Raw genomic sequence first — 57,671 nt, forward strand, 5'->3', positions numbered from 1 at the left:
ATAAACAAAACCAATCTAAATGTGCTTAATTTATTGTCCAGTTTTTTGTTGCAAATCCAATGGTAGGCCTGGGTATTTCTTTCTTGCCTGAAGGAATGTCAGCAAAGTATTCCTCTATCCACTTCTTGGTTTGTTCAATATCTAAATCACCAGCAACAGAAAGGGTGGCATTTTCCGGCACATAAAAAGTTTTATAAAAATCCCTAAACTCGTCAATAGTAGCAGCATTTAAATGGTCTAATGAGCCAATGGTAGTCCAACGATAAGGATGAACCTTATAAGCTCTTTTGCTTATTTCTGCCAAAATAGATCCGTAAGGCTGATTATCAATACGTTGCCTTTTTTCTTCTTTTACGACTTCTCTTTGCGTTTCTACTCCTACTTCATCAATCTTGGAATGCATTAAACGCTCAGACTCCAGCCACAAGCCTAACTTCAACTCATTAGAAGGAAGCACTTCATAGTAAAAAGTTCTATCATTAGAGGTGTTCGCGTTATTGTTTCCACCAGCATTAGTGATGTACTTATCAAACTCTCCTCGAGCTACATTCTCTGATCCTTCAAACAGAAGGTGTTCAAAAAAATGAGCAAATCCTGTTCTTGTAGAATCTTCGTTTTTAGAGCCTACATGATACATTATAGTTACTGCCACAATGGGCGTGCTATGATCTTGGTGTAATATTACATGCAACCCGTTATCCAAATCATATTCAGTAAATTCAATTTTGTTTTCTTGTGCATTTGCTCCTAAGCTAAGGAACAGACCTACAAGAAAAATCATAATCCTTTTTCTCATACTGTTTAGGTGGTTAGATTGGTCGTTGCTTTAATTTTCAAAAAGATGAGAAAGTATTTCTTTAGCCTCATGCAATTCCAACCTTGGACCAAAGCGTGAAACAATTTTTGAAGAAGCCAAACTAGCTATCTTTCCCGCCTCGGCATAGCTGTGCCCATTAGTAATGCCATAAAGAAATGCTCCTGCAAACATATCTCCTGCTCCGTTGGTGTCTACAGCTTTCACCTCATACGGTTCTATATCAATAAAGGTGTCACCATCAAAAATGGTAGCTCCATTCTCCCCCATGGTGATAGCAAATCTTTTAGCAACTTTCTTGAGCTCCTCTCTTGCTTCATTTAAAGTACTTTCACCTGTGAAAAGCATGGCTTCTTCTTCATTACAGAAAAGAAGATCTACACTAGCTCCTACTACTTGCTGCATTGGTTCTTTGAAATACTTAACCATACTAGGGTCAGAGAAAGTCAGAGCTACTTTTGTTCCTGAATCTTCAGCTATCTTTTTAGCATACTTCATGGCTTCCTGACCATTCTCTGAAGTGATCAGATATCCTTCAATATACAAGTAAGAAGAATCCTTAATTTTGCTTGCATCAACCTGTTCTTTAGAAAAAGTAGTTGAAATACCCAGGAAAGTATTCATAGTTCGGTTAGCATCAGGCGTGGTCATAACCAGACATTTTCCTGTAATTCCTTCCTCTCGGCTACCTTCCTGCAGGTTAGTATCTACACCGTTTTCCTTAAGGTCTTTCAAATAGAAATCTCCCATTTCATCATTAGATACCTTACAGTTATAAAAGCAATTACCTCCAAACTGACTAGCTGCAATGATAGTATTGGCGGCAGAACCTCCACATTTCTTATCAGCATTAGGCAAATTAATGGCATTCATTAATTCAAACTGACGTTCCTCTTCCACGAGGGTCATTAGTCCTTTTTCCACATTATACTTTTCCAGAAATTGGTCATTTACTTCAGTAACAATATCTACTAAAGCATTTCCCATTCCGTAAACGTCATATTTCTTTTTCATAAATTCTTATTTAATAAAACCTTATTAATTTAATCTTTTATAATATTATTCAAAATTCACTAGAATAGCCTCTCGATTATTGCTGGATTTACAGAACCATGATACTTCAATACAATTCTTTTGAAGATTACTATACCGGCGGTTCCTAAAAGTGCGAAATAAGCTATTACTATTTAGTTTGTTTTTACCGTTTATAAAATCGGGCAATCGCCGCTGGATAAATAGAGAAAATATGAAACAAAGCAGTAATAACATGTTAATGATAACTGGTAGAAGCCTCACTTTCAATAAACATCCATAATTGCTACTTTCTTGGTGCTTTTAGTGGGAGCATGCCCAATATGCGGAGTATCCAAACTCCAGGAATACTTCTTTAGGAAAACCACATTTCAGTGCTTATCTGGCATCTTTATATCCACATTAAGGCCCATTGCTTTAGTCTTGTTTGGATAATCAGTAATAATGCCATCCACACGCCACTTAAGCATTTTTTTCAAATCAGCCTCCTCATTTACCGTCCAAGGGATCACTTGAATGCCCATTTTGTGAAGCTCTCGTACTCTCCCTTCCGTCAATAAGTTAAAATCAGGACTATAAATATGTGGTTTAAAGCCCAGATTGGCCAGATTAGTAGTAATAGAACGGTCATTTTCCACCAAAGCGGCCAATTTCACATCGGGGTAATGTTCATGCCAGTATTGCAGAACTCTAAAATCAAATGACTGGATAATAATACGTTCCCATGGCAAATATTGGTCTATCAGATCGTACACTAACTTAGAAAACTCCGCCGGTGCCGGGTGCAATTCATTATCTCCCTGAGCATCACTTTTTATCTCAATATTATAGTTGACTTCATATTGAGTGTAACTCTTAATATGCTTTTCAGCCTCCTTGATCACATCACTCAACAGAGGTTTATTAATGGCAATTTTTTGCTGCTCTGGAAATCTGGTACTATTAAGACTGCCGCAGTCAAACTGCTTTACCTCATCATAATTCATTTTATAAATAATGAACTGATGCTCATCCTTGATCTTGCTATTATCCACATTCACACAGATGCCGGGAGAAATCCATGGATCATGAGAGACAACCACTTTTTTATCTTTGGTAATCACCACATCCATCTCAAGCGTGGTAACTCCCTGGTCTAAGGCGTAAATAAAAGCAGGGATGGTATTTTCTGGCATCATGCCCCTTGCTCCGCGATGACCTTGAATATCTGTTTTTTGTGCATTCATTGAATATGATATCAACAAAAAGAAAACCGCAATTATGTGTTTCATTCTAGTAAGATTTCAAATAATATAGTCGCCATAAATGTACAACTAAACCAACTTTATTCTAAAATACTGACTTTAAAAGGTGATCTTCATTACAAACAACCTATATTCAAACTTTATTATTTAAATATCATTTTTTCATTCTAATATTTTTTAAGCGCTTTATCCATTCTAAAAATGAAGATATATGCCATTAGTGGTTTAGGAGCTGACGAGCGGGCCTTTTATAAGCTTCAACTTCAATACCCAATAGTACACTTGCCATGGAAAACACCCCTACTTGGTGACTCCTTACGCACTTATGCTCAACGCTTTGTTAATGACATAGATGATTCTAAGCCCTTTGCCCTATTAGGTTTATCATTTGGAGGAATGGTTGTAGTAGAAATAGGCAAAATATTGAAACCTGAAAAGACCATTATTATTTCCTCTGCACCTACTAAAAATGAACTACCTAATAGCTTGAGAATAATAGGTAGATTAGGATTAACCAAATTAATGCAATTGGCTTAAACCTCCTAATATGATAGCTCATTGGCTATTTGGCGTCACAAACAAAGAGGACAAGCTTCTTCTCAATGAAATCATCCGTGACACCGACCGTCAATTTCTCAAATGGGCACTACAAGAAATTATGCAATGGAATAATAGTGAACTTATACCTTTGTTAGCATTGCATGGTACTAAAGATCGACTAATACCTTGCTATAAAGAAGCCAGCAAGATAAAAAATGGGGGCACCTGATGGTAATTTCTCACTCAAAATCAATTTCGTCTATCATTAACCACTACCTTTCATAATCGAAAAAAGCCTTGGGCAACCACCCCCAAGGCTCATCAAACCCGAAACTAAAGATCCTGACATACTGATCTAACCATCATATTCTACCTTCTAACAAAGGTATGTCAGCTAGCTTCTTAAAAAAACCAATATACTTATATCATATACGAAGACTGCTGATAATCTGGATCTTACAACATGAGATTTCCTTGATCTCAACCTAGCAATAAATGTTTACTTAAATTAATCTACAGATTAAATACCCTTAACATTAATTAATTGTTAAGCTTAGTAAGAAAGTGTAATAAAACGCCCATTTTCTTGTTAATTAGCTTCGAATTTAAACAACTGCGAGAGCGTGGAACAAGTCTATCTAATCCTAATCATTTTACTTTTTGCCTTGGCCATCACTGACCTCATAGTAGGAGTAAGTAACGATGCTGTTAATTTCCTTAACTCGGCCATCGGGTCAAAAGTAGCGACTCGACATGTCATTTTAATAATAGCCAGTATAGGTATTATTTTAGGAGCTACATTTTCATCTGGCATAATGGAAGTAGCTAGAAAAGGAATTTTTTTTCCTGACCACTTTTACTTTGCAGATGTAATGGTAATATTTCTGGCAGTAATGCTTACAGATATTATTCTGCTAGACCTTTTCAACACCTTTGCGATGCCCACCTCTACCACAGTTTCTATTGTGTTTGAGTTGTTGGGAGCATCTTTCGCAGTGGCATTAATGAAAACCTTGCAAGATGACTCCGGCCTCAGCATTATGCACCAGTACATTAATTTTCATAATGCGCTTACCATAGTTTCAAGCATATTCATATCGGTGGTGGTTTCCTTCACTGTAGGTATGATAGTACAGTATTTTAGTCGTGTACTTTTTACCTTCGAATATGAAAAAAGAATGAAAAATATTGGGGTAATATGGGCAGGTATTGCCCTTACTGCCATTAGTTATTTTTTAATAATAAAAGGTGTAAAAGGAAGCTCATTTATATCTGACGAAAAAATAGAATGGTTTGAACGTAACAGCCTTACAATAAGCATGTTCTCTTTTTTAGCATGGTCTGTCATCTTTTATATATTAAGAGAAGTATTCAAAACCAATATTCTGAAAATAGTAGTACTATTTGGTACGTTTGCTTTAGCCATGGCGTTTGCAGGAAACGACCTGGTCAATTTTATAGGAGTACCCATTGCAGGTTTAGAGTCATTTAAAGAGTGGAGTTCATCAGGTATAGATCCTCATGAACTATTTATGACTTCCCTGAGTAAACCTGTAAAAACGAATACCTATCTACTTCTGGCGGCAGGTATAATTATGGTACTTACCTTGTGGTTTTCCAAAAAGGCGAAATCAGTAACCGAAACTGAAGTAAACCTAGGAAGACAGGACTCTGGCAGCGAACGCTTCAAGGCTAATGCTGTCTCCCGAGGAATAGTACAGGGAGCCAGAGGAATAGGCAAGGGGCTTACTGCTGTAATTCCTAAAAAAATACTTTCACAGCTGGAAGAAAATTTTGACAACGAAGTAACACTAAATACAGATGATGCTCCAGCTTTTGACTTGGTACGTGCATCAGTAAACCTTACTGTAGCAAGTATATTAATAGCATTTGCTACTTCTCTGAAGTTGCCTTTATCCACCACCTATGTTTCTTTTATGGTAGCCATGGGCTCTTCACTTTCTGATCGTGCTTGGGGCAGAGATAGTGCCGTTTACAGGGTGTCTGGGGTTCTCAATGTGATTTTGGGCTGGCTAGGCACAGCTGTAATCGCCTTTATAATATCCAGCTTTTTTGCCTTTTTGATTTTTCAAGTGGGCTTATCTATGGTAGCGGTAATATTAGTAGTGGCCGTGATCACTATCTATCGCAGCTTCACCTATCACAAAGAAGCCGAAAGGAAAAAAACATTGGCAGAAAAGCTGCTCGCACAAACCTCACTTATACCTGTAAATAAGGCATTAATAGAAGCAAATAAGAGAACAAGAGAAAACTTGAGCTTAGTTAACGAACTATACAAAGAATCTATTGGAGGCCTATTAATAGAAAAGAAAAAGCCACTAAAAAAATCGCGCAAAACACTGAATGATCTAATAGACAAAAATGAAAAATTCAAGGCCAATTTAATTAAATTCATTAATCGCATGGATGAAAACGAAGGTAATACCAGTAAAATCTATTTGTCCATTTATGATCTTGAGCAGGACTTCACACATTCCATTAAATTTATAATAGATGAAAGTTTGAATCATGTGAAAAATATGCACTCTTCTCTCGCCGAAAAACAAGTGGAAGGCCTCAATAAGCTTACCGAAAACTTCACTCTCTTTATTACTCAGGCAGTAGATGTACTGGAAGAAAATAACAATAAGAAAATGAATTCTCTTATTACTCAAAAAAGGATAGTCTTAGATCAAATTTTATCTTTAATGGAATTTCAGATTAAAGAGGTAAGAAAAAAAGGTCAGAGTAAAAGAACTTCTACCCTATTTTTTAATATTCTTCTAGAAACTAAAGAGATGGTAAATACTACAAGCCGATTTATAAAAGTATTTAAAAAGGCAGGTTTCAACGGACACACTAAAACTCTAGAATTATAGAAAATAAGTATTAATTGTAATATATAAGAAAGCTGCTCAGCAATGGGCAGCTTTTTAACTTTATACAGCCCCCATTAACTGCATAGTTTCTAAAGTAGGACTTACACTTCCGCCTTTAGGCTCTACCGTGACAGCAAAAGCTGACGCTCCTTTTATGCTTTTCATTTTCAAAAGATGCTTTACCCCACTATTAAACACACCAGCATCTACCGGTTTCCCATCTACTATGGCCCAAAGCTGATATTGTTTTTGCTTACTCAGCATGTCTAAAGAATTAATACTTAAATAAACATCTTCGGTAATTTCATTCCAGTAAACCAATGCTTGGGATTTTGGAGCATTATCGGTCCCATTCATGGATACACGCCTAAAGCGTGCATCTCGTAATATATCAAAATCGCTTTCAACTTGATCTATCTTTTTATTGACCTGATTATAGTCTTGCGCTAACCGTTCATTTTGAGCAATAAGGCTACTGAGTTCATGCTCGGTATGTTTCCATTTATTATAGTAACTATAAGCCAGTACTAGGCTTACTGCCGCAATAGTTACTGATGCTGCTACGGCTAACCTCCATACTCCTAAATTTCTACCATGTACTTCATGCTCGCCATCGTCTATTGCAGCCAAAACAGAGGCCTTCACTTGAGGACTTGGGGAAACCGCTGTTTCCAAAGCCAGATTTTCTAAAGAGAGTTCTACTTTATGGAGTTCCTCTTTAATTTCAGGGTATTTTTTTAAATTTTCGACCACCTCTAGCTCTTCCGAAGAACTCAATTCTCCGAGTGCATAGGCCTCTAATATACCCGATGATATGTATTCTTGAATATTCACCTTACTCCTAACGCTTTTCTAAGGTTTATTAAAGCCATACGAAGACGAGTCTTAACCGTACCCAAAGGAATATTCTTTTCCTCAGAAACTTCAGATTGTGTATAGCCCTTAAAATAAATGAGATCAATAACCAGCCTTTCCTCTTCTCTCAGCTTGTCTAAAAACTTCTCAACGCCTATCGTATCAATATTTTGATGAACCAGATTATTTCGTTCGATATTATATACGTTATTGTTCAGCTCATCAGTTTTCTGAACACGCTTGATCTCTTTAGATCTAAGCTTATCAATCGCCAGGTTTCTGGTAAGATTAAGCATCCAGGTAAATAAGCGTCCTTTTTGGGCATCATAGTTCGCTATCTTTTCCCAAATCTTCAAAAAGGCATCTTGTAATACCTCTTCAGCTACTTTTTCATCTACTACAATTCTTACTACAACACCATACAGGCTTGCGGAATAATTTTCATACAAGTACTTCATGGCTATCTTGTTCCTATCCTTTAATAGAACAGCCAGCTCACTCTGATCCATATGGCCCTGCAGTGTTGTAGACATTAGATTCTACAGCAAATAAGTCAATAAAAACAAAAGCACCAATTCACACTGGTGCTTTTGTTTAATTTTTTAATGAAATAACTAAAATATTAGATATGTATCACTTCATCATATGCTGCTGCAGCAGCTTCCATTACAGCCTCAGACATAGTAGGGTGAGGGTGAACGGCCTTTATAATTTCATGACCAGTAGTTTCCAGTTTTCTAGCTGTTACTATTTCAGCTATCATTTCTGTAACATTGTTACCAATCATGTGAGCTCCTAATAACTCGCCATATTTAGCATCAAAGATAAGCTTCACAAAACCGTCTTTTGCTCCGGCAGCACTAGCCTTGCCAGAAGCTGAGAATGGGAATTTACCCACTTTAATATCATATCCAGCTTCTTTTGCTTTAGCTTCAGTAAATCCTACTGATGCTACTTCAGGAGAACAATACGTACAGCCAGGTATGTTAGTGTAATCCAAAGGCTGAGGAGTTTCTCCTGCTATTTTCTCAACACAGATGATACCTTCTGCAGAAGCTACGTGAGCCAACGCCGGGCCATGAACTATATCTCCGATAGCATAAATACCAGGGATGTTAGTTTTATAATAATCATCAACTAAAACTTTTCCTTTATCAGTAGCTACGCCCACATCTTCAAGGCCAATACCTTCCAAATTAGTAGATATACCTACTGCAGAAAGTACTACATCGCATTCTATTACTTCCTCACCTTTTTGAGTTTTAACACTTGCTTTGCAGCCTTTGCCTTTAGTATCTACATTAGTAACTTCCGCGTTTGTTAAAATATTGATACCTGCTTTTTTGAAGTTTCTTTCTAGTGCTTTAGAGACTTCTTCATCTTCCACAGGAACAATTCTTGGCAAGTACTCAACTATGGTAACTTCCACACCAATAGCATTATAGAAGTAAGCAAACTCAACACCTATAGCTCCAGAGCCTACTACTACCATTTTCTTAGGCAGTTTATCTAATACCATTGCTTGTCGGTATCCTATGATTTTCTCATTATCGATAGGAAGGTTAGGTAGCTCACGAGATCTACCTCCTGTAGCTATTATAATATGGTCAGCACTGTATGTTTCTACCGTTCCGTCTTCAGCAGTAACTTCAATTTTTTTACCTGGAGCAAGTTTACCAAATCCCATAATGGCATCGATCTTATTTTTCTTAAATAAGAACTGGATACCTTTACTCATTCCTTCTGCTACACCACGGCTTCTTTTAACCATAGCACCAAGATCTGCCTTAGCGTCTTTTATGGTAATTCCATAATCTTCAGAATGAGATATATATTCAAAAACATTAGCACTTTTTAATAGAGCTTTTGTAGGAATACATCCCCAGTTGAGACAAATGCCTCCTAGAGATTCCTTTTCTATTACACCTACTTTTAGGCCTAATTGAGAAGCTCTAATAGCCGCTACGTAACCACCAGGGCCACTACCTAAAACCAAAAGATCATATTTTTTTGACATAAGCTGTATATTTTATCTTGTATTTATAGTCCGTTTGTGGGATTGCAAATTTAATCGAAAAGCCTTTAGAAAAAAATTACCTATGCCTGTGTGATAAGGATCATAAAAAAAAGGTGTGGAAATATAGGTTTCACCCAGCACTTTGTAGAATAATCCAACAATCAATTGATTTTAAACAGCATTCAGATAATCATAAACAATTGATTATAAGCAACTTAAAATAAATATATGATTTTTGGCATAATTCTGATATATAACATAAGCATAAGAGATTATTACACCCTTAAACACGAACAACCATGAAATTCAATAAAATAATAGTAGGAGCCTTAGCCATTGTATTTTCCGCAACAATGAGTACCAACGCCACAACCATACAAACCAACAAAGATGCCGTAGTAGTAAAAATTGATCCGAAAAAAACAGAGATCAGTGCTACTGAACTTCCTATCGGAGTAAAACAAGCGATTGTAAATGGTGAATTCTCTAGCTGGAGCATTGCCAGAGCCTATAAAATAACTTATGATGAATCTTCTTCAACCACTGAGGGAGAGGTTGAGTATGAGGTTCATTTTGAAAATAAAGAAAATAAAAAAGAAATAGAAGTTTATAATAATGACGGAGACGTGATAGAAGAATAGACTTCCGAACTACACAAACTACACACTTGTAACATTAGCACTTTTACAAAAAGCAGGTAATTCTTGTAAATTACCTGCTTTTGTTTTTTCTAATCACAGAGAGCAACCGACTCACTAAACGAACAGCCCTTATCTGATTTAATGACTTCATTCACCTGTCTGAAAGCTTCACCCAGTACGTCATTTTGAATAAAATCTAGAATGAGATGATTATATTGCTTCATAGGTATACTATTCCAATCATGATTTCCATTACAGCTAGTAACCAGATAATAAGGTTCTTCTAATAGCTTTAATTTTTCGGCTATACTTTTCCCTCCAAAAAGGGTTAGGTACCCTGGCTCACTCGCTTTACAATAATGGTGTGATGCCGTTGCATAAGGCACAAGATTATCACAGGTGCCATGAAATATTTGAGTAGGAACTGCAGTATCTGTGGTTATATCATTAAGCTGATACAAAGCACCAGCCATGCTTATCACACCTGCATAATGAAAGTTCTCAGGTAATGGTGAATAATTATCATTGATATAAGCCGCATGTAAAACTGCTTCGGCCCCTGCACTGCTACCTGCCAATATTATTTTATCAGAAGCTATTCGGAACTGATTCTTATTTTTAACTAAATATGCAGCTGCCATAGCTACTTCCTTTCCCGACTGATTAAATACTGCAATCTTCTCGCTAGCTGAAATATCACAGCCAAAACCCTTGCCCTTCATTGACAGTGTGTATGACATACTCACCACTACCAATCCGTGTTGAGTCATTGTTTCGGCATATTCCTTTATCCATTCCTCATCTCTTGCACCTCCCGAAAAGCCTCCTCCATGCACGTAAATCAACACAGGTCTATCTTGTCTTTTATCTCCTACTGGCTCATACACATCCATTTTAAGAGACCTGCCTTCCCCTTCATATGCATATGTCACAGTGGTGACAGCATTTCGGTTAAAATTAACTTGCTCGTAGTTCAAAGTTTGAGCCTTTGCACCTGTAACCAGTATAGATGCAAAGGCCAAAATCAATAGTCTTCTCATATAAGATTGACAATTATGTCTAATTCTCTTACTTAATATTATTGTAGTGTAAATTCAGCCTCTTTAACTTCCCGAGAACTGGTTCCTACAAAAACTTTAAAAGCTCCGGGTTCTGCCGCAAATTTTAGATCCTGATTATAAAAAGCAAGATCCTGCTCGTTTATGGTAAAGGTTACCGTCTCTGATTTCCCAGGCTCAAGACTGATTTTCTTAAAGCCTTTTAGCTCTTTCACTGGCCTGGTTATACTTCCCACCATGTCTCTAATATAAAGCTGAGCCACTTCTGCCCCCTTGTATTTTCCTGTATTAGTAATTTTTACAGATACTGTCAGTTCATCATCCATACCTATAGTTTCGCTGCTTAGCTGGATATCACCATACTCAAAAGTGGTATAGCTTAAACCATACCCAAATGGATATAAAGGATCATTTGAAACGTCTAAATAGTTAGATCTGAATTTCTGGAACCATGCTCCTTCTGCCAGTGGTCTACCTGTGTTTTTATGGTTATAATACAATGGCACCTGACCCACATTTTGAGGGAAGGTGGCCGTAAGCTTTCCTGAAGGATTTACATCACCAAATAAAACATCGGCAATAGCATTACCTGCCTCAGTTCCCGCAAACCAAACATTTAGAATAGAAGGAACATTTTCCTGCTCCCATTTCATAGCCAAAGGTCTTCCTGTAAACAACACCATTACTACCGGCTTACCGGTTTTTAATAAGGCCTTCATTAAATCTCTCTGACTTTGAGGTATTTCTATATTAGATCTGCTTGCGCTTTCACCACTCATCTCCGCAGATTCTCCCATAGCAGCTACAATCACATCAGCATTTTTTGCGGCATTTACCGCCTCCCTTATCATTACATCTGCAGAACGATTATCTCTATATGTAGGCTTTCCAAACACACTTACTCTGCTTTCTAATAAAGAATCAGCAGTGATGTTTGCTCCTCTGGCATATACTACATTTTGTTTTCCTACAGCCGCTTCTAAGCCATCTCTTAGAGATACTGACTTTTCAAAATCGCCAGCCACACTCCAAGTACCAGCCATATTTTCCCTATTATCTGCCATTGGGCCTACTAGGGCTATCTTAGCATTCTTTTTTAAAGGCAGAATATCTCCTTCATTTTTAAGCAACACAAAAGTTTCAGCAGCTAATTCTCTGGCTTTTTTTCTATGATCAGCGGTGAAGATCTCTGTCTTCGCTCTCTCTTCATTACAATATTTATAAGGATCATCAAAAAGGCCTAATTTATATTTTGCCTCCAATATTCTTCTACAAGCTTCATCAATCATAGCTTGGGTGATCTTGTCTTCTTCTAAAGAAGCTTTTAAGGTAGTAAGGAATCCTTCGCCTACCATATCCATGTCTACGCCAGCTTCTAAGGATTTTGCTGAAACATGTTTAAGGTCTCCAAAACCATGATCTATCATTTCATTAATAGCAGTGTAATCAGTTACTACAAAGCCATCAAACCCCCACTGTTCACGCAAAAGATCATTCATTAACCATTTATTAGCACTAGCTGGCACTCCTTCTACTTCATTAAAAGAAGTCATAACACTACCAACTCCAGCTTCTACAGCCGCCTTGTAAGGCTCAAAATATTCATTGAACATTCTTATGCGACTCATATCTACCGTATTATAATCTCTACCAGCCTCTATTGCTCCGTATAAAGCGAAGTGCTTTACACATGCCATAATAGTTTTAGGGTCTGTTAGATCTTCTCCCTGATACCCTTGCACCATGGCCTTAGCTATTTGAGCTCCAAGATAAGGGTCTTCTCCATTACCTTCAGATACTCTACCCCACCTAGGGTCTCTAGCCACGTCAACCATAGGAGAGAAAGTCCAGCAGATACCATCAGCACTAGCCTCTATAGCTGCTACATGTGCAGACTCTTTAATAAGATCCATATCCCAGCTACATGACAGGCCAAGTGGAATAGGAAATAATGTTTTATAACCGTGAATTACATCCATGCCAAAAATCAATGGTATTTTTAAACGGCTTTCTTCTACGGCAATACGCTGCACCTCCTTAATTTTTTCGGCAGTTTTTATATTAAAAAGGCCTCCGACTTTACCTTCTTTGATTTTAGATGCTATATCAGAACTATTAGCCAAACCGGTAGTAATATCTCCCGATGATGGCAAGTTAAGTTGACCTAATTTTTCTTCTAAAGTCATCTCATTCATTAAAGAATCGATAAAGTCGCTACCATCATTGGCGCTACTTTTGGCATTTTTTTGCTTGACCTCGCAAGACATCACTGCCATCGAAATGAATAAGATGAGAAACAATCGATTTATCATAATTTATATTATTTGCGTTTTGAAAATAACCAAGGTAAAAGTTTGGGTTCAGCAAAAGCGCTGTCCCAGCTATTGTGGTTGGCCTCCGGATATAGGGTGAGCTTCACATCTCCCCCCTGCTTGCTAATCGCTTTAGCCATCCTTTTTGAATTCTTGCAAGGCACCACATCATCTTTCTCTCCATGAAAAATCCAGAAAGGAACTTTTCCTGCATAGTTTTTAGCACTTGCAGGATTATCTCCGCCACATATAGCCACTGCTGCAGCGAAAGTGTCTGGCTTTCGGCTCACAATTTCAAAAGTGCCCATGCCACCCATTGATAAGCCTGCAGCATATATTCGGCTATTATCTACATAGCTCAGGTCACTGATGGAGTCTACCAGATGCATTACCATTTTTAGAGACTTGTTGGCTGGTTGATCACCTTTGTCGTCAAAATGGAAAGTTCTTTTCCCCTTCTTAGTTTTTATGGTCACGTTAGACCAATAATCACTTTTAGGGCACTGCGGGAATATGACTATGGCCGGAAAATCATTTTTATGCTCTAAAAATAACTTACTTCCATGCGTAAGCTGTCTCTTATTATCACTACCTCTTTCTCCTGCGCCATGTAAAAAAAGTACCAGGGGATACTCTTCATTTTCATCAAAGTCTTCAGGCCACAAAATTCGATAGAGTAACGTATCAGAATCAGTATGAAATACCTTTGGTTGAAAGGCCGCTATCGGGTCTTGAGCTTTACTCTCCGTAAAAATGAAGAGACAAAAACATAAGAACATTTTAGAAAAGGAATTATTCATATTTATTCACCCTCCACTGTAAACCCAAGCTTGTTTAGTCCTGCTTTTACTTCAGGAGCCTCCATAAACAACTTCCATAGTAAGCCACTACGGTAGTTCTCTATCATCACCGGAATAGGCCCTTGATCTATAGCCAAATATCTTGGTGTGTACCAGTTATCTTCTACACTAAAAGCATCATAGGGTCCATACTCACCTACCAGACTATCAGCATCATTGTATAAATATTTTAAAAAGGCCATACTTTCATCTGGCGTATATGGGAAAGATGATAATGCTGCAGTTGGCGAAATAACACCTAAATCCTGTTCTCCTGGATGATGCCCTGCATATCCATTTATCGAGTAGCTTGAGGTTAAGCCCCAGCAATTTTCTCCATAGCCTTTAAATCCATGAGGGTTTTCTACACAATATTTATAATCGATCAAAGCATGATTTTTATTTAGATCCCAGTAATCTCCATATTGATCTTTAAGGCCATGAGGGTTAAGACCCAAATAAGAATAATGAGCCCAGAATAATGGGCCAACCGGGTCATCGCTTCCTTCATAATGATCTAAAATAGTAGGGAGTCCCATATAAGTAGTGCCATTAGCAATAGCACCTCCTCTAGCCCACCCTTCTTCATATACCTCTTTGCTAATACCGTGAGTAGGTGATGCTGCTCCCAAAATGTACATAATTAGAGCCTCATTATACCCCCCCACAGGAAAATTCATCTCCCACTCATATTCAGGAGACCAGTGCCAGTAAAGCACATTTTCGCCTTTTGTATACCAGTCCCACTCTACGCCTTTCCAAAGGGTGTCTATTTTTGAAGCCAAAGCTTTCTCTCTGTCACTTCCCGCTTTAAAATACTCTCTTACAGCCAGCATTCCTTGAACAAGAAAAGCAGTTTCTACCAAATCTCCTCCATTATCCTTTTGGCTAAAGGGTTTCATTTTGCCAGTAGAACCTTCAAGCCAATGCGGCCATACACCGTGATACCTGTCAGCCTTCTCAAGATAATTGATCATTTTCTCATATCTCGCAAGTGCTTGATCACGGGTAATGAACCCTCTCTCTACTCCTACAAGAATAGCCATTAGACCAAAACCAGATCCTCCAATGGTAACTACATCCTTATCATTTTGTGGATACACATCATCCATATGTGTACGCTCACGGGCTAAGCCGGAATTGGGCTCTGCATTGTCCCAGAAATATTGGAAAGTTTGATATTGCACCAGGTTGAGTAAAGAGTCTTCTGAAATCTCAGCAGAGGCAGTACTGTCCTGATTATCCGCAGACTGATCTGCTGACTCTTTCTTATCTGTACAAGCCCATAGCCCTATAATTGCCAAAGAGCTAGTAAGTATTATGTTTCTTAATTTCATATTTTTTGTTTTAGCTGGTATACATTCAGGCTAATATCAAAAGCAATATGCCTTTTAAGTAAATGGACTTCGATAACCTACCGAAGCCCATCTGATTATAAACTTAAACTGATTCTTAATTGCTTTATATCTCGCTATATTAATTACTCAACTGAGGCAACTGATCTACTTGAGCTGTAGGATAGGGCACAAAACGATCATTAGAGGGATCATAGATTTTACCTCCCTCGTTTAGCTCACTGGTAAAACCATGTCTTACGACATCTGCAAATCTAATACCCCACTCAGTAGCAAACTCAGCATATTTTTCATCCAGCACATCGTCCAACGTTACTGCAGCTAAAGGATCTAGACCTGCTCTTGCTCTTACCATATTCACTGCCTCTTCAGCAGAGATAGAAGTTGAAGCTGCCCCACTCACAATGGCCTCTGCATGCATCAATAATATTTCTGAATAGCGAATGACAATGAAATTCTTTCCTGAATTATAACGATTAACATTACTACTAATCTCTATTGAAGGCAAATAGAATTTACCACTTTGGAACAAAGCTCTAGCATGGTTTCCTATACCGTCCCCGTCTCTCGTATAGATAAATCCATCTTCTGCAGCGTTAGTAAAGTCTGGAAGATCGTTATACCCATCATTTTCAAGTTGCTTAACACCATTAGGTGTAAATAAAACCGAAGTTTCAAGCCTGCTATAGTCTTTTCTATCCAGCATAAACTCAATATATTTCAATGTTGGTTCGTAAAAACCCCAACCACCAGAGACTCCCGGAATAAGTGGCTTCCACCCATCTGACAAAGGACCATAAAAATCATACTGATGATTATACTCATTAGTGGCAGTACTGCTACTTCCAAAGTCCGAATATTGAAGTTCCAATAAACTTTCATCACTTAATTCACCTGCCTTTTTAAATAGATAATAGAAATCATTATATAAAGAGAACCCTCCATTTTGAATAATTTCGGAGGTGGCTTCCTCCACAGCCTGGTAATTTTCAAGATCAAGATTTGCCATTGCCTTTATAGCTAAGGCCGTATATCTCGTCACACCTCCCTGAATATCAGATCTTTGGTTAGGCCTCGTATCCGGCAAATCAGGAAGTGCCTTATCCATCAACTCCGAAATATATTTTAATGCGTCTTCTCTACGAGTTAAAGGAAGAGCCTTAAATTCATCCGAATTAGATGAAGTAGGAACTAGTATATCTCCCCACATGCGGGTAAGCTGTAGCAATTCAAATCCTATTAGCACTTGGATTTCTGCCACATATTGATTTCCTCCAGACTTATCATCTAGCACTTCATTTATCTCCCTGATTTTTTCAATTTCCAAAGAGAAGCCCGCCACTATATCATTGTAAAAACCATTCCATGTGGTATTTAAAAACCAAGCATTAGGATCATACTTATAATTATCAAGTGTTTCCATTATAGCTTGGTCGGTACCTCCGGCCTTATTAACGTCGTCACCTCTAAGGCCAATAGTGGGATGTACTTCCCATCCCAAATCGTAGAATTTCTGATATGCTCCTAACAGTATATTTCTTTGCCCTTCTACCGTTTTAGTAATACCTAACGGCTCATTTTCTAAAGGCTCATTCAATTTGTCGTCACAAGCAATTGATAGAGAAAATATCAATGCTATCAACAATATATTTTTCAAATACTTCATAATTGTAATGTTTCTGGATTAAAGTTGAACATTCAGCCCTACTGTGTAAACTGCCGGTATAGGATAGGTTTGATTGTCCACTCCATTGGTTACCTCTGGGTTAAATCCATTGTAATTAAATGCCGTTAACGGACGATCGGCAGTAAATGAAATGGTAGTTTTAGGCATCTTCACTCCAAATAACTCCTTATTTACAAACTGATAGGCTAAGCGTACATTTTGTATCCTAAAATAATCTCCATCTTCAAGCCAAAATTCATTCATCAAATTATTATTGTACTCTTTTCTGTAGCCTGCCGCTGAAGGATATGAATTGGTTGAACCTTCTCCATTCCAAAAATGAGATGCTAAATCGGCATCAATATTAACATCTTGATTAACCCTAACAGTACTTCTTTTCTGATTTACAATTTTATTTCCTCCTTGCCCCTGGAAACTAGCGGTTAATGATAAATTCTTATAATTAACGCCCAAGCTAAAGCCATAATTGTAAGTCGGGATGAATGACCCTAATAATACTCTATCGTCAGCATCTATGACACCATCTCCATTCTGATCTTTAAAAAAGAAGTCACCTGGTTGTAAGGCATTATCACTAATAAAGCTATCATTATATCCTGATTGAGCTATCTGAGAATTATTTTGGAAAACTCCGTTTATTTCATATCCATAAAATTCATTTAGAGAAGATCCTGGGATTGATATTTGTCTCAACTCCGCAATGTTAGCACCACCATATAGGAACTCCTGATCACCGACACTTAATACTTCATTTTTCAGTGTTGATAAATTTGCTGATATATTATATGAAAAATCATCACTTATATTATCAGCCCAGCCTATAGCCACTTCAATACCTTCATTCCTAATTTCACCAGCGTTTCTCCTTGGATTTCTGCCAGTACCTTGCAACAACACATTCAATACAGCATCTTTTGTATCTCTTCTGTAAACATCTGCGTCCAAAGTAAGTCTGCTATCTAAAAATTCTGCTGATATACCAATATTGGTCTCTTCTGTAGTTTCCCAAGAAGTAATTAAATCAAAAATGTTATCCGGTTGCACTCCTATCACTAGTTGATTGCCAAGCGCTAAACTTACTTGCTTATAAGTTAAACTGCCAATAGCTGGTTCTATACCATCATTACCCATCTGTCCCCAGCCTCCTCTAACTTTCAAAAAATCAATTCCTTCTACATCAAAGAAATTCTCTCTAGAGATAATCCATCCTCCACTCAAAGTAAAGAAGTTACCCCATTTTTCAGAGAATTTGTTACTCCCATCTCTACGGAAAGATGTAGATAACAAATATTTATTTTGATATCCGTACTGAATTCTTCCGAAATAACTAACTCCATAAAAGTTATCTCCATCAGTGTAAGTTTCTGAAGGATTCAGGTTGGATCCTTTAGGAATATACCAAGTGTCGTCTTTATTAGGGTCTAAGCTCAAAATATTACTAGCTGCAGATTGTGTAAAATCCATTTGTTCACTTCTGAAAGAATAACCTGCCGTAACATTTACACTATGATCTCCAAATAAGTTATCATAAGTCAACACATTATCCCAAATAGTATTAAAATTACTTGTTGAGCTTTTTATAATACCATTTGGATAAATAGTTTGTCCATCAGAATAGTTTTTATCAACCTGTCTATGATTCTCATCTGCATAGAAATAATTCAATGAAGTTTTAAAAGACAATTTATCGGGTATCAACTGAAGATCAGCATAGAAGTTTCCTAAAATTTTAGCCCTTTTCTTCCTATTATTATTGTTATCTAGAACAAACAATGGATTCTGAGGATCTCTAAAATTTAAATTTTGCGCGTTCGCATATCTGATTGGCTTAGCCAGAGTGTTTCCTTGATCGTACACTGGCAAAACAGGCACAGCATAATAGGATTGCGACCATACCGCTTCGTCAGCTTCAAACTGAGTTGCATTACTAATGTTCACATTACCACCTACTGTTAGCCAATCTGTTGCTTTTGCGTCTATTTTGGTTCTTAAATTAGTTCTTTCGTAGTCATTTCTAGCATATTTTAACAAACCATCCTGCTTAAAGAAGCTACCCCCTACAGAATATTTGACTTTACTAGATCCTCCACTAATAGTAAGGGAGTGATTTTGAATAGGAGCGGTCTTCTCTAGCACCTGATCATACCAGTCTGTATCTGTTCCTGGTAAATTAGGATTATTAGGGTTAGCACCAAATCGATCAATTGAATTTTGAATTAAGGCTTGCTGATCAGCGTTACCGGCCTGATTGATATAATTAACATATTGTTGCGTATTGGCCATTTCGAGCAAATTTTGTGGTCTTTGCACACCATAGTAACCGTCATATTCGATTTTTACAGGTTGCTCGTAATCTCCAGAGTTAGTTTCTATGATAATAACACCATTCGCTGCACGCACACCATAGATAGCTGCAGCTGAAGCATCTTTCAAAATGTTCATACTAGCGATATCTGACGGGTTAAGGAAGTCTATATTATCCACAAACATTCCATCAACTACATATAATGGCTGAGCTTTATCATCTCCTGCAAAAGAGCTAAGTCCTCTTACTCGCACATTAGGGCTTGCCCCAGGAGCTCCACTACTTGTAATTTGTACACCAGCCACTTTACCTTGCAGTGACTGCATCGGGTTACTATTAGGTGTTTTAGTTATATCCTCACTATTGATAGTAGATATAGCTGTGGTTATCTCGTCTTCGTTAGAAGTACCATAACCAATCACCACCACTTCCTGAAGTTCACTAATGTCACTACTCAAAGCAACATTAACTACAGAACGTCCATTCACTTGTTCTTTAACCGTGGTAAATCCTACAAAAGAATATACCAACGTAGCATCATCACCTACTACTACTGAGTAGTTTCCTTCAATATCAGTAACTGTTCCTTGTGAAGTTCCATCTACTAATATATTCACCCCTGGCAGAGGCTCACCATCATCAGCAGAAGTCACTTTACCTTCAACAGTATTCTGGGCCTGCACATTTCCGGCTGTAATAGCAAAAAACATCAGACACGTGAGTCGTAAAAGTTTAATCATTGGGTTTAAAAATTAAATTAAATCTAGCAAACGATTGCAATCATGGTGTAATGGTATTATTATTAAATATCTTACCCAAAAAGCAGCAAACAATTTCGAGGAAAATAGAAGAAAAGAAGAGAATATTTTTAACTCAATATTGCGCTTTAAAAACAATGATTAAAGGCATTCATAGGCTATTTTAGATATTAACCAACAAGTCATCCCGTTTAAGACTCAGAAAACATTTTCTTAACTAAAAATGGTAAAAAAGCACATCACCCTGCAGTACTCCCCTTCTTTTTTTAAGCATAAAAAAATCCCGAACCAATAGGGCCCGGGATTATATACAATTCACTTCTTTTTTATGATAATACGAAACATCGCTGAAGCACATGTTCATACTTGCGATTAAACTTGGAATAACACCAGTTCCTCAATTCGTAGACCTCTTCATCTATCAAAGATCCGATGGCCTTTTTTAACTCCTTTTCAAAAAGTCTGGAATCAAAACTCACTTTTGTGAGTATGGTTTTTACGTATTCTAACATAAGAGTTTTGAATTTAAAAAGTTAATTTCCTCCCTTCGCAACTTATCTCCACCTTTAATATACAAAATCGTTACAGTTTCTTAAAGTATTACTATAAATTTGTATACGGTGTACGTACAACAAAGTTTGTAAATTTATGGGATGGATCTATCGTAGACTTAACGCATTATTCTTCTTAATTAGTATTTTCTGTATGGCTGTAACCTCTCAGGCTCAGGATGTCAAAATAGAGCTTGGCCCTGATGAAATTGGAGAAAATCAGACATGGACAATTACTATTACAGCTGCTAATGAGAGGCTATCTAATTATGGGGATTTTCCCGATATAACGGGCTTCCAAAAGAGAGGTACTTCCTCCTCTTCTTCTACTCAAATTATTAATGGACAAATTTCAAGCTCCCAGAGCGTAACCATGTCTTACGTGCCTACCAGCCAAGGCACTTTCACCTTAAAGCCTTTTACTATAAATGTTAATGGCAAGCCCATTTCATCTCAAGGTAAAACGATTAAAGTAGGAGGAGCAGTGGCAAGGCAACAAAGAAATGATCCATTCAGAAGCTTTTTTGACCATGACCCGATGGATAACTTCTTTAATAATGATCGTAAAACTGAGTTTCTAGATGTTAAGGAAGACGCCTTTTTGGCATTAACCACTGACAAAAGAGAAGTATATGTAGGAGAAGGTTTCACTGCTAGTTTATCATTTTATGTAGCGGAAGATAATCGTGCTCCTTTGCAATTTCACGATCTAGGTAAGCAACTTGGAGAAATTCTTAAAAAGCTGAAACCAGAAAACTGCTGGGAAGAAAATTTTAATATTGAAAACATTAATGGTGAACCTGTAAGCTTAGGCGGAAAAAAATATACCCAGTATAAAATATATCAGGCGGAACTATACCCTCTGAATGCAGAACCCATCACTTTCCCCTCTGTAGGCTTAGAAATGATTAAATATAAGGTGGCCAAAAACCCTTCTTTTTTTGGCAGAAATCGTCAAGAAGACTTCAAAACATTTTATAGTAAGCCTAAAAGCATAAAGGTGAGAAAACTACCTCCTCACCCACTTAAAGATCAAGTGGCTGTAGGGGACTACAAGCTCAATGAAAAGCTAAGCACTCCAAACTTAGAAACAGGCCAAAGCTTTAGCTATGAATTCAATATTTATGGAGAGGGTAATATATCTGCTATCAATAAACCATTAGTAGAAGGTGGAGAAAACTTTGATTTTTATGACCCTAACGTCACTCAAAATATAAATAGAAGAAATAACACCGTAACCGGTGGTAAATCTTTCAAATACTTCGGAATACCTAAAGAGCCTGGAGATTATAATATGAAAGATTATTTTAAATGGATATACTTCAACCCTAAAACGGAGAGTTACGACACGCTTACTTCAGCCAAAGTGGTGCACGTAACAGGAGAAAGTAAAAAGAACGAACATATACAAGCTAATGATATGGGATCTTTTTACGATCGCATCAACACAGAGAGCAACAACTTAAAAAGCACAGCCAGCTTTGAATGGAGCAAAATCTTTGTCAACATCTTTATTTTGGCTATGTTAGTGATTTCAGCAATAATTATTTTTAAAAAATAACCTTCCAACCATAATATTTTGGGAAATTCTTTTGGCACTTTATTCAAAATAACCACCTTCGGCGAGTCACATGGCAAGGCTTTAGGTGTGATCATAGATGGCTGCCCAGCAGGCCTGGACATAGATGAAACTTTCATTCAAAATGAGTTGATCAGGCGCAAGCCCGGGCAATCAAAAATCACTACCCAGAGAAAGGAAAATGATGAATTTGAAATTCTTTCTGGTGTATTCGAAGGAAAATCTACAGGCACCCCTATTAGTCTTTTAATTCATAATACGGATGCAAAAAGTAAAGACTACTCACACATAGCCGAGAAATATCGCCCTTCTCATGCAGATTATACTTATGACACTAAATATGGCATAAGAGATTACAGAGGAGGTGGCAGAAGCAGTGCCAGAGAAACTGCTGCCCGAGTTGCAGCTGGCGCCGTGGCGAAACTATTTCTTAAAAAGATAGGTGTTGACGTAACGGCCTACGTATCACAAGTAGGCACCATTCAAGCTCCTGAATATCATGAGATGGACCTTTCTAAAACCGAAGATAACATTGTAAGATGTCCTGACCCTAAAGTGGCCGAAGAAATGATTGCTCTTATTGATCAGACCCGTAAAAACCAAGACACGATAGGCGGTGTAGTAACAGGGGTTATCAAGAACACCCCAGCAGGACTTGGTGAGCCTGTCTTCGATAAATTACATGCTGAATTAGGCAAAGCGATGCTGAGCATAAATGCTGTGAAAGGGTTTGAATATGGCAGCGGCTTCAAAGGAGTAGAAATGTACGGATCAGAACATAATGACCTCTTTTATAATGATGAAGGCAAAGTAAAAACCAAAACCAATCACTCAGGAGGCATTCAAGGAGGAATATCTAATGGTGAAGATATATATTTTAACGTAGCCTTTAAGCCGGTAGCTACTATTATGAAAGATCAGCCCTCTATAGATAAAACTGGAGATGACGCAACCGTTAGTGGAAAAGGGAGACATGACCCTTGTGTAGTACCCAGAGCTGTTCCCATTGTCGAAGCTATGGCTGCTTTAGTTATAGCTGACTTTTTTCTAATTAATAAAACGAGTAAATTATCTGATTAAATTTTTCATCCTCTTTATGAAAAACCTCCCTTTACACATTAAAATTATTATTGGTCTTTTAGCCGGAATCATATACGCATTTATTTCAAGTGCACTTGGCTGGAATAATTTTACCATTAACTGGATCAACCCATTCGGTACTATTTTCATTCGATTATTGAAATTTATTGCCGTGCCATTGGTACTCTTCTCTATCATAGGGGGCGTATCCAGCTTAAACGACATTTCGAAGCTGGGACGACTTGGCGCTAAAACACTTGGCTTATACTTATTAACTACTATTATCGCTGTAGGAGTAGGTCTATTATTAGTTAACCTCGTAAAACCTGGCAAATTTATAGATGAACAGCAACAGCTAAAAAATCGTATAGAATACGAAAAATGGGTTCAGGCTACTGATGGAGTAGAAGGAGTGAAAGATGACAAAAATGTATTGACAGACCCTGAATACAGAGACCAAGTAGAAGAAATTGCTAGTGACGAAACACTCGCCAAAGCTGAGAGACATGCCGAATCTGCTGTTGTTAAAGAAAAAATGGCAAGCGCGGAAAAAGCAAAAGACACCCCTCCATTACAATTTCTGGTTGACATGGTTCCTGAAAATATCATGCTTTCTCTATCTGATAATGGATTAATGCTTCAAGTTATATTCTTTGCTATTTTCTTTGGGCTATCTCTAGCCATCATACCTAAAGAAACAGCTAAACCAGTTGTTGATTTTATTAACGGTGTGAATGAAGTATTTCTAAAGATGGTAGATATAGTAATGAAAGCTGCACCTTTCTTTGTCTTCGCTTTACTAGCTGGCGTTATTGCTAAAATGGCCGATACTCCTGCCGAGGTATTCGAAATATTTAAAGGTTTATGGACGTACTCTGTAACGCTGGTTATTGGGCTAGCCTTTATGGCATTTGTTTTCTATCCTCTGCTTATCACTCTCTTTGTTAAAAAACTTAGTTATAAAGAATTTTTCAAAAATATAAGTCCAGCTCAGTTCCTTGCCTTTTCTACCAGCTCTAGCGCTGCAACCCTACCCGTAACTATGGAGTGTGTTGAAGAAAATATGGGTGTATCTAAAAACATTAGTAGTTTTGTACTACCCATTGGAGCTACAGTAAATATGGACGGCACCAGCCTATACCAAGCTGTAGCAGTAGTATTTCTAGCCCAAATGCACATGGTAGACCTGACCTTCGGGCAGCAAATTACAATAGTATTTACCGCCACGCTTGCCTCTATAGGATCGGCAGCCGTGCCTAGTGCAGGTTTAGTAATGATGATCATAGTATTACAGTCAGTAGGCCTTAATCCGGCATGGATCGCAATTATTTTCCCGGTAGATCGTATCCTAGACATGTGCAGAACCGTAGTAAATGTAACAGGTGATGTTAGTGTATCTACACTGATCGCCAAATCAGAAGGTGAACTTCCTAAATACTCATAAGGGAACCTTTATAAATAAACATTGTTTGCCCAATAAAGCATAGATAAGATGGAGACAAAAGTTAATAATGACAATCAGAAAGTAGTTAACCTATACCTAGAGGCTAATCCTAATCCGAACTCTATGAAGTTCGTGGCCAACTATATGCTGGTGCCTGAAGGTACAAGTTATGACTTCCCTGATGTAGAGAGTACAGAAAACGCCCCTTTGGCGAAAGAGCTTTTTGGGTTTGAGTATGTTGACAGGGTTTTTTATATGTCCAACTTCATTACCATTACCAAAAAGGAACAGTATGAATGGATTGAAATAAAAGATGCCTTAAAGCAGCATATTAAAGATTACATCGAATCTGGCAAAGAAGTAATTACTAAGCTGATGCCTGAAGAGCAATACGATGAAAGTGACTCTGAAACCGTAAAGAAAATAAAAGGTATTTTAGATGAATATATAAAGCCAGCTGTAGAACAAGATGGTGGGGCTATTTCTTTCCATGCTTATGAGGATGGCATTGTAAAAGTACTTCTTCAAGGTTCATGCAGTGGTTGCCCTTCGTCTACTGTGACACTGAAAGCTGGAATTGAAAACCTCTTAAAAAGAATGCTACCTGAAATAAAAGGAGTGGAAGCTGAAGGCATCTAATAAAAAATGATCGACATATCACCTATAAATACAAAGGCCGCTTCAATAAATTGAAGCGGCCTTTTTTGTTTCACCTCGCACTATCCTACTTCACAACAAATTTTCTAGTAAGCGTTTTATCCGAGTTAATTAAAAGGCTGTAAATCCCCGGTTTCAACTGTTTGTTGAATTGAATAGACCATTCGTCTTGTGGTAGGACATTACTCTCTTTATATACAGTTCTTCCCTGTACATCTATTATTTGCACATCTACAAGACCTAAACTTTCATCACCCTGTAACGCAAGTTTAAGTAGTTTACCATCACTAGGTACAGGAAATAAGGTTAAGTCTACATGATGTTCTGAATTAGAAATATTATTTATTCTTACCGGCCTGGAATAAGTAACCGAACCATCGTAATCAGTTTGCTTCAGCCTGTAGTAAGAAACACCAGCATAAGGATCTGTGTCAATAATACTATATTCAGATGGACTTGATTGAGTACCCTTACCTGCTACAGTAGCCACTTGCTCATAATTTTCAAAATCCAAAGTCTTTTCTACTGAAAAATAGTCATTATTAAGTTCAGACGCCGTCTGCCAAGTAAGCAGAACATATTCATTTTGTATACCTCCTTTAAAATATGTTAATTCTACAGGTAGCGGGCCTCCACTAGCCACTCCAAAAGGAGAAAAAGAGGCTACATTGGATACTGATGCGTAATAGGGTCCAGAGCCTGAAGCACTAACATGGTTAAGCTGCTCCCAATTAGTACCATTATAATGTACTATACTGATGTTACTTCTGTCAAACCCATCAAGCTCCTCAGAGCCGCCCCACTGAAACAGTAAATTAGCATCAGAACCACCTAGCACATCTTCATCTATAAACCAAGTTAGGTTAATAGCACTTTCTGACAGCATATCATCATAGCAATTTCCATTTAAGCTAATTCCATTACACATTCTCAAGGTGTAATTATCTGCCGTACCTGAAGTATTATTAATGGTAAGAGGTGTATAACTGGTTAAACCAATAGGGAAAAGTACATCTCCCACTCTACCTCCTTTTCCAATATTATTCTGCTTAAGTCCCCCATCAGAAGTAACTCGAATATATCTATCTTGATCGGCTCCGCTAATAAATCCTGATGCCCCAATTGTTAAATAATTATCCCTAGTATTTAACTTGCCTTTTATCAGCATCAATGAATGGTTAACCAAGTTATCATCTGATAGATATACATCTCCCGCAGACTTATTAATTTGAAGATCATAAAATGTCTCTTGAGCCATGATATATTGATCCCTATTTCCATTAAGACTGACCTGTCTTGAACCTTCCTCAAAAGAATTAGAGTTGCGACTATTGTTAATCCAGTTACCCGCCAAACTAATGTTGTTGTTAGCATTTGCTACATTCAAACGAGCACTACCAGTAATAGTCAGGTCTTGATTTACTCTTAGGTTATTTTGTGTATATTTAACATTATTACCAGCCAATATTAGGTTGCTATAATCAACAGGAATTATATCCTGAGTGCCTGTAGCATTGTATATAAATGTATTGGTTCCATCGGAGCAATCCATGACTCTTCGCATATCATCATCGTAAGTATTTCCTGAGTAACTCCACCTCCAAACAGAGCCATCATAATTATGAAATGCACTACTGTTAGTTATTGAGTAAAAATAACCAGATTGATCTATTGTTGAATAATTATTGATGGTTAGCTTGCCGTCTGACAGATTAATATTCCTAAATAATAAATCACCATAATTATTAATTTCGTTGTCATTATTCCATCGGGATGATGACTGAATGTCTCCTCCAACATCCATATCACCATTATTGGAAACAGTCTGATTACTGCCTGAGAAAAGCACATTTCGACTTATGACAGCTGTTCCTTTAAGATTATTAAATATACGAGAGCCATTTGCACTGAGATCGACTTCATTGATAAAGAGACTCCCTTCTCCTTCAAAAGTGATGCCTCCAGATTCACGAAAGTAAAGTTTATCATTAATTATTAATGAGTTACCTGCAGATATTTTTATTAAGTTATTCGAGCCTCCGTTAATTACAAGTTCATCAACTGTTAGATCAGCCTGTATGTTGACTACACCATCTTCAGCAATCGCTAAAACCCCTATCCTATCATCTCTGGAAACCACAGGTTCATAATCGTACTGACTCGACCGAACGATAACACCATCATTATTACCAGGCCGGTAGCCTCTGTTAAAATTACGACCGTCTTCCCAACTGCTACTGTTAGATCCTTCCCAGGTAAATGTACGAGCTCCAAAACATGCGAAAGTTTCTGAAGCTGAAATACCCACAAAAAATAAAACCAAAAATACATACGTAAGTCTCATTGCATATTTACATTTTTCTTGCCTTCAAGAAAAATGCAATAAATAAGCCAAAAGTTATCATAACAGCAACAACGCCTATGTAGCTCCCGAAAATTTCATATAAAGTATCCCCATTTTTCAATGTAACATTTTCAATAATTATATCACTTTTATTCCATGGGATTGAATTTTTCACACTTCCCCTTTCATCAAGAGTAAGAGAAATTCCAGTGCTGGCCGAACGCACTACCTCTTTTCTAAAAGAAATAGCCGATGTAGCCGCATAATCGGCATTTTGACCAAAACCCGAAGTTTTTCCAGCCCAACCATCATTAGCAATAATAGCTATCAGATTTGGTGTTCCAGCTTTAAAACTTCTTATATAATCAGGAAATAATGCATCCAAACAAATCAACGGTGCAATTCTCAGGTTCTTATAGCGAAAAACTTTAGTTCTATCATCGGGCGTATAACTAGCTTTGGCTTGATTAAGATTCAAGCGAAGAGTTTCAAAATAAGAAGTCCAGTCTAAAAATGGGACGCGCTCCATGAAAGGAACGAGGTTATTTTTAACTTGTATTTGAGCTGGCGTTTCAGGGGCTATTAACATGGCGGCATTGTACCCACTAGCATAAGATCCGTTACCTACAGCCACAGCACTAGAAGGTGCAGCACCCTCCGGAAAAACTCTGAAACCTACAAAGCCAATTAGGACTGCTAAGTCGGCTTCCTCCGCAGCACTACGAATAGATTGCACCAACTCAGTACTTTCCGGATTATTAATAATGAAAGGATAATTAGGTGTAGTTCTAATATAGCCTTCAGGGTAGACCACAAGCTCTACCCCCTTACCCTTTAAGGTTAGCAAATCACTCTTAATGGCCTCCACCTTTCTGTGCAAAGACTCCTGATTAACAATTTGATAGGAATCCTCATTAGGCTGTACCACAGCTACTTTAGCCGTTCCGCGCCCTTTTCCCTCTGAATTATACAGGATAAAATTAAGAGTCAAAATAGCCACAAATGTACCCGCTAAAATTATACTCCACCTTTTTCTATATTCAGCTTCCTTAATCAAAAAAAGCACTAATACATTGATTAAAATAACCAAAACAGAGCCACCTAGGTACCCAGTCAACTCATAGAACTGAGCAAGGAATGGCATTGATCCTAAACCAAAGCCCAAGTGCAACCATGTGAAAGCCAGCTCCCATTTACTATGTAAGTACTCATAAGAACACCATATCATAGGTAAAAACAGCCATAGTTGATAGGACTTGAACACTTTGCGTACCCCCACAAGAAGGAGCATAGGCAATGCCTGAAAAAGGGGAATTAAAATAAATGCGGCAAGTACCACCGCAAAACCGGAACTATCCAACCTGGTGTTGGCTATCCAGTACATAGTACCTAAAGACCATAAAAAAAAGGCCATGTAGATATACAGAAAGGCCTTTTTAATACTACTAAGATCGTAAAGCACATATAATAAAGGTACCATGGCAACAAACAGCAATGGTGTAAGCCCAATGGGAGGCCAGGCAATAATTAACAGTATTCCCGATAAAATTGCCAGACCTATATTTCTCATCATTATCTGCTGTAGTTAGGAGCCTCTCTGGTAATGAAAATGTCATGAGGATGACTTTCCTGAACACCAGCGGCCGTAATTTTCACAAATTTAGCATCATTTAAAGCCTCAATAGAACCTGCCCCACAGTATCCCATACCAGCTTTAAGTCCGCCTATTAGCTGATATAAAACTTCAGCAACCATTCCTTTATAAGGTACCCTTCCTACTATACCTTCAGGCACTAATTTTTTAATATCATCTTCAGCATCTTGGAAGTATCTGTCTTTCGAACCTTCTTCCATTGCCTCCACTGATCCCATTCCTCTATAAGACTTAAACTTACGTCCTTCATAAATAATCATCTCACCAGGAGCTTCATCAGTACCGGCCAAAAGTGATCCTATCATTACACTGCTGGCACCTCCCGCAAGAGCTTTAACCACATCTCCAGAAAAACGAATACCACCATCTGCTATTACAGGTACTCCAGTTCCTTTAGCGGCCTTCGCACATTCATATACTGCTGATAACTGAGGCACTCCTACACCAGCAATTATCCTGGTAGTACAAATACTACCTGGCCCAACTCCTACTTTTATAGCATCTGCTCCAGCATCAATTAATGCTTTGGCGGCTTCTGCTGTAGCCACATTTCCTACTATCATTTCAAGATCAGGAAATGCTTTCTTTACTGTTTTGCACATGTCTATCACTCCTTTAGAATGACCATGTGCTGTATCAATGCTTATAACATCTACCCCTGCAGCTTTCAAGCCTTCTACTCTCTCTAAAATATCAGGAGTAACCCCTACTGCAGCCCCAACCCTCAGCCTTCCATATTCGTCTTTACAGGCATTGGGTTTATTTCTGTTTTTCAAGATATCCTTATAAGTAATTAATCCTGTAAGAATACCATCTTTATTTACTATAGGTAATTTTTCTATTTTATGCTCCTGAAGAATATCTTCGGCTTTTTCAAGGCCTACGTTCTCTTCTGCAGTAATAAGGGAGTCTCGCGTCATAATCTCCGAAATAGGAGTAGACATATCCTTATGAAAACGAAGATCTCGATTAGTAATAATACCTATTAATCTCCTATTTTCATCAACTACAGGTATTCCTCCAATCTTATACTCTCTCATGATCTTCTCGGCATCCATCACATTAGAGTTAATGTTCAAAGTAATTGGATCCAGAATCATCCCACTTTGAGATCTCTTCACCTTGCGCACCTGCTGAGCTTGAGCCTCTTTGGTCATGTTTTTATGAATAAAGCCTAACCCTCCTTCAAGAGCCATAGAAATGGCCAAGTCTGCCTCTGTCACTGTGTCCATAGCGGCAGAAACAAAAGGAATATTAAGTTTAATATTCTTAGTCAGTAAAGTGGAAGTATCAGTATCTCGTGGAAGAACCTCAGAATAACCAGGTTGCAAAAGCACGTCATCATAGGTGAGCGCTTCAAATAAAAATTTCGATTGGTCTAAAGACATGGCAAATAAGCGTTATTGTTATTTGCCGAACAAAGCTAAAGAGATTACATAATATAAAAAACGAATATGAGTTAATTAATTTTAGTTAATTGCGGCGTAAACCATAAAATAGAAATAAAGTATTAATGAATTTTTTTAAACTCCTCCTTTTTGTATCATTTTTGGCATTATACTTACCTGCACATTCACAATATCAAACAGGCAAAGCATCTTATTATGCTGATAAATTTGAAGGAAAAAAAACGGCAAGTGGAGAACATTATAGAGGTGATCGCCTCACAGCTGCTCACCCTTCACTTCCATTCGGCACCAGGCTGAAGATCACCAATCTTCATAACCATAAAGTAGTTCACGTTCGAGTAAATGACAGAGGCCCCTTCGTGAGTACTAGAATTATTGATCTTTCACGAGCTGCCGCAGAGGCTTTAGACTTTGTTAACCTGGGCTTAGCAGATGTTTCTATAGACATTCTTACTGATTCTGCCATAGCTGCTCAAACTCAAGAGTTTTACACCTTCAGCATACACAAAACCAGGCCCAAGGGCTTTGGAGTACAGGTAATGAGCTTAACCAAAATGGAGGCGCTCCTTGAAACAGGAGAGCTTTTGGCTCAAAAATATGACACCGTAAAAGTGACATTACAGCCAAAAAAAGTAAAAAATAAACGTGTTTACGCACTCATATTAGGTGTATTTGACACAAGAAAAGAAGCTATGGTTTTGAAAAATAAACTTTCCAATGATTATTCAGATAGCTATATTGTAGAATTTTCCAAATTCCAATAAAATGAAAGCGGCTTTAATAATAATTTTAGGATTTTTCTCAATCCCTTTACACTCTTTCTCGCAAGCAGATTCATTAGTTTTATTTGAAGAAATCAACTATTGGTCTGACTTAGAGAAAGAGGCATTTAATGATTTCTTTATCAATAATAAAGATAACTATCTACAACTGTTCATGGGAGCTGACCCTTTATCAACACAAGGCAACTACCAAACGGCCCTAAATCAAATAAACAAGGAAATAGCTTCAATCGATCAAGAAAAGCTATCAAAGAAGAAAGTTGATAAAAAAGTAAAAATATTATACGACCAGATACATCAGGATTTTTTCACTAAATATGAATTAGAAAACACTTTCAGTCATATATTTTCTAATGGTCATTACAATTGCGTGTCAGCAACAGCCTTATTCGGTATTTTATTCAAGGAGCTTTCCATCCCGTTTGCTTTGAAGGAAAGCCCTACCCATGTATACATGGTAGCTTACCCAAACTCTGAGCGTATAGTAGTAGAATCCACAGATCCTGGAGGCAGGTTTTTAGCTTTTAACGATAAGTTCAAGACTGATTTTGTTAATCAAATGAAAACAGCCAAGCTTATAAGTGATTCAGAATATAAGTCTACGAGCGTATCAGATCTTTTTGATGAATATTATTTCAAGGAAGAAGATATTGATCTCAAACAGCTTGTAGGTATACAGTATGCTAATGATGCCATTTATAAACTCAATGAACCTAAATACAAGGAAGCTTACGAACAATTAGAAAAAGCTTACCTTTTCTACCCTGCCGAAAAGGTATCATATATGCTCATGAATGTTGGTGCTATACTTATTAACTCAGCCGATTACTATGACAGTGAAAACATAAAATTACTGAGTACAATCATGAGATTTAAAAAATATGGAATTACTGATGATCAGATATTTGATGAATTTAACAGGGTGACACAAGATATTCTGATCAATCATGGAGACTTTGAAAAATATAAGGAAGCCTACGATTACCTTTACCCTTCCATCACCAGCGATCATCTCAGGCAAGAGATATCATTCTTATATAACTATGAATGTGGGCGTGTACTGTATAATAAAAACCAATTTGAAAAAGCGATACCTTATGAGCAAGAGGCCTATAAATTAAAGAAAGATCATGTGGAAATAGAAACTTTACTGGTAACTACCATTATAAGAGAAGTAGCTCTTGAAAGTGATAATTTAAAGATAATAACTTCACTGGAAGAATATAGCAGCACTCACCCTGAGCTTTTGGAAAACAGAGAATTTAAAAGTGCTCTCACCATGAGCTATCTTAGACAATCAGCCCTATCCTTTCAACTGGAAAAACTCTCAGAAGGAGTTAAGTATCAAAAATTATTTGAAACTAATTTTGAAGAAAACCTTTCAATTGGCCCCGAATATATAGGCCAGCTATATACTATTGCTGGCACGTACTATTTCAAAAAAGGACAAACTAACAAAGCTAGAGAAGCCATTAATACAGGCCTTAAATACGCCCCTGGCAATGATCAACTTTTGCTTAGAAAAAAGCTTCTCCGTTAGCCGTGGTTTTCAGCCGATAGGTTGAATTTTTCAGAAGTAATATAAACGTTGCCGAGCCTGGTTTTTGCAAGTGCTATAAGTGTTATTCTTTCCATTATAAACATACCAGGAGGCACTGGTATTATCATTCTACCTATTCCGGGTTCCGTTTCTAAAAGCAAGCGTGAACCACTAGAAATACAGCCATTTTCATCTATTTCACCTACATAAAATTCTACGTTCTTGGATTTATCTGAAAGAGACAGTTCTAAAATATAATTACCATTCTTTACCAGGTTATCTATTTCACGAACCACTATTGAAGGATATTTAGTCTTAGGCTTACCAGAGGTTAAGTACTCCTTTAACCCGGCGCAAGGCTGCCCTTCATAAAATGGAGCCTCAGTGGTGAGCATTTCGTTCATTCTGTATTTTTTTCTTACACCGTGTATCACCCCATCCTTATAGGGAGTAATCATCGATTTATTTCCATTTTCATAATAAGTGATTGCCTCCCCGTGCTTCTTATTATTGATATAATCTATAGATTGATGTAATTTACCATTAGCATAATAGCTCGAGGCTTTACCATGCTTCTTTCCATCCATATAATTCACCACGTTTTTTAGAGATCCATCTGGCCTGTATTGCTTTACCTCACCGTTTTTAGGCTTCTGTTTAGAGGCCGTTTTCTTCTTAACAGGAGCATTACAAGCGTTCAATACTATGAATAGAAAAAAAGGAATTAGAATTAGTTTCATAATGTTTCTAAAATATCAGTAATCACTTCATTGGCAGCTCTCACTCCACTAGCCACAGCACCATGAATAGTACCGAAACTTCCTTCCCCGTCTGTAGCTTCACCAGCAAAATACAGTTTCTTATTAATCGGCTCAGCCAATTTTACACGATCCTCATTGCTCCCGCCTGTCAAAGGATATGAAAAACCTCCCAGAACGTTTTCATCTGCCGTCCAATCATATTTTACCATATCTACAAGAGCATTATTGACAGAAGCCTTACTGTCAAACATAACATCAAGCTCACCTATTAGCACATCTTTAAGTGCTTCGTTAGAAAGCGCCGCTAAGGCCTCCGCATTCTTTCCATAAGCCTCCACTGTCAGGCTCCTATTGGTCTTACTTACTTTTGCTCCAGCATTGAAATATGCGTTAGCATGAGATCCCCCGTAAATATACTGCACATTTTGGCCCCAAAAGTTTCTGGTAAATTTAAATACTACCTTAAATGCCGGAGCCATACCTATTCTAGACATAGCCGCTAGTTTATCACCAGGCAAGGCTGGGGAAAAGTTGATCTTCCCCTGTTTTAAGACGGAAACAGGCACGGTTACAATCACCTTATTAGCAATGACATCACCTGCATTTGTAGTTAAAGTAATTTCATTATCAGAATGGCTAATGGCATTCACTAAAGTGTTAAACCGTACACGCCGGATAACATCAGAGAATTTGGAATACAAAAGATCCTGCATAGGGTTACTCCCTAACACTAGTTGGTCGTTATTATTTGCCTTTTTTATAGCCGCAGCTAATGCCTCAATGCCAATTTGATCGTTCTCTCCTCCATATTCATTGCCTACCTGCCCTTGAAGTATGTTAAACATCTCAGGTGGTATACCTGAATCTTGAATTGCGGATTGAACCGTACCAGCTCCAGAGTACTGCGGCAAAGCGTCCACAAAATCCTGAGCACTATTGAACACAGCATTACCACTTAAATCAGCCACAGTTTGTATGTTCGATTGAAAAAAGAATAGATTATCCAATTCGGCAGATACATCGGATATTTCCAGCTTCAAATCTTGTATAGACTCAAAAAATAAAGAATCACGATTTTTAATTACACCTCCTCCAAGTTCAATGGGATAATCATCAAACCCTCTTAAAGATTTAACCCTTCCTCCTACTGCACTGCCTGCTTCAAGAATAGTGACATTAATACCTTGCTCAATTAGTGATTGAGCGGCATACAGGCCCGAAGCCCCAGCTCCGACGATAACAACAGTGCCATCATATTTGAGCATTTGACTAGGCTCGCTATCATCTTCTGAACATGCTTGCATTACACTAGGTGATACCACACCTGCCGCTAGCCCTAGCCCCATCTGCCTTATAGCCTTTCTCCTATCCACTGTTTTGTGTTTATAAGTTCAAAAAATCTGTCTGAATGTACAAAATAATTATTAAAAGATATATTTGCCTAACAATTATGCAAGATGCTCTCAACTATTTATATAATATTGATCCATACGAAGGAGCTGGTTTAATATTCGGACTACTCGCCGTAATATTTCTAGTTAAAGAGAATATTTGGACCTGGCCCTGTGGCATTCTATACGTAGCAGTCTCTTTTGTCATTTTCTGGGAGCAAAAATTGTATATGGACTTCGGCCTGAATATATTCTATCTTGTGCTCAATATCTATGGCTGGTGGTATTGGATACACGGTAAAAAGGAAGGCGAAAAAGAAGTACCCATCACCCACAGTTCAACCTCAACCATGATATATACCAGCATTGCCTGTGCTATAGGTATAATTATTTGCGGATATCTCCTCACTAAATATACTGATGCCAGCTTACCCTATTGGGATAGCACCACTACCATTCTGAGTTTGGCTGGTATGTGGCTTACTACTATAAAAAGAATAGATAACTGGTATTATTGGTTCGTGGTAGATGTACTATGTACAGCCATCTATTTTTATAAAGGCATTCAACTGTATGCATTATTGTATTGCATATACATAGGCCTGGCCATTTCCGGTTATTTGGCTTGGAAAAAAAGCATGGAGGCACAAAGCGTATGAAAAAAGTAGTAATTACTGGGCCTGAATCAACAGGGAAAAGTACGCTCTCTTCGCTTTTAGCGAAACAATACCAGACCGTATGGGTACCGGAATATGCTCGCACGTACATAGATAATCTTGATAGGGATTATGAAAAAGATGATCTAATTACTATAGCTCAAGGCCAACTCAATGCTGAAAAAGCCATGGCCCAAAAGGCTCAAAACAATCTACTCATTTGTGACACCGAGCTCATAGTAATAAAAATATGGGCTGAACATAAATACGGTGTTTGTCCTCATGAAATTATTAAAGGCATTAAAGAAAACCGATATGATCTCTATTTGCTCACCTATATTGACATTCCGTGGGAAGATGACCCTCAACGGGAAAACCCTCACTTAAGACAATATTTTTACGACCTTTTCAAAAAGGAATTAGAATATTTTGAATTGCCCTATGTAGAAATTAATGGCGGTGCAGATGAACGCCTGGCTAAAGCTAGCCAGGCTATTAATAGTATTTTGTGATTATGATATAATTACATTATCAGGCTTTGTCTCCTTTTCAGCAGAATCATCTTCTGTAATGGTGGTGGTATTTTGTTTATTCTTCAAAAATCTCTTTTGAAACAACAGAATACAGACTACTCCAATAAATATTGAAGAATCGGCTATATTAAACACCGGACTAAAGAAAAGGAAATAATTACCTCCCACCCCAGGCATCCAATCTGGATAGTATCCGTCAAAGAGTGGGAAAAATAACATATCTATTACTTGACCATGGAACCAAGGAGTAGGAGAACCAATAGGAGCATTATTCAAAAATACTCCATAAAATGTACTGTCAATAACATTACCCACAGCACCGCCCAGGATAAGCCCCATGCACCATAGAAGTCCTGTTTTAGCTCCCTTCTTATACAAATAGTAAATATAGTAACCTATACCTACCATGGCCCCCAGCCTAAATAAGGTTAATAGCAATTTTCCGTAATAATGACTAGACTTAAGACCGAAAGCCATACCCGGATTAAGAAGATAATGGAGTTTGAACCAGTCTCCAATAACATTAATTTCACCTGCTGTACCCATTTCCATATTAAAATGGACAAGTAATTTCACTGTTTGATCTAGAGCTATTACTCCTAAAGCTAACAGGTAATATTTGTACAACTTCATTATGCTTCTATTTTTACCTTAAGTTTATGCTCATCCATTTCTAGTTCACTACCATCACTCAGGCTTTCTATAATATCTAAAGACAAGGCCTGTGTTTCATTACAGATATACTCTCTGTTAGCCTCTAAAGCCGCATTCACTAAATCAGTATTTTTCTCAATATTGATTTTTATTTTATCCTGCACCTCAAGGCCCATATCCTTCCTCAGATTCTGAACCCTATTTACTAAATCTCTAGCAATACCTTCCTTCTTCAATTCATCAGAAATAGTAATATCAAGGGCTACAGTAAGTCTACCTTCACTAGCTACTGACCAACCAGGGATATCCTGATACGTGATTTCAACATCTTCAAGAGTTAAGGCTATTTCTTCTCCTTCCACGTCTATCACCTTATTATTATCAGATTCTAGCGCGACAATATCTTCTGGTTTGAATTGATTGATCTGAGCTGCTATGGCTTTCATTTTCTTACCATGCTCCTTACCCAGCTTGCTAAAATTAGGCTTCACTCTTTTCACCAATACACCAGACTCATCATCTACAAATTCGATGGCTTTTATATTTACCTCAGAAAGAATAAGCTCCTCTACTGCTGACACTTGTCTCTTAAAAGTATCATTTATTACAGGAAGTAATATTTTTGATAAAGGCTGACGCACTTTTATCTTATGTTTCTTTCTTAAAGAGTGTACCAATGAAGATACATTCTGCGCCAAATCCATTCTTTGCTCAAGATCAATATCTATGATGCTATCATCAGCAACAGGAAAATCAGTAAGGTGTACCGATTCTGCCACATCTAAACCAGTTACAGCATTTAGATCCTGATACAATTGCTCCATATAAAAAGGAGCTACAGGAGATCCTAGCTTAGCAATAGTAAGCAGGCAAGTGTATAAAGTCTGATAAGCGGCCTTTTTATCGGCATTAAATTCACCCCTCCAGAAACGTTTCCTATTGAGCCTTACATACCAGTTACTCAAGTCATCTATCGTGAAATCTTGAATTAGTCTGGCTGCTCTGGTAGGTTCATACTCATTATAAGCTTCATCTACTTTCTTAATTAAACTGTTTAGTTTAGACAAAACCCACCTGTCACTCTCAGTTCTATCAGAGGCATTTACTTCTCCATCTTTGAAGTCAAAACCATCAAGGTTAGCATATAAAGCAAAGAAAGAGTAAGTGTTTTGCAACGTGCCAAAGAACCTTCTTTGCACCTCCACTACGCCATCTATATTGAATTTCAGGTTATCCCAAGGATTTGCATTAGAGATCATGTACCAACGGGTAGCATCAGGACCATGCTCTGCCAATGTTTTAAATGGATCTACAGCGTTGCCTAATCTCTTAGACATCTTGTTGCCATTTTTATCTAAAACAAGTCCATTAGCTATTACATTTTTGAAAGCCACTTTTCCATACAGCATCACCGCAATAGCATGAAGTGTAAAGAACCAACCTCTGGTCTGGTCTACTCCTTCAGCTATGAAATCAGCCGGATAATTAGCATCAAATATTTCTTTATTCTCAAAAGGATAGTGCCACTGCGCATAAGGCATAGCTCCAGAATCAAACCACACATCTATAAGATCAGGCTCACGGAACATTTTCTGACCACTATCACTCACTAAAATGATATCATCTACATACGGTCTGTGCAAATCAAGATCATCACCGATATTCTCAGTCATAAAACCTGCTGCCACAGACTTTTCTACCTCAGCTTTCAACTCCTCTATCGTACCGATGCATTTCTCTTCGCTACGATCATCAGATACCCAAATAGGAAGTGGAGTACCCCAGAAGCGTGACCTTGATAAGTTCCAATCCACCAAATTTTCCAACCAGTTACCAAACCTTCCTGATCCGGTAGAAGCTGGCTTCCAGTTGATGGTTTTATTTAGCTCCACCAGCTTGTCTTTCATGGCCGTTGTTTTTATGAACCATGAATCTAGCGGATAGTAAAGCACGGGTTTATCCGTTCTCCAACAGTGAGGGTAAGAGTGCTCGTATTTTACTACGTTGAAAGCCTTATTTTCTTCTTTTAGCTTAATGCCTATAAGTACATCCAAAGATTTCTCAGGAGCTTCACCATCGGCATAGTATTCATTTTTCACATACATGCCAGCAAATTCTCCCATCTCTTTCACATAGCGACCTTGTCGGTCTACTATCGGCCCGAGATTCCCTTCTTCATCTTTAACCAAAATAGCTCCTATACCGGCTTGTTTGGCCACTCTCTGGTCATCAGCACCAAAGGTAGGTGAGATGTGTACTATACCAGTACCATCAGCAGTGGTAACATAATCACCAGGTATAACTTTAAAGGCCGGACCATCAGGCTCTACATATGGCAGTAACTGCTCATATTCCTGTCCCACAAGGTCTTTCCCTTTATATTCGGCTACTATTTCATAAGGGATAAGTTTATCCCCTGCATTATAATCTTCTAATTTAAGGTCAGCTGCTTTGTTGTTAAAGTAAGCTGCTACACGATCTTTAGCCAAGATTACATAAGCTTCATCAAAAGTGTAAGGGTTAAAAGTTTTCACCTTTACATAATTGATATTCTCCCCTACTGCCAAAGCCGTATTAGCCGGTAGCGTCCAGGGAGTGGTAGTCCAAGCGAGGAGGTAAGTATTTTCTTCTCCTTTAATTTTAAACTGGGCGGTAACGGTAGTATCCTTTACATCTCTATAAGTACCAGGTTGGTTGAGCTCATGCGAGCTAAGGCCTGTACCTGCGGCAGGAGAAAACGGCTGTATGGTATACCCTTTATACAACAAGCCTTTGTCATATAACTGCTTCAGCAAATACCATAAAGTTTCCATGTAATCCTTGTTAAAAGTAACATAAGGATCATCAAGGTCTACCCAGTAGCCCATTTTACGAGTAAGGTCATCCCACTCGTTTTTAAAGCGCATTACTGTTTCACGGCATTTTTGATTGTACTCTTCTACTGATATCTTTTTACCAATATCCTCTTTAGTGATGCCTAGCTCTTTCTCTACCTGAAGTTCTACAGGAAGACCGTGAGTATCCCACCCGCCTTTTCTTTTTACCTGAAAACCCTTCAAAGTTTTATAGCGACAAAATATATCTTTTACCGCTCTGGCCATCACATGGTGAATACCAGGAGTACCATTAGCTGATGGAGGTCCTTCGTAGAAAGTGAAGGTTTCATTTCCTTCTCTGCTATCTACAGACTTTTCAAAAATTTTATTATCCTGCCAATACTTGAGGATGTTATCAGCTACTTCGGCATAATTGAGCCCTTTATACTCTTTATACTTCACCGTTGCTCCTTTAGTTTAAAATTTACGAGTTAATTTCTTTTGATGAGTTATTGTTATTCTCTTCTACCTTAATGAGGTCGAGATCTATTTCCTCGTCTTCATCTTCCTGATAGAAGCCATCATCATACTGTTCTATTAGTGGATGCGCATCTTTATTTCTCTTACCATCATCAAAGGTCATGAGTAAAGACGGCAATAATATTAAATTGGTAAACATGGCTATTAACAGAGTTACTGAAGTAAGAATACCCAATGCCACTGTTCCTCCAAAATCTGACCAGGCAAATATCACAAAACCTGCAAACAGAATAATAGAGGTATACATCATACTAGCTCCTGTTTCTCTCAGGCTTTTACTTACTGCCATAGGCACAAAAAACCTATTAGCGAAAAGTTCCTGCCTATACTTGGCCAAAAAGTGAATGGAGTCATCTACTGAAATACCAAATACAATACTAAAGATAAGCGCTGTACTCGGCTTCAGAGGAATACCTGCATAGCCCATAATTCCTGCTGTAATAATCAGAGGTATAAGGTTAGGCAGTAATGAAATGACTATCATTCTAAAGTTTACAAACAGTATAGCCATAATAATAGCAATAATCACAAATGCTAAAATAAGGCTGGTTCTGAGATTATGAATAAGGAAGTTATTCCCTTTAATAAACAGAGGAGTAGTTCCTGTAATATCTAATGTTATGTCAGACCCAGTAAAAACAGAATCAATCTCAGGCTCAATAACATTAGAGATGAGTGAATCCATTTTGTGAGAACCAATATCTGCTACCTGCAATGATATTCGCATTTTTTGCAGTGTAGAATCTACAAAAGAATTAAACAAGCCGCTGGTATCATCCTGCCCTTTCATATAGCGTAAGATATAATTCCTTTCTCTTCTATCTGGTAGGCTGTACCTAGCAGGGTTATTATTATAATAAGCCTGTTTAGCTGCTTTCACAAAACTCACTAATGATACTGGCTCAGAAATATCTTTGTTAGAAGCTAAAAATTTTTCAAATCGCTCTATCTTTCTAAGATTACCAACATCGATAACCCCTCTTCTTTTATGGGTATCTACTACTATTTCCAGCGGCATTACCCCACTAAAATTATTTTCAAAAAAGGCCAAATCTCTGATTACTTCGCTATGCTCTGGCAAGTCATCTACCATATAAGAAACTGCTCTGATCTTTAAAGTACCATATACAGAAACTATAATGAGAATAATGGTAGCGCCATAAATATAACTTCTATGCCTATGAATGAGCAAGTCCATCAGCGTTAACACCTTGTCTATTCCTTTAAACTTAAGATGTTTCAGCTGCTTATTTTTAGGAGGTGGTAGCCAGCTAAACACGGCCGGAATAAGTATGATACTTACTATAAATGTGGCCATAATATTGATCCCTGCTACTATACCAAACTCTTTAAGAATAACGATATCGGTAGTAGCTAATACTAAAAATCCAATAGCCGTTGTAAAATTGGTAATCAGTGTAACCAAACCAATTTTTCTGACGACTGTACTTACTGCCTTGAATTTATTGCCATGCTTTTCAAATTCCTGATGATACTTATTAATAAGGTAGACACAGTTGGGTATACCTATTACGACAATCACGGGAGGAATTAGTCCGGTAAGTAATGTGATCTTATATCCAAATAAGCCCAAGGTACCTAATACCCATACTACTATAATGGCTATAATGGTCATAGGGAAAACTACGGCATCCCAGGTTCTGAAAAATAAGAATAAAATAAATGCGGTAACTGCAATAGACAAATAAAGGAATAGCTTCATTTCTCTACTTACTTTTCCTGCTACTACAGAGCGAACAAAAGGAAGACCAGCATAGTGTAATTGTATGTGAGTATCTTCTTCAAACTTACTTCCTACATCTATAATCTCCTGAGTTAAGCCTTGCCTTTTAGAAGAGTTTAGTACTTCCTTCTTTATAGAAATAAGCATTAGAGTAGCACCATTGGTCTTATTTACCAAGCGCCCACTATAAAATTTCTGATCCATAGCCTGCTGAAATAGGCTATCAAACTCAACACGAGTTTTAGGAGCACTTTTAAAAATGTACTCCAAATCGAACTTCTTTCCTACAGTATCTTTTTCCAGACGCTGAATCAGCGGAAGAGAAATCACATTATTAACCCCTTCAAATTTACTTATATCCAAACATAGCTCTCTGAATTTTTCAAAGTTCTCAGGTTCATAAATAGAGCTATCTTTAAGGCCAACAGCCACAAGATTTCCATCTTCTCCAAATTGCTTTTTAAAATTCTGAAAAACCACCATGTCAGGGTCATCAGAAGGTACCGTTTTCGCGAAGTCATAACTCATCTCAACATCCTTGGCGTGATAGCCCATGAATGCTGTTATAGCTACTAAAACTAATACCAGCCAAAACCGGTATTTAATGATTATATGGGAAAGTTTAGTCCACATGCTTATTTAAGAGGCACAAAGGTAATGAATTTGATTTTAAAGTATAATTTTATTCCATTCATGTTGGAAAAACCAAAGAGGTTTGTATATACGCGCTACAAGCTTAACCCATTTCACCAATTCATGTTTCATTTTATTCAATAAAAATGGTTAAGAGTGTGGCAAAGAAATGCCCTTTATTTTTCTATACAATGAAATAGCATAAGTATCTGTCATTCCTGAGATAAAATCTATGCAGCTCATCAGCTTTTCATATACTGAGCCACATTCATTTTCCAGATCATTTCTTATTTCAGGAGGTAACAGACGGTAAGTAGCCTTGGCTTTTTTTGAAGCTTCTTTGCCAAGATCCTGCTCGCAAATCGCCTGTGTAAAAGTTTCCATAAGCCCTGGCAGTACATCAAAACCAGCGGTTTCTGTTTCCATTACCTTTCTGGATCGGTATATTTTTGATATAGAAATATTAGAAATTTCATTCAAAACTGGTGCAGACAAAATAGAATCAGCCAGAGCTACATCAAAATCTCCACTAAGTATTTCGGTCTCATTATCAAGAAACAAACTACGGCACTCTTCTATTAAACAGCCTATCGACATAGCTCTTAAAGTACCTATTCGTTCATCAATACTAGAAATAGATTTCAGCTTAGTTCTATTTAATTTATCCTTAAGAATACCAGCAAACAGCTCTACTGTATCTTCATAAGATACAAGCCCTAGTCGGCAACCATCTTCAAGGTCTATCAGCTGGTAGCATATATCGTCAGCAGCCTCCACTAAAAAGGTTAGCGGATGACGCCCCCAGACCATATCTGCTCTTTTAATCAAGCCTACATTATCGGCAATTATCCCAAATACATCTTTCTCTGATTGAAAAAAGCCATATTTCTTTTGGCTCCTTCTACTCTTATCCACATCAGGCAATAGTGACTTACGTGGGTATTTGCTGAAAGCAGCGAGTGTAGCACAAGTGAGCTTAAGGCCTTGATATTGCTTTTTATTTAATATTCTAAACCCCTGAGCATTGCCTTCAAAATGAGTAAGATCCTCCCATTCCCAATCACTAACATGATCCTTGAAAAGCCTGCCTGCAGTATGAAATTTAAAAAACTCAGAAATTGCATCTTCACCAGAATGCCCAAATGGAGGATTGCCAATATCATGCGCTAAAGAAGCCGCAGCCACAATGGCCCCAAAATCATGAAAAGAAAATTTTGATCCAAGCTGCTGGTTTCTTTCAAGTATTGTTTGTCCTACTATTTTCCCTAAAGACCGCCCCACACTACTTACCTCAAGGCTATGAGTAAGCCTGGTATGTACAAAATCATATTCAGGAAGAGGGTGCACCTGCGTCTTATCCTGCAACCTTCTGAAAGGATGCGAAAAAATGATACGGTCATAATCCTGCTCAAAAGCACTTCTACTCACAGCATGCTCCTTTGGCTTATCTCCTAGTCTTTGATTAGATAGTAACTGTTCCCAGTTCATTGAACTTTTATTTTTAAAAGCAGCTAAGGTAAGCCAATTTGATTAATGGATAAACTTTAGCCTTATTTTTCACTTTTCAAAGCCTGATTTTATGCCGTTAACAAAAAAGGGCTGCATCTTTTTTCGACACAACCCCATGATTAAGGACATTATTTTTATTTCAAGTGACTATAAAAAGATTGGCAATATTGTTAGCTTCAGTACCGGTAAGAGGTTCATCATAAGCTTCTGTACCAGCGTCAGCACCAAAGTCAGTAGCAGTATTGAATCCTGCTTGCATGATAGCATCTTCGCCATTATATACTGGCTGCGCAGCCTCCGGAATGCCGTCTCCTCTGTTATCTTGCACTATCCAGCCTTTTAAACCTCTGATTCTTCTCACTTCAGAAGCATGCCTAGCTTCCACCGAATGTATTTGCAATGCCGCTTTTAGCAAGTCAGGCGCATCCATCAGGTTTGCAGCCTGCCCTTTGTAAGCACGTACTCCGGTATCTTCAAATGCTTGAGCCAATGCCAAAAACTGTGCATATGAAACAGCTTCACTTATATTAGGATCATCATTAAAAGGGTCAAACTCCCCTCCTGCCGTAAAATCAAAGGCAGGTTTATCTATAGAGTTTTCTCCTAAACCTGCTTTTAAAAAAGTCACATGTGCTGATTCATGTTTGGAAATTTGCATAAAGACTTTTTCTTCTCTTCCGCCTGTAGGTATAACCCCAGAGTCTAGCCCCATCTGGTAGTATTCTGCCTCCAGATACTCTAAAGTTAAAGCTAGCTGTAACGCTTCTGTAGGAGTTTCCATGGTTCTTGCATGCGATTTTGAAGAGGCTATGGCTACCGCACCAAACGGCGCTGCAGCCATGGCTATACCTTTACCTATATTGGCCAAATGTGCAAACGCCTGATTCCTTGACATAGCACCTTCAGGCATGTTATTTAAATTAGCACTTGTGAAATGCTGTAGTAATTTTATAATATTCATAATGATTGAAGTTAAATTTAGAAAAATACAATACAGGAAGCTTTAAGGAAGGTTATTAGCTGTAAACGCTGTAGTAATAAAATCAGCTGCTATAGGTATAATTTCAGAGGGTAACTTAGCTGTATCCAAACCTGAAGAATCTATAATGTCATCTCCTGCAAAGTCTTTGGAATCAGGATTTATAAGGCTACGTATGGCAGCAGCATGGCGAGCCTCAACTGACACTATCTTACCTGCAAGCAATAAATACTCTGGCGTTTTTAGCAGATTTCCTGCACCATTATAAGCACCTACTCCCGTATCTTCAAGTGCTTTAGCTGTAGCCAATACTGCACTTCTATCATTAAAATCAAGATCACCATAATCAAACTCCAAAGCAGGCAAGATTTGACTTTCAGAAGCTACTCCTGAAATCGCGGCCTTGAAAAAATTTCTATGAATTACCTCGTGATAATAAATATCTGTTAAAATACTTTGCTCCTGTGTAGTTATGCCAGCATAAAAAGAATTATAAACTTTAGCGTAAAAATCAGCCTCCAATTGTTCCAGAGCGTAAGCATAATTTAAAACGGCCAAGTCTCCAGACCCCAAATCAAAAACCTCAGGATCTGGATCAGGGTCTGGATTAGGATTAGGAGTGCCGCCATCATCATCATCAGAACAGCCAGTTAGTAAAAATCCTGCTGCAGCCAGCCCTGCCCCTCCTGCTTTCAAAAAACTTCTCCTATCCCTATTGTATTTAGGGTACACATCAATCTTCTTCATAGTAATTAGTATTAAGTGAAATTTTAAATTAACTGTGATTATTAGATAGAAATCAGGTTTTAAAAACCTGATTTATTCAAAAAGGTCCTGCTAAAGCATTCGTGTTTCAATAACTACTCTGATGCCAATGGATTATTAAGCAAAGGTGGTCTTAGGCCATACATAATAAATATATGAACCAATGCACTCAGGGTATAAGGGTCAGCCGACTTAAATAAGTTATAAATTTATCCTAAAAAATCATAGAGATAGTCAGTATTTATTATGGTTTATACGAACTACCGCTGAACATATTTTTAAGTTGTATGTAACCCTCTTTCTATTTTAAAGTTTAACCATTAAAACAAACGTTCAAAATAGTTGATATGAAAGATAACGTAGTAATAATTACAGGAGCAGCTATGGGGCTAGGATTAGCCACCGCAAAAGAACTGGCTGCAAAAGGAGCATCTTTAGTACTAGTAGATTACAATGAAGAGGCGCTGAATGCTCAAGTTAAATCCTTAAAAGAGCAATACCCTTCCATTGAAATACTATCTATTGTAGCTGATGTTTCTAATGAAGAAGCTGTAAAAAATTATGTAAATAAGACCATCGACAAATTTGGGAAGATAGACGGTTTTTATAACAACGCAGGAATTGAAGGAAAACAAGCTTCTATCACTGATTATGACCTTGACGTTTTTAAAAAGGTAATAGACATAAATTTGATGGGGGTATATTACGGCTTACGTTATGTGATTCCTCAAATGCAAAAACAAAATTACGGGCGTATAGTAAATGTAGCTTCTGTAGGAGGAATAAGGGGAGTTCTTAATCAAACTCCATATGTGGCAAGTAAACACGCGGTAGCTGGTATGACCAAAAATGCAGCTCTGGAGTATGGCCAATACGGAATACTCACTAATGCTATTGCACCTGGTGCTATTTTAACGCCAATGGTAGCAGAAGCTTTTAAGCAGGTAAACCCTGAAGATCCTGCAGCGGCAGAGAAAGAATATGCCAGCAATAACCCTACTCGTCGATTAGGACAACCAGAAGACGTAGCTAAAGTGGTGGCTTTTCTCATAAGCAAGGACAATGGCTATGTGAGTGGGCAAGTTATAGCTATTGATGGGGGTGAGTCTAACATGTATGGCAATGCATAAAGCTCCATAATTAGTTAACCTATAAAGGCCTCTATTTACAAGGCCTTTATAGCAATTATGAATAATCGAAATACAACTTCAGGCTTCTCTCATTTTAGCTCCCTTTTGCCTTTCTTCTTTTTTCGTCCTCTCCAAATAAAGAAGCCCGTAATAGGAGAAGAAGCCATAATGAGACATGTAATAAAAGCCATAATTTTGGTTGGCAAGCCAAAGATACTACCTGTATGTATAGGGTAGACTAATCTCCTTACCTTGGTTCCTGTAGTAAGCTGATCATAAGGCACTGTTTTAATCTTCTCTCCATTTCTTCCATCAAAATATACAAAGCTGCCTTGATTAGGGATTAAACTTTCCAGATTCACTTTCTGCACCATGATGCTCTCATTGTTTAAAGTATCCCCAATATTTATTCTTATATCTCCATTAAACGGAAACGTCTGATTAACCTGATGTAAAAGTTTATCCATAGAGAAATTGCCAAAACTTCCAGTTGTAGATTCATTTTCCTGCCTTAGTGAAGGTTTTGGTTTACCATCTGTAGCATAATAAATAATTCCCTCATACCATTTATAGGACCAAACTAAGCCCGTAAGCGCAAGAGCAAGAGCAAACAATGCGGCATAAAAGCCTGGCACCACATGCAAATCCCAGTTGAGCCTTTTAGACGAAGCCGTCCATTTAATCTTGAGCCTTTGCTTAGCATTTTTTATTTTTTTGGGCACCCAAAGTATCAGCCCCGAAATAATGATGATCACAAACCCAAAACAGGATAAGCCTGTTATCATCTTTCCTACTTCTCCTACCAATAAAAATCTATGTAGGCCCAACACCACTCTAAAAAATTGTTTGTTCAGCACACCTTTTGTCTGAATTTCTCCAGTGTATCTATCAACGGCATATACATGCCTAACTCCATCTAAATCAGCAGTTTGAACGAGTACACTCCTACTGCTATCAGCCTCTAGATAAATTCTTTGAATCACCTGATTCTGAGCCTGACTATTGACTCTTTTTATTATGTCATCAACGGGGTAAAAATCTTTTTCAGGAGAAGAATGATTAGTGTAAAGCATAGGAGCAGCTACTGGCGCTAACTCTCTTTCAAAGACGAGTATTGCTCCAGTAATAGCTACTATAATAAGTGGTAGGCTTATCACTAAGCCTAACCACAAATGTATTTGCCGAATAAGTTTTTTCGTTTTGCTCATTAAAAATTATAGCTGAACGTAAGCAACCAGTTCCTAGGCGTTCCCGGGTATAACCTCAAATAATCATATCCTCCAACCCAGTATGTTTTATCGGTAAGGTTATTCAGATTAAACTGTAGCGTGCAATTATTTATTTTATAATATACTGCTGCATCAAAAACTGTATAGCCCGGCACCTGCTGACTAGTATTCTGCTGCAAGTTACGGTCTGTCATAAAATTAGATCCCAATCCTACACCCAAATTTTGTAGAGCTCCCTTGGTAAAGTTATACCTTGTCCATAAGTTACCTTGATGATGAGGTGTGTTTGGCTTTTGGATATTGGTTTCATTGCCTTCTGCATCTTGAGTTATCTCCGCTTTATTATAGGCATAACCAGCATTCACACTCCAATTAGGCAATATCTTACCGGTTATATCTACTTCTATTCCTCTTGAAACCTCCTCGCCTATGGGTTGCAATAAATCAGAATTAGGCACTGGATATAGCGTATTTTGCTGATCTATTCTATACACAGCCAGTGTGGCTGACAGATTATGATTAAACCAGTTAGTTTTTGCTCCAAACTCAACCATGTGACTGGTTAGCGGATCAAAAGGTCCTCCGTTCAGCGGATCCATATTGGCGGCAGCCTGTGGCTCATATCCTTCTACGTATGTACCGTACAAATTAACATTTTTAGTTAACTCATAAGTAAGTCCAAATCTGGGTAAAATGGCATCCTGATGCACATTATCTTCATCGGCCTGATCCATATTAAGCACGTTAGTATAATTATCATAACGTAAGCCAATAAGCGCTCTAAACTTTTTCCAAGTAAGCTGATCCTGTAGATAAACACCGTGCACATAGTATAGATTTGGCCCATAAGAGCGCACCTTATTGTAAATATACTTCGACTCATCCTTCATCTGCTGAGAGTTCAATGGGTCCGACAGGTCAAAGTGAGCTACATTAGGAACAGGGTTTCCTTCACTATCAAGCATATAGGCATCTTTGTTTTTAAGAAAAGCCGCTTTACCTGCATCGGTATTATTATTTATTTGGAGTACCGAATTGCCGTCAGCAGAAAGATAGCCATTGGCCTCAAGCTGAGAAGCTCCAGCAGGTACCTCCTCCTGTGCATAATCATACCCCCATGTAATATTATGCTCTATAGGGCCAGTACTGGCCTTAGCGGTGAAATAAGTAGATAGATTATCTATAAATCTTTTCCTATTTCTTTTAAACACTCTTAAAGCTACTTGGTCTACAATATCGTTTCCATCACCATCTATAGCATAATCATTAGCACTTCGGTGTTCCATCAAATCTTCAAAATACCCTGTACGAACATAAGAAGCAGACCATGATAAATGATCTGTAAGTTCATGGTTCATAGAAAGAGTCATAATATAAGACTCCTCATTAAGGTAATCATTAGCGGAGCTCAGAGATAATGAGTTAGAAGTACTATACAAATCATCTTTAAAAGCTGACTGCCCTCTATCTAATCTACTTTTTGAATTATTATAAATCAAATCAAAATTGAACTGTGTTTTTTCTGAAGGAATAAATGATATAGAAGGAGCGATAACAATATTTTTATCAAACTGAAGATCTCGATAACTATCAGCATCTTCATAACCTACGTTTAATCGATAAAGAAGAGTTTTATTATCATTCAGCGGGCCAGTGAAGTCACCAAGTACCCTCATATTTTTAAAGCTTCCGGTACTGACAGAAACAGAATTTCTTTGTACATCCAACGGCTTTTTAGTTACTCTGTTAATTACTCCTCCTGGAGAGGCATTTCCAGAGATAGCAGAAGCTGGTCCTTTCAGCACCTCTACTCTTTCAAGATAATTCACTAATGGCTGCTTCCAAAAGCCTGTAGAAGTACGCATACCGTTCAATAACTGAGTGTTTTGACTTCCGTTTATTCTAAAACCCCTTATAATGATATCATCATAAAAAGTATTTTGATTAACACCACTGAAATTTTTAACAATATCTCCTAACCTCATCACTCCCTGATCTGCAATAAGTTCCTTAGTGGCATAAGACACGGCCTGAGGAAGATATTCTAAAGGAATTTCTGTTTTAGTACCTAAAAAGGACCTACTGTTTTGGTAAGAGCTTTCCTTACGACCAATTATTTCCACATTTTGTAGTTCAGTAACATCTTCTTCCAGTGCAATATCAATAATTACCGGCTCTCTACCTGTAAAATGAACTTGATGAGTTTGGGTTTTATAACCAACTGCACTAAAAACAACTTCGTAGTCTCCGGCCGGCACATAAGGAATAGAGTAAGCTCCCTTGCTATCAGAGTAAGCCCCTTTATCAAGATCTTGAAGATAAATATTCACATAGTATAAAGGATGATTATTCTGGTCTGTAATCTTTCCCGTTAAAGCACTATTAGTTTGAGCCCACCCATAAGTAGCACAGACCAAAAGGAGGAAAAAGCATAGAAATCGCATGGCAAGTAAGTTTTATTTAATAAAGCCACAAATCTAAATTTATTTAGACTAATTACAAATTATAATTAATGCATAATATTCCGCTTTTCTTATCGCTGCCTAGGTCTAATCCACACCATTAATGGACTTGCCTATCTAGCATTGAAACCTATAATACCACTAAGACCATCCGAAAATCCTTTATTCATGTCTGCCAATCGATCAATCATCTATACCCTTCAACAGAAGCTTCTCTTACAGCATTCACTTGATGATCAATTACTTAGTCAATTTAATTTCAGCTAATAGACTAATAGTTCACATGTACCTAATTCTAGAATAATTCGATAATTTACTCCTCGTTAAGTGCAAATATTTTTAAAGATCATGGGTGTGTAGATAAATACCGCTGAGACAATAACAAGCTTAAATAACAAAGAGTGCTTATTGAAAATCGCGGATATAATTATCAGTGACTCTAATTTTGATATAAAAGAGATGGATCCTGATTCAACAATCTCACCAACGTATCATATAAATCCGGTAAAACTTGTCTAAATAAAGCTGGACTTTCAAAAAAATACTCTAGTGACACCGCAAAGAACTCATGCTCGTTAGTACCCGCATAACTTCTAAGAAAGTGTGGCTCTCCCGCTCTTAGCTTAGGTAGTTCTCGTGCCGTTATTTTCTGAAGATCATATAAAGCTCTTCTGTCCAGAAAGTCATATTCTTCATTCTTAATCCTGTTTTCGAAATGTATGGCGTGGGCCATTTCATGAATGCCTACATTAAAAGAATCCCTCATATCAGCATAGCCATCTACAAAGGCCTTCCAAGAAAGAACTATAATACCCATTCTAGGGTTAACCTCCCCCACATGATACATGCGAGTGATTCGGGAATAATAAGAATCTGGATAGATTAAAATACGATCAAAATAGGCTAAATAAATAGGTGACAGGCCAAAAGTAAGTTGAACTGCCGAAGCAGAGATAAGGACCTTCATTTCATCTGTAACCGACTTAAAAACCCTGGGCAAAAAGGTTTTGCTGTACATAAAAGATTGCACCCTCTTTCTAAAGTGCATCTTATCAGATTCTGAAAGTAAATTATAATAAGCTGAATACTTTGAAAGAATAAACTCATGCTGTGGAGCAAGAGTCATACGCCTCTTTACAAACTGCCTGCTATGTCTGTAGATATACTCAAATATATCATGAGCCACAGAGTAGATACCATAAAAAATGCCCAGCAGTAATATTACTACTGGGGCAATTACTATAAAATTCAATTACTTTATTTTTTTGAGGAGACTAGTTAATGACACCAAATCCTCCACTCTAGCCTTCAGCTCAGCAATAGCTATTCTCTCCTGCTTGGCAGTATCTCTATCTCTTAAGGTTACGGTATTATCTTCTAACGTCTGATGATCTACAGTAATACAATAAGGGGTACCTACAGCATCCTGTCTTCTATACCTTCTTCCGATAGCATCTTTTTCATCATACTGGCAGGTGAAGTCATACTTTAGTTCATCTATTATCTCTCTGGCTTTTTCAGGTAAACCATCTTTCTTAAGCAAAGGAAGTACCGCTACTTTAGAAGGAGCCAATGGAGCAGGTATTTTTAATACCACTCTTTCACTACCGTCTTCAAGCGTCTCTTCTGTATAAGCTGCAGAAAGTAAGGCCAAGAACATACGGTCAAGTCCTATAGAGGTTTCAATTACATAAGGAACATAGCTCTTATTTTCCTGAGGATCGAAGAACTGCAATTTTTTACCAGAATGCTCTTCATGGGCTTTTAAATCAAAATCTGTACGGCTATGAATACCTTCTAATTCTTTGAAACCCATAGGGAAGTTAAACTCAATATCACAGGCAGCATTAGCATAGTGAGCTAAATTCAAATGATCATGGAAACGATAATAATCTTCACCAAGGCCTAATGACTTGTGCCATTGAATTCTCTTTTCTTTCCAGTTTTCATACCACCCCATTTCTTCTCCTGGCTTCACGAAGAACTGCATCTCCATCTGCTCAAACTCCCTCATTCTAAAAATGAACTGGCGAGCAATAATTTCATTCCTAAAGGCTTTTCCGATCTGAGCAATACCAAAAGGTATTTTCATACGCCCAGTTTTCTGCACATTAAGAAAGTTTACAAAAATTCCTTGTGCCGTTTCTGGTCTTAAGTATATTTTATTAGCTCCTTCAGCCAAAGAACCTAACTCTGTAGCAAACATGAGGTTAAACTGACGAACGTCAGTCCAGTTTTTAGAGCCAGAAATAGGGTCAGCTATTCCTAATTCCTCTATTAAGTCTTTTAACTGATTAAGTTCACCACTCTCCATACCAGCCTTAAGTTTAGCATTTATCTCATCGATTTGCTCATTATACTTAACAACCCTTGGATTAGTAGAAACGAACTGCTCCTTATCGAAATCATCTCCAAAGCGTTTAGCGGCTTTAGTTACTTCTTTATCAATTTTGGCTTCGATTTTAGCTATATGCTCCTCAATCAAAACATCCGCACGATATCTTTTTTTCGAATCCTTATTATCAATCATAGGATCATTGAAAGCATCTACGTGACCGGAAGCTTTCCAGGTAGTAGGGTGCATGAAAATAGAAGCATCTAGGCCTACAATATTTTCATTCATTTGCACCATGGCCTTCCACCAGTAGCTTTTAATATTATTTTTTAGCTCCACACCGTTCTGACCATAGTCATAAGCAGCGCCTAAGCCATCATATATTTCACTCGAAGGAAAAACAAACCCATACTCTTTGGCATGAGCTACTATTTTTTTCAAAAGGTTTTCATCTAGATTCGCCATGGGCGCAAAGATAATAAAATGATCTTTATGCTATAACTTATTGCATGTTACTAATGTGCTGAGAGCATAATAGTGATATAAATTTCATGATTCCATTAATAAATAAGAATCCAAGCCACTATTTAAGCATTGAAAAACCTAAAAACAATCAATTGTTGTACTTCAAAAGGTCTTAAAAGTGAATGTCGTCATCTATAAAAAAAGGATATTAGAGCTTCTTAGCTTTCACCCAATATTCATCCATTTCTTCCAGGCTCATTTCCGTAATGCTCTTGCCATCCTTAGCAGACTCACTTTCTATATACTGAAAACGTTTAATAAATTTCTTATTCGTTCTCTCCAGTGCCTCTTCTGGATTAATATTCACAAAGCGAGCATAATTGATAAGTGAAAAAAGAAGGTCTCCAAATTCCTCCTGCGCTTTAGCTTGATCTACCTCTCCCTCCTCCGGGTTAAACTCAGCATGAAACTCCTGCATTTCTTCTTCTACTTTATCCCAAACCTGCTTAGGCTCTTCCCAATCGAAACCTACTCCTCTGGCTTTCTCTTGAATACGCATGGCTTTCACTAATGCAGGTAATGACTTAGGAACACCTCCCAAAACGGATTTCTTTTTATTACCCTTTTCCTGAAGCTTTATTTTTTCCCAATTTTCCTTAACCGCCTTTTCATCTTCTGCATCTACATCCCCATAGATATGGGGGTGTCGACCTATCAGCTTATCACAAACACTATTAAGCACATCCGCTACATCAAATTCCTTTTGCTCCGACGCTATTTTGGCATAGAAAATATTATGCAACATAAGATCACCCAACTCCTTTTTAACCTCTTCCAAATCTCCTTCCAGTATAGCATCACTGAGTTCATACGTCTCCTCTATGGTAAGGTGGCGCAAAGATTCCAAGGTCTGCTTCATATCCCAAGGACAATTTTCTCGGAGCTCATCCATTATCGTAAGTAATCTATCAAAAGCTTCTAGTTTAGCCTTTCTATTTAAATCTGGGGTCTTCTTAATTTCTTTCATATTATACTTACAAAATCGGGTTTAAGAAACTTTAACCAATATGCTTACGTTTCTAAGGTGAATAGCTAAATTTGAGCAAAAATAGATAATCATGACCACTTTATTATTGGGAATCGGACTTATAGCCTTATTTTTCGGACTGATGTCTGTAAGGTTAATATTCATAAAAAACGGACAGTTTAAAGGTACATGTGCTTCTCAGAGCCCCTTTCTAAACAAAGAAGGTGCTACCTGCGGCTTTTGCGGGAAGAAAATGGAAGAAGGAGAAACCTGTGGCAACCCTGATTCTGAAGTAAACAAAGTAATGTCTAATTATTAACCTCTTTGCACCAAGTAGTAGATATAACCAATATATACTACCATAAAGAGCATACCTTCCCAGCGTACTATTTTCGCTCCGCGGCCTACGGCTACAGCAAAAAGTAACAGTGCGCTGGCTATAATTATCATTACAATATCTGTATTACTGGCTACATCAAAAGGCAGTGGCCTTATGACGGCACTTATACCTAAAATCCACAGTAAATTAAAGATATTAGAACCCACTACATTACCTACAGCAATATCTGTATTATTCCTATATGCAGCTACCGCTGAAGTAAAAAGCTCCGGTAATGATGTACCAATCGCAATCACAGTCAGCCCAATAAAAGTCTCACTTAAGCCAAATTGCTCCGCTATTTTGATGGATCCCTCCACTACCCATTCTCCGCCAAAATATAGCGCAATTAGCCCTCCAAAAACGTATATAGTGGTTTTTTTTACACTCAATATTTCCTCTGTATTAATCATTACATCTTGCTTACTCTGATTAGAGAGGTGTACTACGTATATATACCCCATAAATAAGGAGAAAAAAACCAGCAAAATAATCCCATCGAGTCTGCTAAGCGTTAATAATCTGCTGTCAGAAAACAAAGCTGCATTGGCGAGAAAACCTACAAGCAGTGTAGCTATTAATGAGAAAGGTATCTCCGAAAAATAAATGTTCTTAGTAATAGGCAACGGCCTAATTACAGCACTAACCCCCAAAATAAGAAGTATATTGGCTATGTTACTTCCAAATATGTTGCCTATAGCTATTTCAGAACTACCTCTAAAGCTAGCCGATAGGTTCACTAATAATTCGGGCAAAGACGTACCAAAAGAAACAATCGTAAGCCCAATAATCATTTCTGAGATTTTAAAACGTTTAGCAATGCTAGAAGCGCCGATAACTAAATAATCAGCACCTTTTATCAGAAGTACAAACCCTATAGCAAACAGAAAATAGGTGATCATATATTTAAAATTGATTTAGACAATAGACAATTTAGACGAAATAAGCCGTTAAAGTCACCGGATTTTGATATTTTTTTTTAAAGAATGTTTGTGCTATTTCAACACATTAAGCCTTTAAAAATTCATAAATTTGTGCTGGGTAAAAATAAAAAATTACTGTGACGTTAATCAAATCAATTTCTGGAATACGAGGAACTATAGGAGGTAAATCTGGTCAAGGCCTTACTCCTTTAGATATAGTGAAGTTTGCTGCTGCCTTTGGAACATGGGCACAAGCAAAAAGTAATAGTAAGAAAATTGTAATAGGACGAGACGCCCGGATCTCTGGCGAGATGGTGAGTGGCTTGGTAGCCAACACTTTGATTAGCCTAGGAATGGATGTGGTTGACTTAGGTCTCTCTACTACCCCTACGGTAGAAATAGCAGTGCCTGAAGAAAATGCTGCTGGTGGCATCATACTTACCGCCAGCCACAACCCTATCCAATGGAACGCCTTAAAACTTCTTAATGCCTCAGGAGAATTCATATCTGCCGAGGACGGTGCTGAAGTGCTTAGCATAGCAGAAAAAGATAAATTCAATTTTGCAGAAGTATTAGAACTAGGCTCATATAAAAAGGATGACACTTATTTTGACAAGCATATTGAAAAAATACTGGCTCTTCCTCTAGTAGATGCTGATGCTATAGCCTCTAAAAACTTTAGCGTAGCTATTGACTGTGTAAACTCTACCGGAGGCACAGCAGTGCCAAAATTATTAGAAGCTCTGGGAGTAAATAATATCAAAAAATTCTATTGTGAGCCGAATGGTCATTTCCCTCATAATCCTGAGCCGCTGCCAGAGAACATTACACATATATGTTCAGAAGTAGAGAAAGGCCGTTTTGACTTAGGAATAGTAGTAGACCCTGATGTAGACAGGCTAGCTCTAATCCAAGAAGATGGTACTCCTTTCGGGGAAGAATATACCTTAGTAGCTATTTCTGATTATATCTTATCACAAACACCTGGCAATACAGTTTCTAACCTTTCCTCTACCATGGCGCTGAGAAAAGTGACTGAGAAAAGAGGAGGCCAATACAGTGCTTCCGCTGTAGGTGAAGTGAATGTGGTTACAGAAATGAAAAAAACTAATGCGATTATAGGGGGTGAAGGTAATGGAGGTATTATTTACCCTGAACTGCACTATGGTAGAGATGCTCTGGTAGGTATTGCCTTATTCCTTACTTATATGGCTAAAACGGACTTGCATGCATCACGCATAAGAGCGTCGTTTCCAAACTATCATATTTCTAAAAATAAAATAGAGTTAACCCCTCATATTAATGTAGATGCTATTTTAGAGCAAATACAAAAGAAATATGCTAAAGAAAAGGTAAACACTATT

The 57,671-nt window shown here is 37.7% G+C and carries 44 protein-coding genes and 1 pseudogene (1 of these 45 running past the window's edge); 15 read left to right on the plus strand and 30 right to left on the minus strand.

Features of this window, described 5'->3' with window-relative positions:
• Positions 1-58: 58 nt before the first annotated feature.
• The 3 genes and pseudogenes from JL102_RS16155 to JL102_RS16165 all read right to left on the minus strand — a co-directional run.
• Positions 59-796 (minus strand): annotated as a pseudogene (locus tag JL102_RS16155) (M16 family metallopeptidase); the annotation flags it as partial.
• 30 nt (positions 797-826) lie between these two features.
• Positions 827-1,828, minus strand: coding sequence for an adenosine kinase (locus JL102_RS16160; RefSeq protein WP_202245482.1), 1,002 nt, complete (start codon positions 1,826-1,828; stop codon positions 827-829).
• A 389-nt stretch (positions 1,829-2,217) separates the two neighbouring features.
• Positions 2,218-3,117 (minus strand): glycerophosphodiester phosphodiesterase, encoded by a 900-nt coding sequence (locus JL102_RS16165; RefSeq protein ID WP_202245483.1) that lies wholly within the window; start codon positions 3,115-3,117, stop codon positions 2,218-2,220.
• A 174-nt stretch (positions 3,118-3,291) separates the two neighbouring features.
• On the opposite strand from JL102_RS16165, the gene JL102_RS16170 reads away from it, so the two are divergent.
• The 3 genes from JL102_RS16170 (at position 3,292) to JL102_RS16180 (ending at position 6,509) form a co-directional block, all read left to right on the plus strand.
• Positions 3,292-3,627, plus strand: coding sequence for a hypothetical protein (locus JL102_RS16170; protein ID WP_202245484.1), 336 nt, complete (start codon positions 3,292-3,294; stop codon positions 3,625-3,627).
• Between the two features lie 10 nt (positions 3,628-3,637).
• Entirely contained in the window at positions 3,638-3,859 is a 222-nt protein-coding gene (locus tag JL102_RS16175; protein WP_202245485.1) for a hypothetical protein, read from the plus strand.
• Positions 3,860-4,253: 394 nt separating this feature from the next.
• The gene (locus tag JL102_RS16180) at positions 4,254-6,509 is read left to right on the plus strand and encodes an inorganic phosphate transporter (protein ID WP_202245486.1); all 2,256 of its coding nucleotides are present in this window, start codon (positions 4,254-4,256) and stop codon (positions 6,507-6,509) included.
• A gap of 60 nt (positions 6,510-6,569) precedes the next feature.
• Here the strand turns inward: JL102_RS16180 and JL102_RS16185 are convergent, their stop codons facing one another.
• From JL102_RS16185 to lpdA, 3 genes are all read right to left on the minus strand, one after another.
• Complete coding sequence (locus JL102_RS16185) at positions 6,570-7,343, minus strand: anti-sigma factor (RefSeq protein WP_202245487.1); 774 nt, start codon at positions 7,341-7,343, stop codon at positions 6,570-6,572.
• A complete protein-coding gene (locus JL102_RS16190; RefSeq protein ID WP_202245488.1) occupies positions 7,340-7,897 on the minus strand; it encodes an RNA polymerase sigma factor in 558 nt (185 codons plus the stop codon). The genes JL102_RS16185 and JL102_RS16190 overlap by 4 nt, the downstream gene beginning before the upstream one ends.
• 89 nt (positions 7,898-7,986) lie before the next feature.
• Positions 7,987-9,381, minus strand: coding sequence for a dihydrolipoyl dehydrogenase (gene lpdA, locus JL102_RS16195; RefSeq protein ID WP_202245489.1), 1,395 nt, complete (start codon positions 9,379-9,381; stop codon positions 7,987-7,989).
• Between the two features lie 299 nt (positions 9,382-9,680).
• Here lpdA and JL102_RS16200 point away from each other — a divergent pair, with 299 nt between their 5' ends.
• Complete coding sequence (locus JL102_RS16200; RefSeq protein ID WP_202245490.1) at positions 9,681-10,022, plus strand: hypothetical protein; 342 nt, start codon at positions 9,681-9,683, stop codon at positions 10,020-10,022.
• Positions 10,023-10,111: 89 nt separating this feature from the next.
• Here JL102_RS16200 and JL102_RS16205 read toward each other — a convergent pair whose 3' ends face one another.
• The 7 genes from JL102_RS16205 to JL102_RS16235 all read right to left on the minus strand — a co-directional run bounded on the left by JL102_RS16205 (position 10,112) and on the right by JL102_RS16235 (position 20,848).
• A complete protein-coding gene (locus JL102_RS16205) occupies positions 10,112-11,062 on the minus strand; it encodes an alpha/beta hydrolase (RefSeq protein WP_202245491.1) in 951 nt (316 codons plus the stop codon).
• Positions 11,063-11,100: 38 nt separating this feature from the next.
• Positions 11,101-13,392 carry a beta-glucosidase BglX gene (gene bglX, locus JL102_RS16210; protein WP_262896872.1) on the minus strand — a complete coding sequence of 764 codons (2,292 nt, stop codon included), beginning with the start codon at positions 13,390-13,392 and terminating at the stop codon, positions 11,101-11,103.
• An 8-nt stretch (positions 13,393-13,400) separates the two neighbouring features.
• A complete protein-coding gene (locus JL102_RS16215) occupies positions 13,401-14,192 on the minus strand; it encodes a carboxylesterase family protein (RefSeq protein ID WP_237390628.1) in 792 nt (263 codons plus the stop codon).
• Positions 14,193-14,194: 2 nt separating this feature from the next.
• Entirely contained in the window at positions 14,195-15,568 is a 1,374-nt protein-coding gene (locus tag JL102_RS16220) for a glucoamylase family protein (RefSeq protein WP_202245492.1), read from the minus strand.
• 139 nt (positions 15,569-15,707) lie between these two features.
• On the minus strand, positions 15,708-17,252 hold the full coding sequence (locus tag JL102_RS16225) for a RagB/SusD family nutrient uptake outer membrane protein (protein WP_202245493.1): 1,545 nt from the start codon (positions 17,250-17,252) through the stop codon (positions 15,708-15,710).
• Between the two features lie 18 nt (positions 17,253-17,270).
• Complete coding sequence (locus tag JL102_RS16230) at positions 17,271-20,318, minus strand: SusC/RagA family TonB-linked outer membrane protein (protein ID WP_202245494.1); 3,048 nt, start codon at positions 20,316-20,318, stop codon at positions 17,271-17,273.
• A 344-nt stretch (positions 20,319-20,662) separates the two neighbouring features.
• The gene (locus tag JL102_RS16235; RefSeq protein WP_202245495.1) at positions 20,663-20,848 is read right to left on the minus strand and encodes a hypothetical protein; all 186 of its coding nucleotides are present in this window, start codon (positions 20,846-20,848) and stop codon (positions 20,663-20,665) included.
• A 193-nt stretch (positions 20,849-21,041) separates the two neighbouring features.
• Between JL102_RS16235 and JL102_RS16240 the strand changes: the two genes are divergently transcribed.
• Genes JL102_RS16240 through JL102_RS16255 form a run of 4 tightly spaced genes read left to right on the plus strand, consistent with a single transcriptional unit; the run spans position 21,042 to position 25,629 of the window.
• Complete coding sequence (locus tag JL102_RS16240) at positions 21,042-22,448, plus strand: BatD family protein (protein WP_237390629.1); 1,407 nt, start codon at positions 21,042-21,044, stop codon at positions 22,446-22,448.
• 18 nt (positions 22,449-22,466) lie between these two features.
• Positions 22,467-23,546 (plus strand): chorismate synthase, encoded by a 1,080-nt coding sequence (aroC, locus tag JL102_RS16245; protein WP_202245497.1) that lies wholly within the window; start codon positions 22,467-22,469, stop codon positions 23,544-23,546.
• A 16-nt stretch (positions 23,547-23,562) separates the two neighbouring features.
• Positions 23,563-24,990 (plus strand): dicarboxylate/amino acid:cation symporter, encoded by a 1,428-nt coding sequence (locus JL102_RS16250; protein ID WP_202245498.1) that lies wholly within the window; start codon positions 23,563-23,565, stop codon positions 24,988-24,990.
• 48 nt (positions 24,991-25,038) lie between these two features.
• Complete coding sequence (locus JL102_RS16255) at positions 25,039-25,629, plus strand: NifU family protein (protein WP_202245499.1); 591 nt, start codon at positions 25,039-25,041, stop codon at positions 25,627-25,629.
• Positions 25,630-25,714: 85 nt separating this feature from the next.
• On the opposite strand, the gene JL102_RS16260 is transcribed toward JL102_RS16255, so the two are convergent.
• From JL102_RS16260 to guaB, 3 genes are read right to left on the minus strand one after another with little or no spacing between them, the layout of a single operon-like run.
• Positions 25,715-27,991 carry a T9SS type A sorting domain-containing protein gene (locus JL102_RS16260; RefSeq protein WP_202245500.1) on the minus strand — a complete coding sequence of 759 codons (2,277 nt, stop codon included), beginning with the start codon at positions 27,989-27,991 and terminating at the stop codon, positions 25,715-25,717.
• 7 nt (positions 27,992-27,998) lie between these two features.
• Entirely contained in the window at positions 27,999-29,564 is a 1,566-nt protein-coding gene (lnt, locus tag JL102_RS16265) for an apolipoprotein N-acyltransferase (RefSeq protein ID WP_202245501.1), read from the minus strand.
• The gene (guaB, locus tag JL102_RS16270; protein ID WP_202245502.1) at positions 29,564-31,033 is read right to left on the minus strand and encodes an IMP dehydrogenase; all 1,470 of its coding nucleotides are present in this window, start codon (positions 31,031-31,033) and stop codon (positions 29,564-29,566) included. Before guaB ends, lnt begins: the two co-directional genes overlap by 1 nt.
• Before the next feature lie 125 nt (positions 31,034-31,158).
• Here guaB and JL102_RS16275 point away from each other — a divergent pair, with 125 nt between their 5' ends.
• Entirely contained in the window at positions 31,159-31,818 is a 660-nt protein-coding gene (locus JL102_RS16275) for a septal ring lytic transglycosylase RlpA family protein (protein ID WP_202245503.1), read from the plus strand.
• A 1-nt stretch (position 31,819) separates the two neighbouring features.
• Positions 31,820-33,376 (plus strand): hypothetical protein, encoded by a 1,557-nt coding sequence (locus JL102_RS16280; RefSeq protein WP_202245504.1) that lies wholly within the window; start codon positions 31,820-31,822, stop codon positions 33,374-33,376.
• Here the strand turns inward: JL102_RS16280 and JL102_RS16285 are convergent.
• Entirely contained in the window at positions 33,373-34,116 is a 744-nt protein-coding gene (locus JL102_RS16285; protein WP_202245505.1) for a toxin-antitoxin system YwqK family antitoxin, read from the minus strand. The genes JL102_RS16280 and JL102_RS16285 overlap by 4 nt on opposite strands.
• Entirely contained in the window at positions 34,113-35,510 is a 1,398-nt protein-coding gene (locus JL102_RS16290) for a flavin monoamine oxidase family protein (RefSeq protein WP_202245506.1), read from the minus strand. Before JL102_RS16290 ends, JL102_RS16285 begins: the two co-directional genes overlap by 4 nt.
• Before the next feature lie 35 nt (positions 35,511-35,545).
• On the opposite strand from JL102_RS16290, the gene pnuC reads away from it, so the two are divergent.
• Both pnuC and JL102_RS16300 read left to right on the plus strand, forming a co-directional pair.
• A complete protein-coding gene (pnuC, locus tag JL102_RS16295) occupies positions 35,546-36,187 on the plus strand; it encodes a nicotinamide riboside transporter PnuC (protein ID WP_202245507.1) in 642 nt (213 codons plus the stop codon).
• Positions 36,184-36,696, plus strand: coding sequence for an AAA family ATPase (locus JL102_RS16300; RefSeq protein WP_202245508.1), 513 nt, complete (start codon positions 36,184-36,186; stop codon positions 36,694-36,696). The genes pnuC and JL102_RS16300 overlap by 4 nt, the downstream gene beginning before the upstream one ends.
• On the opposite strand, the gene JL102_RS16305 is transcribed toward JL102_RS16300, so the two are convergent.
• The 6 genes from JL102_RS16305 to JL102_RS16330 form a co-directional block, all read right to left on the minus strand.
• Positions 36,697-37,350 (minus strand): lipoprotein signal peptidase, encoded by a 654-nt coding sequence (locus JL102_RS16305; RefSeq protein WP_202245509.1) that lies wholly within the window; start codon positions 37,348-37,350, stop codon positions 36,697-36,699.
• Positions 37,350-40,649, minus strand: a complete 3,300-nt coding sequence (ileS, locus tag JL102_RS16310; RefSeq protein ID WP_202245510.1) for an isoleucine--tRNA ligase — start codon at positions 40,647-40,649, stop codon at positions 37,350-37,352. The genes JL102_RS16305 and ileS overlap by 1 nt, the downstream gene beginning before the upstream one ends.
• Positions 40,650-40,671: 22 nt before the next feature.
• Complete coding sequence (locus JL102_RS16315; RefSeq protein WP_202245511.1) at positions 40,672-43,104, minus strand: efflux RND transporter permease subunit; 2,433 nt, start codon at positions 43,102-43,104, stop codon at positions 40,672-40,674.
• Between the two features lie 150 nt (positions 43,105-43,254).
• Complete coding sequence (locus JL102_RS16320; RefSeq protein ID WP_202245512.1) at positions 43,255-44,592, minus strand: deoxyguanosinetriphosphate triphosphohydrolase; 1,338 nt, start codon at positions 44,590-44,592, stop codon at positions 43,255-43,257.
• A 160-nt stretch (positions 44,593-44,752) separates the two neighbouring features.
• Positions 44,753-45,574: a ferritin-like domain-containing protein gene (locus tag JL102_RS16325; RefSeq protein ID WP_202245513.1), complete on the minus strand. Its 822-nt coding sequence runs from the start codon at positions 45,572-45,574 to the stop codon at positions 44,753-44,755.
• A 42-nt stretch (positions 45,575-45,616) separates the two neighbouring features.
• Positions 45,617-46,339, minus strand: coding sequence for a ferritin-like domain-containing protein (locus JL102_RS16330; protein WP_202245514.1), 723 nt, complete (start codon positions 46,337-46,339; stop codon positions 45,617-45,619).
• Positions 46,340-46,704: 365 nt separating this feature from the next.
• Here JL102_RS16330 and JL102_RS16335 point away from each other — a divergent pair, with 365 nt between their 5' ends.
• Positions 46,705-47,487, plus strand: a complete 783-nt coding sequence (locus JL102_RS16335; RefSeq protein ID WP_237390630.1) for an SDR family oxidoreductase — start codon at positions 46,705-46,707, stop codon at positions 47,485-47,487.
• 89 nt (positions 47,488-47,576) lie between these two features.
• Here the strand turns inward: JL102_RS16335 and JL102_RS16340 are convergent, their stop codons facing one another.
• The 5 genes from JL102_RS16340 to mazG form a co-directional block, all read right to left on the minus strand.
• Positions 47,577-48,695 (minus strand): PepSY-associated TM helix domain-containing protein, encoded by a 1,119-nt coding sequence (locus tag JL102_RS16340; RefSeq protein WP_202245515.1) that lies wholly within the window; start codon positions 48,693-48,695, stop codon positions 47,577-47,579.
• On the minus strand, positions 48,695-51,160 hold the full coding sequence (locus tag JL102_RS16345) for a TonB-dependent receptor (protein WP_202245516.1): 2,466 nt from the start codon (positions 51,158-51,160) through the stop codon (positions 48,695-48,697). The genes JL102_RS16340 and JL102_RS16345 overlap by 1 nt, the downstream gene beginning before the upstream one ends.
• Before the next feature lie 457 nt (positions 51,161-51,617).
• Positions 51,618-52,430 (minus strand): zinc-dependent peptidase, encoded by an 813-nt coding sequence (locus tag JL102_RS16350; RefSeq protein ID WP_237390631.1) that lies wholly within the window; start codon positions 52,428-52,430, stop codon positions 51,618-51,620.
• On the minus strand, positions 52,431-53,978 hold the full coding sequence (locus tag JL102_RS16355; RefSeq protein ID WP_202245517.1) for a glycine--tRNA ligase: 1,548 nt from the start codon (positions 53,976-53,978) through the stop codon (positions 52,431-52,433).
• 208 nt (positions 53,979-54,186) lie between these two features.
• The gene (gene mazG, locus JL102_RS16360) at positions 54,187-55,005 is read right to left on the minus strand and encodes a nucleoside triphosphate pyrophosphohydrolase (protein ID WP_202245518.1); all 819 of its coding nucleotides are present in this window, start codon (positions 55,003-55,005) and stop codon (positions 54,187-54,189) included.
• Positions 55,006-55,096: 91 nt separating this feature from the next.
• Here mazG and JL102_RS16365 point away from each other — a divergent pair, with 91 nt between their 5' ends.
• Positions 55,097-55,324 carry a hypothetical protein gene (locus tag JL102_RS16365; protein ID WP_202245519.1) on the plus strand — a complete coding sequence of 76 codons (228 nt, stop codon included), beginning with the start codon at positions 55,097-55,099 and terminating at the stop codon, positions 55,322-55,324.
• Here JL102_RS16365 and JL102_RS16370 read toward each other — a convergent pair.
• The gene (locus tag JL102_RS16370; RefSeq protein ID WP_202245520.1) at positions 55,321-56,286 is read right to left on the minus strand and encodes a calcium/sodium antiporter; all 966 of its coding nucleotides are present in this window, start codon (positions 56,284-56,286) and stop codon (positions 55,321-55,323) included. The two genes, JL102_RS16365 and JL102_RS16370, sit on opposite strands and share 4 nt — an antisense overlap.
• Before the next feature lie 158 nt (positions 56,287-56,444).
• Between JL102_RS16370 and glmM the strand changes: the two genes are divergently transcribed.
• Positions 56,445-57,671 carry the 5' portion of a phosphoglucosamine mutase gene (glmM, locus tag JL102_RS16375; protein ID WP_202245521.1) on the plus strand. Its footprint extends 165 nt past the window's final position, so the window shows 1,227 of its 1,392 coding nt (coding positions 1-1,227); the start codon lies at positions 56,445-56,447; its stop codon lies off the right edge, out of view.

Source organism: Fulvivirga sediminis (assembly GCF_016757215.1).
Taxonomy (GTDB): domain Bacteria; phylum Bacteroidota; class Bacteroidia; order Cytophagales; family Cyclobacteriaceae; genus Fulvivirga; species Fulvivirga sediminis.

What these genes read in the sequence shown, in the direction of transcription:
- JL102_RS16160 (WP_202245482.1), bottom strand. Translation starts at nt 1,828, where the DNA reads ATGAAAAAGAAATATGACGTTTACGGAATGGGAAATGCTTTAGTAGAT.
- JL102_RS16165 (WP_202245483.1), bottom strand. Translation starts at nt 3,117, where the DNA reads ATGAAACACATAATTGCGGTTTTCTTTTTGTTGATATCATATTCAATG.
- JL102_RS16170 (WP_202245484.1), top strand. Translation starts at nt 3,292, where the DNA reads ATGAAGATATATGCCATTAGTGGTTTAGGAGCTGACGAGCGGGCCTTT.
- JL102_RS16175 (WP_202245485.1), top strand. Translation starts at nt 3,638, where the DNA reads ATGATAGCTCATTGGCTATTTGGCGTCACAAACAAAGAGGACAAGCTT.
- JL102_RS16190 (WP_202245488.1), bottom strand. Translation starts at nt 7,897, where the DNA reads ATGTCTACAACACTGCAGGGCCATATGGATCAGAGTGAGCTGGCTGTT.
- lpdA (WP_202245489.1), bottom strand. Translation starts at nt 9,381, where the DNA reads ATGTCAAAAAAATATGATCTTTTGGTTTTAGGTAGTGGCCCTGGTGGT.
- JL102_RS16200 (WP_202245490.1), top strand. Translation starts at nt 9,681, where the DNA reads ATGAAATTCAATAAAATAATAGTAGGAGCCTTAGCCATTGTATTTTCC.
- JL102_RS16205 (WP_202245491.1), bottom strand. Translation starts at nt 11,062, where the DNA reads ATGAGAAGACTATTGATTTTGGCCTTTGCATCTATACTGGTTACAGGT.
- bglX (WP_262896872.1), bottom strand. Translation starts at nt 13,392, where the DNA reads ATGATAAATCGATTGTTTCTCATCTTATTCATTTCGATGGCAGTGATG.
- JL102_RS16215 (WP_237390628.1), bottom strand. Translation starts at nt 14,192, where the DNA reads ATGAATAATTCCTTTTCTAAAATGTTCTTATGTTTTTGTCTCTTCATT.
- JL102_RS16220 (WP_202245492.1), bottom strand. Translation starts at nt 15,568, where the DNA reads ATGAAATTAAGAAACATAATACTTACTAGCTCTTTGGCAATTATAGGG.
- JL102_RS16225 (WP_202245493.1), bottom strand. Translation starts at nt 17,252, where the DNA reads ATGAAGTATTTGAAAAATATATTGTTGATAGCATTGATATTTTCTCTA.
- JL102_RS16230 (WP_202245494.1), bottom strand. Translation starts at nt 20,318, where the DNA reads ATGATTAAACTTTTACGACTCACGTGTCTGATGTTTTTTGCTATTACA.
- JL102_RS16235 (WP_202245495.1), bottom strand. Translation starts at nt 20,848, where the DNA reads ATGTTAGAATACGTAAAAACCATACTCACAAAAGTGAGTTTTGATTCC.
- JL102_RS16240 (WP_237390629.1), top strand. Translation starts at nt 21,042, where the DNA reads ATGGCTGTAACCTCTCAGGCTCAGGATGTCAAAATAGAGCTTGGCCCT.
- JL102_RS16250 (WP_202245498.1), top strand. Translation starts at nt 23,563, where the DNA reads ATGAAAAACCTCCCTTTACACATTAAAATTATTATTGGTCTTTTAGCC.
- JL102_RS16255 (WP_202245499.1), top strand. Translation starts at nt 25,039, where the DNA reads ATGGAGACAAAAGTTAATAATGACAATCAGAAAGTAGTTAACCTATAC.
- JL102_RS16260 (WP_202245500.1), bottom strand. Translation starts at nt 27,991, where the DNA reads ATGAGACTTACGTATGTATTTTTGGTTTTATTTTTTGTGGGTATTTCA.
- lnt (WP_202245501.1), bottom strand. Translation starts at nt 29,564, where the DNA reads ATGATGAGAAATATAGGTCTGGCAATTTTATCGGGAATACTGTTAATT.
- guaB (WP_202245502.1), bottom strand. Translation starts at nt 31,033, where the DNA reads ATGTCTTTAGACCAATCGAAATTTTTATTTGAAGCGCTCACCTATGAT.
- JL102_RS16275 (WP_202245503.1), top strand. Translation starts at nt 31,159, where the DNA reads ATGAATTTTTTTAAACTCCTCCTTTTTGTATCATTTTTGGCATTATAC.
- JL102_RS16280 (WP_202245504.1), top strand. Translation starts at nt 31,820, where the DNA reads ATGAAAGCGGCTTTAATAATAATTTTAGGATTTTTCTCAATCCCTTTA.
- JL102_RS16285 (WP_202245505.1), bottom strand. Translation starts at nt 34,116, where the DNA reads ATGAAACTAATTCTAATTCCTTTTTTTCTATTCATAGTATTGAACGCT.
- pnuC (WP_202245507.1), top strand. Translation starts at nt 35,546, where the DNA reads ATGTACAAAATAATTATTAAAAGATATATTTGCCTAACAATTATGCAA.
- JL102_RS16300 (WP_202245508.1), top strand. Translation starts at nt 36,184, where the DNA reads ATGAAAAAAGTAGTAATTACTGGGCCTGAATCAACAGGGAAAAGTACG.
- JL102_RS16305 (WP_202245509.1), bottom strand. Translation starts at nt 37,350, where the DNA reads ATGAAGTTGTACAAATATTACCTGTTAGCTTTAGGAGTAATAGCTCTA.
- JL102_RS16315 (WP_202245511.1), bottom strand. Translation starts at nt 43,104, where the DNA reads ATGTGGACTAAACTTTCCCATATAATCATTAAATACCGGTTTTGGCTG.
- JL102_RS16320 (WP_202245512.1), bottom strand. Translation starts at nt 44,592, where the DNA reads ATGAACTGGGAACAGTTACTATCTAATCAAAGACTAGGAGATAAGCCA.
- JL102_RS16325 (WP_202245513.1), bottom strand. Translation starts at nt 45,574, where the DNA reads ATGAATATTATAAAATTACTACAGCATTTCACAAGTGCTAATTTAAAT.
- JL102_RS16330 (WP_202245514.1), bottom strand. Translation starts at nt 46,339, where the DNA reads ATGAAGAAGATTGATGTGTACCCTAAATACAATAGGGATAGGAGAAGT.
- JL102_RS16335 (WP_237390630.1), top strand. Translation starts at nt 46,705, where the DNA reads ATGAAAGATAACGTAGTAATAATTACAGGAGCAGCTATGGGGCTAGGA.
- JL102_RS16340 (WP_202245515.1), bottom strand. Translation starts at nt 48,695, where the DNA reads ATGAGCAAAACGAAAAAACTTATTCGGCAAATACATTTGTGGTTAGGC.
- JL102_RS16345 (WP_202245516.1), bottom strand. Translation starts at nt 51,160, where the DNA reads ATGCGATTTCTATGCTTTTTCCTCCTTTTGGTCTGTGCTACTTATGGG.
- JL102_RS16355 (WP_202245517.1), bottom strand. Translation starts at nt 53,978, where the DNA reads ATGGCGAATCTAGATGAAAACCTTTTGAAAAAAATAGTAGCTCATGCC.
- mazG (WP_202245518.1), bottom strand. Translation starts at nt 55,005, where the DNA reads ATGAAAGAAATTAAGAAGACCCCAGATTTAAATAGAAAGGCTAAACTA.
- JL102_RS16365 (WP_202245519.1), top strand. Translation starts at nt 55,097, where the DNA reads ATGACCACTTTATTATTGGGAATCGGACTTATAGCCTTATTTTTCGGA.
- JL102_RS16370 (WP_202245520.1), bottom strand. Translation starts at nt 56,286, where the DNA reads ATGATCACCTATTTTCTGTTTGCTATAGGGTTTGTACTTCTGATAAAA.